Source organism: Brevibacterium iodinum ATCC 49514, from assembly GCF_900169265.1.
Lineage (GTDB): Bacteria > Actinomycetota > Actinomycetes > Actinomycetales > Brevibacteriaceae > Brevibacterium > Brevibacterium iodinum.
Window position 1 is genome coordinate 1 of record NZ_FXYX01000022.1, and the last position, 57,671, is coordinate 57,671.

At 65.1% G+C, this 57,671-nt stretch carries 47 protein-coding genes; 26 read left to right on the plus strand and 21 right to left on the minus strand.

Annotation, left to right across the window (positions count from 1 at the left end):
* Nucleotides 1-165: 165 nt before the first annotated feature.
* Together BI49514_RS13230 and BI49514_RS13235 are read right to left on the minus strand one after the other, a co-directional pair.
* Complete coding sequence (locus BI49514_RS13230) at nt 166-2,397, minus strand: HelD family protein (protein ID WP_101546958.1); 2,232 nt, start codon at nt 2,395-2,397, stop codon at nt 166-168.
* A gap of 233 nt (nt 2,398-2,630) precedes the next feature.
* Entirely contained in the window at nt 2,631-3,383 is a 753-nt protein-coding gene (locus BI49514_RS13235) for a spermidine synthase (protein WP_244195123.1), read from the minus strand.
* Nucleotides 3,384-3,678: 295 nt separating this feature from the next.
* Between BI49514_RS13235 and BI49514_RS13240 the strand changes: the two genes are divergently transcribed.
* Entirely contained in the window at nt 3,679-4,851 is a 1,173-nt protein-coding gene (locus tag BI49514_RS13240) for a DUF4192 family protein (protein WP_167443952.1), read from the plus strand.
* 286 nt (nt 4,852-5,137) lie between these two features.
* On the plus strand, nt 5,138-6,607 hold the full coding sequence (locus BI49514_RS13245; protein WP_101546961.1) for an RNA polymerase sigma factor: 1,470 nt from the start codon (nt 5,138-5,140) through the stop codon (nt 6,605-6,607).
* Nucleotides 6,608-6,691: 84 nt separating this feature from the next.
* Here the strand turns inward: BI49514_RS13245 and BI49514_RS13250 are convergent, their stop codons facing one another.
* Nucleotides 6,692-7,540: an N-acetylmuramoyl-L-alanine amidase gene (locus tag BI49514_RS13250; protein ID WP_101546962.1), complete on the minus strand. Its 849-nt coding sequence runs from the start codon at nt 7,538-7,540 to the stop codon at nt 6,692-6,694.
* A 126-nt stretch (nt 7,541-7,666) separates the two neighbouring features.
* Here BI49514_RS13250 and BI49514_RS13255 point away from each other — a divergent pair, with 126 nt between their 5' ends.
* Nucleotides 7,667-9,778, plus strand: coding sequence for a DNA gyrase/topoisomerase IV subunit B (locus BI49514_RS13255; RefSeq protein ID WP_101546963.1), 2,112 nt, complete (start codon nt 7,667-7,669; stop codon nt 9,776-9,778).
* A 75-nt stretch (nt 9,779-9,853) separates the two neighbouring features.
* Here the strand turns inward: BI49514_RS13255 and BI49514_RS13260 are convergent, their stop codons facing one another.
* Both BI49514_RS13260 and BI49514_RS13265 read right to left on the minus strand, forming a co-directional pair.
* A complete protein-coding gene (locus BI49514_RS13260; RefSeq protein WP_101546964.1) occupies nt 9,854-10,747 on the minus strand; it encodes a M56 family metallopeptidase in 894 nt (297 codons plus the stop codon).
* Between the two features lie 18 nt (nt 10,748-10,765).
* Nucleotides 10,766-11,128 (minus strand): BlaI/MecI/CopY family transcriptional regulator, encoded by a 363-nt coding sequence (locus BI49514_RS13265; RefSeq protein WP_101546965.1) that lies wholly within the window; start codon nt 11,126-11,128, stop codon nt 10,766-10,768.
* A gap of 243 nt (nt 11,129-11,371) precedes the next feature.
* On the opposite strand from BI49514_RS13265, the gene BI49514_RS13270 reads away from it, so the two are divergent.
* From BI49514_RS13270 to cydC, 3 genes are read left to right on the plus strand one after another with little or no spacing between them, the layout of a single operon-like run.
* Nucleotides 11,372-12,943, plus strand: coding sequence for a cytochrome ubiquinol oxidase subunit I (locus BI49514_RS13270; protein WP_180954387.1), 1,572 nt, complete (start codon nt 11,372-11,374; stop codon nt 12,941-12,943).
* Between the two features lie 12 nt (nt 12,944-12,955).
* The gene (cydB, locus tag BI49514_RS13275; RefSeq protein WP_101546966.1) at nt 12,956-13,978 is read left to right on the plus strand and encodes a cytochrome d ubiquinol oxidase subunit II; all 1,023 of its coding nucleotides are present in this window, start codon (nt 12,956-12,958) and stop codon (nt 13,976-13,978) included.
* Nucleotides 13,975-17,523, plus strand: a complete 3,549-nt coding sequence (gene cydC / locus BI49514_RS13280) for a thiol reductant ABC exporter subunit CydC (RefSeq protein ID WP_101546967.1) — start codon at nt 13,975-13,977, stop codon at nt 17,521-17,523. Before cydB ends, cydC begins: the two co-directional genes overlap by 4 nt.
* A 2-nt stretch (nt 17,524-17,525) precedes the next feature.
* Here cydC and sepH read toward each other — a convergent pair whose 3' ends face one another.
* On the minus strand, nt 17,526-18,647 hold the full coding sequence (sepH, locus tag BI49514_RS13285) for a septation protein SepH (protein ID WP_101546968.1): 1,122 nt from the start codon (nt 18,645-18,647) through the stop codon (nt 17,526-17,528).
* Between the two features lie 328 nt (nt 18,648-18,975).
* On the opposite strand from sepH, the gene BI49514_RS13290 reads away from it, so the two are divergent.
* The gene (locus BI49514_RS13290; protein ID WP_101546969.1) at nt 18,976-20,088 is read left to right on the plus strand and encodes a ferrochelatase; all 1,113 of its coding nucleotides are present in this window, start codon (nt 18,976-18,978) and stop codon (nt 20,086-20,088) included.
* A 64-nt stretch (nt 20,089-20,152) separates the two neighbouring features.
* Here BI49514_RS13290 and BI49514_RS13295 read toward each other — a convergent pair whose 3' ends face one another.
* Nucleotides 20,153-20,380 carry a hypothetical protein gene (locus tag BI49514_RS13295; protein ID WP_101546970.1) on the minus strand — a complete coding sequence of 76 codons (228 nt, stop codon included), beginning with the start codon at nt 20,378-20,380 and terminating at the stop codon, nt 20,153-20,155.
* Nucleotides 20,381-20,667: 287 nt separating this feature from the next.
* Here BI49514_RS13295 and BI49514_RS13300 point away from each other — a divergent pair, with 287 nt between their 5' ends.
* Nucleotides 20,668-20,967: a DUF4193 domain-containing protein gene (locus tag BI49514_RS13300; protein ID WP_101546971.1), complete on the plus strand. Its 300-nt coding sequence runs from the start codon at nt 20,668-20,670 to the stop codon at nt 20,965-20,967.
* Nucleotides 20,968-21,099: 132 nt separating this feature from the next.
* Here the strand turns inward: BI49514_RS13300 and BI49514_RS13305 are convergent, their stop codons facing one another.
* Nucleotides 21,100-21,555, minus strand: a complete 456-nt coding sequence (locus tag BI49514_RS13305; RefSeq protein ID WP_101546972.1) for a DUF3093 domain-containing protein — start codon at nt 21,553-21,555, stop codon at nt 21,100-21,102.
* Nucleotides 21,556-21,619: 64 nt separating this feature from the next.
* Between BI49514_RS13305 and dut the strand changes: the two genes are divergently transcribed.
* The 3 genes from dut to BI49514_RS13320 are packed head-to-tail and all read left to right on the plus strand — an operon-like array spanning nt 21,620 to nt 23,332.
* The gene (gene dut / locus BI49514_RS13310; protein WP_244195121.1) at nt 21,620-22,093 is read left to right on the plus strand and encodes a dUTP diphosphatase; all 474 of its coding nucleotides are present in this window, start codon (nt 21,620-21,622) and stop codon (nt 22,091-22,093) included.
* A 6-nt stretch (nt 22,094-22,099) separates the two neighbouring features.
* Nucleotides 22,100-22,948, plus strand: a complete 849-nt coding sequence (locus BI49514_RS13315) for a DUF3710 domain-containing protein (RefSeq protein ID WP_101546974.1) — start codon at nt 22,100-22,102, stop codon at nt 22,946-22,948.
* A gap of 6 nt (nt 22,949-22,954) precedes the next feature.
* The gene (locus BI49514_RS13320; RefSeq protein WP_101546975.1) at nt 22,955-23,332 is read left to right on the plus strand and encodes an OB-fold nucleic acid binding domain-containing protein; all 378 of its coding nucleotides are present in this window, start codon (nt 22,955-22,957) and stop codon (nt 23,330-23,332) included.
* A 65-nt stretch (nt 23,333-23,397) separates the two neighbouring features.
* On the opposite strand, the gene BI49514_RS13325 is transcribed toward BI49514_RS13320, so the two are convergent.
* Nucleotides 23,398-24,084, minus strand: coding sequence for a potassium channel family protein (locus BI49514_RS13325; protein WP_101546976.1), 687 nt, complete (start codon nt 24,082-24,084; stop codon nt 23,398-23,400).
* Nucleotides 24,081-24,755, minus strand: coding sequence for a potassium channel family protein (locus tag BI49514_RS13330; protein WP_101546977.1), 675 nt, complete (start codon nt 24,753-24,755; stop codon nt 24,081-24,083). The genes BI49514_RS13325 and BI49514_RS13330 overlap by 4 nt, the downstream gene beginning before the upstream one ends.
* A 136-nt stretch (nt 24,756-24,891) precedes the next feature.
* Here BI49514_RS13330 and BI49514_RS13335 point away from each other — a divergent pair, with 136 nt between their 5' ends.
* Nucleotides 24,892-26,802, plus strand: a complete 1,911-nt coding sequence (locus BI49514_RS13335; protein ID WP_101546978.1) for an APC family permease — start codon at nt 24,892-24,894, stop codon at nt 26,800-26,802.
* A 7-nt stretch (nt 26,803-26,809) separates the two neighbouring features.
* The gene (locus BI49514_RS13340; RefSeq protein WP_101546979.1) at nt 26,810-28,195 is read left to right on the plus strand and encodes a class I SAM-dependent RNA methyltransferase; all 1,386 of its coding nucleotides are present in this window, start codon (nt 26,810-26,812) and stop codon (nt 28,193-28,195) included.
* On the opposite strand, the gene BI49514_RS13345 is transcribed toward BI49514_RS13340, so the two are convergent.
* Nucleotides 28,185-28,379, minus strand: a complete 195-nt coding sequence (locus BI49514_RS13345; RefSeq protein WP_101546980.1) for a hypothetical protein — start codon at nt 28,377-28,379, stop codon at nt 28,185-28,187. The two genes, BI49514_RS13340 and BI49514_RS13345, sit on opposite strands and share 11 nt — an antisense overlap.
* Before the next feature lie 310 nt (nt 28,380-28,689).
* On the opposite strand from BI49514_RS13345, the gene acnA reads away from it, so the two are divergent.
* A complete protein-coding gene (acnA, locus tag BI49514_RS13350) occupies nt 28,690-31,374 on the plus strand; it encodes an aconitate hydratase AcnA (RefSeq protein ID WP_101546981.1) in 2,685 nt (894 codons plus the stop codon).
* A 668-nt stretch (nt 31,375-32,042) separates the two neighbouring features.
* Nucleotides 32,043-33,983: a 1-deoxy-D-xylulose-5-phosphate synthase gene (gene dxs / locus BI49514_RS13360; RefSeq protein WP_101546983.1), complete on the plus strand. Its 1,941-nt coding sequence runs from the start codon at nt 32,043-32,045 to the stop codon at nt 33,981-33,983.
* A 60-nt stretch (nt 33,984-34,043) separates the two neighbouring features.
* On the opposite strand, the gene BI49514_RS13365 is transcribed toward dxs, so the two are convergent.
* Together BI49514_RS13365 and BI49514_RS13370 are read right to left on the minus strand one after the other, a co-directional pair.
* The gene (locus tag BI49514_RS13365) at nt 34,044-35,195 is read right to left on the minus strand and encodes an HRDC domain-containing protein (RefSeq protein ID WP_244195120.1); all 1,152 of its coding nucleotides are present in this window, start codon (nt 35,193-35,195) and stop codon (nt 34,044-34,046) included.
* Between the two features lie 17 nt (nt 35,196-35,212).
* Nucleotides 35,213-35,827, minus strand: coding sequence for a DUF3000 domain-containing protein (locus BI49514_RS13370; RefSeq protein ID WP_101546985.1), 615 nt, complete (start codon nt 35,825-35,827; stop codon nt 35,213-35,215).
* A 168-nt stretch (nt 35,828-35,995) separates the two neighbouring features.
* Here BI49514_RS13370 and hemE point away from each other — a divergent pair, with 168 nt between their 5' ends.
* From hemE to hemQ, 3 genes are read left to right on the plus strand one after another with little or no spacing between them, the layout of a single operon-like run.
* Nucleotides 35,996-37,042, plus strand: a complete 1,047-nt coding sequence (gene hemE, locus BI49514_RS13375) for a uroporphyrinogen decarboxylase (protein ID WP_101546986.1) — start codon at nt 35,996-35,998, stop codon at nt 37,040-37,042.
* Between the two features lie 4 nt (nt 37,043-37,046).
* On the plus strand, nt 37,047-38,462 hold the full coding sequence (gene hemG, locus BI49514_RS13380) for a protoporphyrinogen oxidase (protein WP_101546987.1): 1,416 nt from the start codon (nt 37,047-37,049) through the stop codon (nt 38,460-38,462).
* Nucleotides 38,463-38,484: 22 nt separating this feature from the next.
* Nucleotides 38,485-39,195, plus strand: coding sequence for a hydrogen peroxide-dependent heme synthase (gene hemQ / locus BI49514_RS13385; RefSeq protein ID WP_101546988.1), 711 nt, complete (start codon nt 38,485-38,487; stop codon nt 39,193-39,195).
* Between the two features lie 129 nt (nt 39,196-39,324).
* Here hemQ and BI49514_RS17095 read toward each other — a convergent pair whose 3' ends face one another.
* A complete protein-coding gene (locus BI49514_RS17095) occupies nt 39,325-39,666 on the minus strand; it encodes a hypothetical protein (protein ID WP_257904132.1) in 342 nt (113 codons plus the stop codon).
* Between the two features lie 89 nt (nt 39,667-39,755).
* Between BI49514_RS17095 and BI49514_RS13395 the strand changes: the two genes are divergently transcribed.
* Entirely contained in the window at nt 39,756-40,232 is a 477-nt protein-coding gene (locus tag BI49514_RS13395) for a MarR family winged helix-turn-helix transcriptional regulator (RefSeq protein ID WP_101547005.1), read from the plus strand.
* Between the two features lie 4 nt (nt 40,233-40,236).
* Here BI49514_RS13395 and BI49514_RS13400 read toward each other — a convergent pair whose 3' ends face one another.
* Entirely contained in the window at nt 40,237-40,770 is a 534-nt protein-coding gene (locus tag BI49514_RS13400; RefSeq protein ID WP_101546989.1) for a GNAT family N-acetyltransferase, read from the minus strand.
* Nucleotide 40,771: 1 nt separating this feature from the next.
* Nucleotides 40,772-41,221, minus strand: a complete 450-nt coding sequence (msrB, locus tag BI49514_RS13405; protein ID WP_101546990.1) for a peptide-methionine (R)-S-oxide reductase MsrB — start codon at nt 41,219-41,221, stop codon at nt 40,772-40,774.
* 156 nt (nt 41,222-41,377) lie between these two features.
* On the opposite strand from msrB, the gene BI49514_RS13410 reads away from it, so the two are divergent.
* Nucleotides 41,378-42,577 (plus strand): alpha/beta hydrolase family protein, encoded by a 1,200-nt coding sequence (locus tag BI49514_RS13410; protein WP_101546991.1) that lies wholly within the window; start codon nt 41,378-41,380, stop codon nt 42,575-42,577.
* A gap of 57 nt (nt 42,578-42,634) precedes the next feature.
* Here the strand turns inward: BI49514_RS13410 and BI49514_RS13415 are convergent, their stop codons facing one another.
* On the minus strand, nt 42,635-45,340 hold the full coding sequence (locus BI49514_RS13415; protein ID WP_101546992.1) for a penicillin acylase family protein: 2,706 nt from the start codon (nt 45,338-45,340) through the stop codon (nt 42,635-42,637).
* A gap of 34 nt (nt 45,341-45,374) precedes the next feature.
* Nucleotides 45,375-46,253: a DUF817 domain-containing protein gene (locus tag BI49514_RS13420; protein ID WP_101546993.1), complete on the minus strand. Its 879-nt coding sequence runs from the start codon at nt 46,251-46,253 to the stop codon at nt 45,375-45,377.
* A 138-nt stretch (nt 46,254-46,391) separates the two neighbouring features.
* Here BI49514_RS13420 and BI49514_RS13425 point away from each other — a divergent pair, with 138 nt between their 5' ends.
* Both BI49514_RS13425 and BI49514_RS13430 read left to right on the plus strand, forming a co-directional pair.
* Nucleotides 46,392-48,143, plus strand: a complete 1,752-nt coding sequence (locus BI49514_RS13425) for an N-acetylmuramoyl-L-alanine amidase (protein WP_101546994.1) — start codon at nt 46,392-46,394, stop codon at nt 48,141-48,143.
* Between the two features lie 73 nt (nt 48,144-48,216).
* Complete coding sequence (locus BI49514_RS13430) at nt 48,217-48,891, plus strand: NAD(P)-dependent oxidoreductase (protein WP_101546995.1); 675 nt, start codon at nt 48,217-48,219, stop codon at nt 48,889-48,891.
* 9 nt (nt 48,892-48,900) lie between these two features.
* Here BI49514_RS13430 and BI49514_RS13435 read toward each other — a convergent pair whose 3' ends face one another.
* Together BI49514_RS13435 and BI49514_RS13440 are read right to left on the minus strand one after the other, a co-directional pair.
* The gene (locus BI49514_RS13435; RefSeq protein ID WP_101546996.1) at nt 48,901-49,548 is read right to left on the minus strand and encodes a hypothetical protein; all 648 of its coding nucleotides are present in this window, start codon (nt 49,546-49,548) and stop codon (nt 48,901-48,903) included.
* A gap of 31 nt (nt 49,549-49,579) precedes the next feature.
* The gene (locus tag BI49514_RS13440; RefSeq protein ID WP_101546997.1) at nt 49,580-50,422 is read right to left on the minus strand and encodes a L,D-transpeptidase family protein; all 843 of its coding nucleotides are present in this window, start codon (nt 50,420-50,422) and stop codon (nt 49,580-49,582) included.
* Nucleotides 50,423-50,482: 60 nt separating this feature from the next.
* On the opposite strand from BI49514_RS13440, the gene BI49514_RS16715 reads away from it, so the two are divergent.
* From BI49514_RS16715 to BI49514_RS13460, 4 genes are all read left to right on the plus strand, one after another.
* Entirely contained in the window at nt 50,483-51,805 is a 1,323-nt protein-coding gene (locus BI49514_RS16715; protein WP_219618457.1) for a DUF6636 domain-containing protein, read from the plus strand.
* A 193-nt stretch (nt 51,806-51,998) separates the two neighbouring features.
* Complete coding sequence (gene leuA, locus BI49514_RS13450; RefSeq protein WP_101546998.1) at nt 51,999-53,762, plus strand: 2-isopropylmalate synthase; 1,764 nt, start codon at nt 51,999-52,001, stop codon at nt 53,760-53,762.
* 78 nt (nt 53,763-53,840) lie between these two features.
* Nucleotides 53,841-54,569 (plus strand): DNA repair protein RecO, encoded by a 729-nt coding sequence (gene recO, locus BI49514_RS13455; RefSeq protein WP_101546999.1) that lies wholly within the window; start codon nt 53,841-53,843, stop codon nt 54,567-54,569.
* Nucleotides 54,566-55,342, plus strand: coding sequence for an isoprenyl transferase (locus BI49514_RS13460; protein WP_101547000.1), 777 nt, complete (start codon nt 54,566-54,568; stop codon nt 55,340-55,342). Before recO ends, BI49514_RS13460 begins: the two co-directional genes overlap by 4 nt.
* A 227-nt stretch (nt 55,343-55,569) precedes the next feature.
* On the opposite strand, the gene BI49514_RS13465 is transcribed toward BI49514_RS13460, so the two are convergent.
* Nucleotides 55,570-57,372, minus strand: a complete 1,803-nt coding sequence (locus BI49514_RS13465; RefSeq protein WP_101547001.1) for a DEAD/DEAH box helicase — start codon at nt 57,370-57,372, stop codon at nt 55,570-55,572.
* Nucleotides 57,373-57,671: the final 299 nt, after the last annotated feature.

A 57,671-nucleotide genomic window follows, 5' to 3' on the forward strand; every position in this document is an offset into this window, starting at 1 on the left:
ACGAAGAAATCCAAGAGGGAGATCAAGCGCAACCTCAAACGGTATCTAGCGCGCCGGGTCTACAAGATCCTCAACGCGCTAGATACCGTTCCTCAACCCGCTTGACAAGACATAGAAGGATCGAGGTTGCTGGGCCGCCGTCAGGTAGTAGTACGGGGTTTGGGGTCAGCTGGCTTGTCGGATCGTTTCGGCGGAGAAGATCTCGGTGAGCTCCGTCGATGCCGATGCCAGGACACGCAGACGTTCCGTCGTGCGGGTCAGCGCCACATAGAGACTGCCGACGCCCTTCTCGCTGCCGAGCGGGGCGATGCGGCCGGGTTCGACGATGATCACCGCGTCGAACTCGAGGCCCTTGGCCTGCTGCGGGGTGATGAGGGCGATCTGATGGTCCAAGCCCGTGACCGACCGCCCGAAATCGAAGTCCGCGATCGCCTCGGCGACGGGCTCGATGAGCTCCTCATCAGCGATGACGGCGACCTTCCCACCTTCGGCAGCGGACACCTCGGCCTCGACTGTCTCGGGGAGGGCACCCAGCATCTCCGATTCGTCGGCGAAGGAATCCAGGCGCGGGTCCGACCCTCCCTGGCGCACCGACTCGACGAGTTCGAGCTGCGGGAAATGCCGGTGCAGGTAGCGGTTGGCCAAATCCATCACCGACTGCGGGGTGCGGTAGGAGACCGTGAGCACCTGGAGGGCGAAGCGATCCCCGACGAATTCGCTCAGGATCGACGACCAGGTGCGGGCGTTGTCGACCTGCGAGGACTGGGCGAGGTCGCCGACTACCGTGGCCGACTTCGACGGCACTCGACGGAAGAGCACCCGCCACTGCATGGGAGTGAGCTCCTGCGCCTCATCCACGACGAGGTGGCCGTACGTCCACTCGCGGTCCTCGAGGGCGCGTTCGGCCAGAGTCATCGTCGGTCCCTGCTCCTCCCAGCGGGCCGCGAGGGTCTCGGCGGAGACCATCCCGCCGGTCTCGGTCATATCGACGACGGCTTCGGCGTATTCGCGTGCCGAGTCATCTCGCGCCTGCGTCTGCTGCGGAGCGGAACCGAGAAGCTCGGCCAACTCGTCGAGCAGCGGCACATCATCGACCGTGAACTCATCCCGACGCTGCTCGAGCAGAATCGACTGCTCGGCAGGAGTGAGGACCTTGCGGGCAGCGGCCTGCAGCTTGTGCGGCCTGCCCAGCAGAGAACGCAGCGCGGCGGCCGGGCCGATGGGGAACCACGCGAGGTTGAGGGCGCGACGGACGTCGACGGAGGAGCGCAGGTCTTCCAGCAGCTCGGGCAGCCGTTCGCCGGCCGCATCCATCCCCATCTCACGGGCGAGATCCTCGGCGAGGATCTTCATCAGACCAGTGACGAAACCGGTGCGGGCGGCATTGTGCGGGTCCCCGCTGCGACGAGCCCGATCGCGCGCGGACTGAACGTCCTTACGACGCAGCACGATCGTGTGAGAACGCACCCGCATCTCGACATCGTGATCGGGAATGCGCTGATAGTTCGCAACATGGTTCTTGAGCACCCGAGCCATGACGGAGCGGCCCTTGATCTCGGCAACAGCCGGTGCATCTGCGGCATCCGTATCGAGGCCCGGATACAGCTGACCGGGAGTGAGCAGAACGGCCCCGGTTTCGCCGAGGCTGGGCAGAACCTTCTCGATGTACTTGAGGAACACCGTCGACGGGCCGACGAGGAGGACACCGGACTTCGCGATGCGCTCACGATGACGGTAGAGCAGGAAAGCGGCCCGGTGGAGCGCGACGGCGGTCTTGCCGGTTCCCGGCCCTCCCTGGACGACGAGCACGCCGGAGAGCGGACGGCGGATGATCGCATCCTGCTCGGCCTGGATGGTCGCGACGATATCGCCCATCCGTCCGGTGCGATGAGTGGTGAGGGCGGCGAGGAGTGCGCCTTCGCCCTGGAGATTCGATCGCTGAGCGTCATCGAGTGCGTCGATGTCGAGCACATCGTCTTCGATGCCGGTGACCTTCCGGCTCGCGGTGACGAGGTGACGTCGGCGGGCGATCCCGTCGGGGTTGGCGGCCGTCGACTGGTAGAAGCGCTCGGCGGCCGGCGCCCTCCAGTCGATGAGGATCTGCTGACGCTGTTCGTCGGTGAGTCCGATGCGACCGATGTAGGTGGGGTCGTCTTCGTCGATGATGTCGAGGCGACCGAAGCACAGCCCCTCCTCGGCGCCGTCGAGACGGATGAGCTGATCTTCGTACATCGTCGCGAAGGCATCGCGTTCGGTGCGGTGCTGGTGGTTGCCTCCGACCTCGGAGACCCTCACCGTGCCCAGGCGGGCCGTCGTCTCCTCCCGAAGCTCATCGAGGCGGGCATAGAGCTCGTCGAGCTTGGTCTGCTCGACACGAATTTCTGAAGTTTCGGTCATCTCACCTTCTTGGGTCGGCATTCAATTATGCCGAACTTTCCCCAGTGTCTGTAGTCGCATCGTCATTTCGGACCGGGGCGTACCTCACATTCCCGGTCTGCCGGGGGCAGGCAGAGCCAGCCGGGTCAGCAGGGCGAAGGGTGAAGAACCAGCTGGGTCGGAAAGTGCAGGAGTGTGGGATCCCAGAGGCAACCGGGCCCGACGTGAAGGTCAGAGTCCCGATCTCGTGAAGATCAGAGGCCCAACCGGGAGCGCAGATCTGCTCCCGCCAGGAAGGCCGCAGAGGAGGCGGCCGTGCGCAGACTGCGGTCGAGCCCGCCCGTGTCGAGGGGAGTGTTGGAGGCGAGGACGACGACGTTTCCGCGTCGACGTCCTTTGAGGATCGCCGGTTCCGTGGCAGCGGCAAGATGGGCGAAGTGGTCGCCGAGGCTGCGGAGTTCGGACCGGAGGACGCGGTGGTCACCTGTGTCAGGCACATTGGCGACATAGATGCCGGAGTCCTTGACCGCCTCGGCGCAGGAGGCGAAGAACTCCGAACTCTGCAGAGACGCGGGAACCGAGTCGTGGTCGAAGGCGTCGCGGACGAGGACGTCGAGGGTATCGGGCCGGAACTTGCCGATCTCCACCGCCCCGTCGCCGGCGCGCAGCGCCAGGGCGGGGGAGCGTGGCAGGTCGAACCAGTCGCGGGCGAAGTCGAGCAGCTTGGCATCGATGTCGATCGCCGTCTGCTTCGATCCCGGTCGTGCCGAGTTCAGCGCCCGGGCCAGAGCACAGCCGGCAGCACCGATGTGTGCGGCCCGCAGCGTCCGGTCAGGGAGTTGAACGTCGATGATGCGTCGCATCCAGTCCAGGTACTCGAAGTCCAGTCGCTGCGGATCGCTGAGCGTGATCGACGAAGAAGGGACCCCATTGACGTGGAGCACATAGGACTCGGCCTCACCGTCGAGCTTCTCCAGCCGGGCTTCACCCGTCGAGATGTCGACCACTTGAGAACCAGGAGCTGTGTATATCCGTCTCTTTGCCACCCTTCACTTGTATGCCAGCGCGGTGTTTGAGGCAATTCGGCCCGGGTTCTCGTGGGGATGACGGATGTCACTCGCCCATCAGAGCGCTGTGGACCCGTTCGGACCATCCACAGGCGCAGACCAGGATCTGGAGGAACGGATGCGGGATCGGCTGAAGTGGGTACCCAGACAGGCAGCCCATCCCAGGCATGGGCCTCGCCTCAGGCACGGGAACCGCTCCGCACCGGCTGGTTCCGAACTGATCAAGGAGGACGCAGTGAAGACACCGGCCCGCACACCCGAGGACATCATCGGGATCATTCCCCATACTCTCGGGTACACCCCGCATCGCAGCCTCGTCGCTGTCATCGTCGGCACCGAGCTCAACGGGTGCCAGACCAGTTCGACCACGATGCGCATCGACTTCGACCGGGAGAGCGCGGCGCAGACGCTGTCCGAAGGCGGCGGCTGGTACGCCGACCTCGTCATGCGCGCAGGTACGGTCACCGGGGTCTTCCTCGTTCTCTATGATGATGACTATCAGCCGGTCAGCGCTTTCGGCGCCGGTGCAGACGCCGAATACGCAGAGATCCACCGTGGTCTCATCCGAGCGGCGATCGACGAACTGGCCATCACCTTCGCCGCCAGAAGCGTCGACACCCTCAGCGCATGGTGGGTCAACCAAGAGCACTTCGGACGCATCGACGAAGACGGCTATGACTGCACACCGCTGATCGAGGCAACCACCTCGGCGTGTGCCACCGAACTCGTCGCCGGCGGATCCAACCCAGTCAACGATCCGGAGGATCTCGTCATCGCCCCGATGCCCGCCGAAGCCTTCGCCGACAGTCGTCGCGGACATGCCGAGGAGTGGATGGGCACGGACGAGGCCTTCGCGATCCTCGCCGAGGTATACCCGCGCCTGGACGGCATGCGGTGCGAGGAGGAAGCGATCGACGAGGCGCGCATCCACGACCTCATGGACCTGCCCACCGTGATGGCACTCGATACCCTGCTCGTCGAGAAATGGTCGCGCGACGCCCTCGAGATGATCCTCAGCTTCGACCACCCAGACTTCCCGCCCTGCCTGGTCAAGGGACTCGACGGTGACGAACTCATCGTGATGAGCCGCCGTGTGGTCGCCCAAGCACGGGCGGCTCAGCAGCTCGTCGGGCTCTCAGCGCGTGCGCCCAGGCCACGCGACATCATGCTCACCATCGCCTTCCTCAAGGACTACCTGCACGCCGGCCACCCGCGGGCCAGAGCCAACACCTATGCCGTCATCGCCTGGTTCGAATGGTCTCTGGGCGGATCGACGATGGCGCTGAACTATGCGCGCGCCGCTCTCGGGCTCGAAGCCGAGCACGGGCTGGCCGAGCTCATCTGCAGCGCGGTCGAAATGGGGTGCCTGCCCCGCTGGCTGACGGAGACTCAGCGTTCGACCATCTGATCGGAGCTGCCGCGTACGGCGCGAACGGTCGGCCTCCCCGATGTGGGCGGTCGGCCGTCTCGGCGAGATCCACGCGAGGGGGGAGGCAAGGGGAACAGATTCGCAGGTCACATTGTTGTCGGGGACAGGCCGGACGGATCGTCCCGGAGTCTTCGACGACCGATTCGCAAAGCGAGGAATAACGTGAGAAAATTAAGCGTTGACCCAGTCATTGCATGATGGGCGAACTCTGCGTTCGCCCCGGACCGCACGCGGACCACTTGACTTGGGTCTTAGTACTGTCCGAATGCATGGGGAAGTTTCAACGCTCGCGAAAGGTGAACACGTGCCCAGAGTCGACAAGGAATCCACAACGGTGACGGAGAAGTCGGAGGGAACGGCCGGCACGACCTCGACCGGTGGATCCAAGACCACTGCGGCGTCGAAGTCCACTGCGAAGAAGACGACCGCTGCCGGAGCCAAGAAGACAGCGACCGCGAAGTCGACGACTGCGAAGTCGACGGCAGCAAAGACCGAGACGGCTGCGTCGAAGAAGACGACTGCTGCGAAGAAGACAGCCGCCGCGAAGTCGACTGCGGCTCCGGCGAAGACCACGACGAAGGCCACGGCCGCCAAGGAAGCCAAGAAGGCGACCAAGGCGAAGAAGACCGACGACGATATCGACACCACCGAGGAGGTCGAACCGGCCGCGGACGCTCTGGCCACAGAGGAGAGCCCCGCCGAGGCGACCGAGACGAAGAACTCGGAAGAGAAGGAGAAGAACGCCGCCGTGGCCGAGGCCGGTGGCTTCATCGTCTCCGATGCCGACGAAGAGGACGCGCCTGCTCAGCAGGTCGTCTCCGCCGGTGCGACCGCAGACCCGGTCAAGGACTACCTCAAGCAGATCGGCAAGGTGGCTCTGCTCAACGCCGCCGAAGAGGTCGATCTCGCCAAGCGCATCGAAGCCGGAATGTACGCCGAGCACCTGCTCGACGGCGGAGAGGTGACCGACCCGCGCGAAACGATGGACTACAAGTGGATCATCCACGACGGTCGCATCGCGAAGAACCACCTGTTGGAGGCCAACCTCCGACTCGTCGTGTCCCTGGCCAAGCGCTACACCGGCCGCGGAATGCTGTTCCTCGACCTCATCCAGGAAGGCAACCTCGGCCTCATCCGCGCCGTCGAGAAGTTCGACTACACGAAGGGCTTCAAGTTCTCGACCTACGCCACGTGGTGGATCCGCCAGGCCATCACCCGCGCGATGGCCGACCAGGCTCGAACGATCCGCATCCCGGTGCACATGGTCGAGGTCATCAACAAGCTCGCCCGCGTGCAGCGCCAGATGCTGCAGGACCTCGGTCGCGAACCGGCCCCGGAGGAGCTTGCGAAGGAGCTCGACATGACACCCGAGCGTGTCGTCGAGGTCCAGAAGTACGGTCGCGAGCCCATCTCGCTGCACACCCCGCTGGGTGAAGACGGCGACTCGGAATTCGGCGACCTCATCGAGGACTCCGAGGCAGTTGTGCCCTCGGACTCGGTGAGCTTCACACTCCTCCAGGAGCAGCTGCACTCCGTGCTCGACACGCTCTCGGAACGTGAGGCGGGAGTGGTGTCCATGCGCTTCGGACTCAATGACGGTCAGCCGAAGACCCTCGACGAGATCGGCAAGGTCTACGGCGTCACCCGTGAGCGCATCCGCCAGATCGAGTCGAAGACGATGGCCAAGCTGCGTCACCCGTCTCGTTCGCAGGTACTGCGCGATTATCTCGACTGAGTCTCACCTCGGCCGGTCCACGATACGGATCAGTCAGAAGCGAACGCCCCTGGGATCGTCCCAGGGGCGTTCGGCATTCACGCGTCAGAACCAGTCGACGACGCCGTCGAACAGGGCATCGGCGTATTTCCTCTGCCCGGATTTCGACTCCATGAGCTTTGCCTCCGACGGGTTGCGCATCTCTCCGCATTCGACGATGACGGCGGGAACCGATGCGTTGTTCAACCCGGCCAGGTCCGGGCGACGGCTGATCGCATCCTTTCCATAGGCCTTGTTCGGGGTGAATTCTTCACCCATCGAACTCCCCACGGACTTCGCCAGGTCCCCGGAGGCCTTCTCGGTCTTCTCGTCCTCACCGGGATCGGCGACGATGATGTGGAAGCCCTTCACCGAACTCGACTCGCTGCCGTTGGCATGGATGCTCACCAGCACGTCCGCGTCGTCGGCGAATGTTCCGCGCTCGTCCACGCACGGTCCGACTCCGGTGTTGTCCTTCCGGCTGAGCACGACCTCGGCTCCGGCGTCGGTCAGCGACTGCTCCAGCTTCTTCGCCACGGCCCAGGTGAAATCGGCTTCCGGATAGTCGGAATTCGTCGAAGTGCCCGTGGTGTTGCAGGCCTTCGTTCCGCCGCGTCCGTCCGGAACCTGCCGGTTGATCTTCTCCGGATGGACCGCATTTCCGCCATTGTGTCCCGGATCGATCGCAATGACCTTCCCTTTGAGATCCGCCTCTGCCTCCTTTGCCGAGGCGGTGCCCGACTTCGCGTCGTCGCCTCCGTCCGCACCGTTGCCGGCAGTCGGAGACTCGCCGGTCGTCTCGGCCGCCTGACTCGTTCGTCCGGGGGCACCTGCGCCCTGGGAACAGGCCGCCAGTCCGGGCAGGCTGAGAGCGGCGGTGAAAAGGAGACTTGGGACGAGGAGGCGATGCGGCATGACTCCATTGTTTCAGCTCAGGAGTGCCCATGGTCGGGGTCGACCGGATGTATTCCCGACACGGGCCCGAGGGAATAGGGTCCTGAGCGTGCAGCGATTAGAATTTAATCGAACGAGAGGAATTGTGTGGAAGACGAAAGCTACGGCGCCAGGCACCTGTCCGTCCTGTCCGGTCTTGAGGCGGTTCGCAAGCGACCCGGCATGTACATCGGCACGACCGATTCCCGTGGTCTCATGCACTGTCTGTGGGAGGTCATCGACAACTCCGTCGACGAGGCGCTCGGCGGCCACGGTTCCGAGATCCTCATCGAACTCGCCGCTGACGGATCGGTGGCCGTCACCGACAAGGGCCGCGGCATCCCCGTCGACATCGAACCGAAGACCGGGCTGACCGGCGTCGAAGTCGTCATGACCAAGCTCCATGCCGGCGGAAAGTTCGGCGGCTCCTCCTACGCTGCTTCGGGCGGACTGCACGGAGTCGGCGCCTCGGTCGTCAACGCCCTGTCCGCTCGCCTCGACGTCGAAGTCACCCGCGGATCGAAGGTGCACAAGATGTCCTTCCGCCGAGGCGTGCCCGGACGCTTCGACGACTCCTCCGGCACAGCGAGCCCCGACAACCCCTTCGAGGCCTTCCAGGAGCCGACCGGCCTCGACATCGCCGGCAAAGCCAAGCGCGGCGCCACCGGCACTCGGGTCCAGTACTGGGCCGATCCGCAGATCTTCCTGTCCAAGGCCCAGTTCGACTACCCGCATCTGGTCGAACGCGCCCGTCAGACCGCTTTCCTCGTGCCCGGTCTCGAGCTGCGCATCGTCGATCGTCGCGGTGTCACTCGTGACGAGACCGGTGCCGTCATCGAAGAGCGCGAAGAGGTCTTCAAGTTCGACGGCGGAATCACCGAATTCGTTGATCACCTCTCCATCGACCCGCCGATCACCGACACCTGGCGATTGCAGAACACCGGCACCTTCAAGGAGACCGTCCCGGTCCTCAATTCCTCGGGTCACCTCGAGTCCAAGGAAGTCGAACGCGAGGTCGGCGTCGATATCGCTCTGCGCTGGGGGACCGGCTACGACACGAAGCTGAAGTCCTTCGTCAACGTTGTCGCCACTCCACAGGGCGGCACACACCTCGCCGGGTTCGAACAGGCCTGCCTGAAGGCGATGCGCAAGGCCGTCGACGCCAACGCACGCAAGCTCAAGGTCGGCAAGGACAAGCTCGAGAAGGACGATGTGCTCGCCGGCATCACCGCCGTCGTCACCGTGCAGCTGGCCGAACCCCAGTTCGAGGGGCAGACCAAGGAGGTCCTCGGCACCGCAGCAGTGCGACAGATCGTGGCGAAGACCGTCGAGTCTCAGCTCGGCGAGGTGCTTGCCTCGACCAAACGTGCTGAGAAGCAGCAGGCCGCTGTGCTCATGGAGAAAGTCGTGGCCGAGATGAAGTCGCGAATCTCCGCCCGCACCCACAAGGAGAACCAGCGGCGGAAGACCGCGCTGGAAGCCTCGTCGCTGCCGGCGAAGCTCTACGACTGCCGTGACAACGGGGTGGAGAACACGGAGCTGTTCATCGTCGAGGGAGACTCGGCGATGGGGACGGCGAAGGCCGCTCGCAATTCCGACCACCAGGCGCTGTTCCCCATCCGCGGGAAGATCCTCAACGTGCAGAAGGCGACTCTGGCCGACATGCTCGCCAATGTCGAATGCTCAGCACTCATCCAGGTCATCGGCGCCGGCTCCGGGCGCAGCTTCGATATCGACGCTGCCCGGTACGGCCGAGTCATCATCATGACCGACGCCGATGTCGACGGAGCGCATATCCGCACTCTCCTGCTGACTCTGTTCTTCCGGTACATGAAGCCGCTGGTCGAGGCCGGTCGCGTCTTCGCGGCCGTGCCTCCACTGCACCGAGTCGAGGTCGTGACGAAGCGCGGAACGCCCAACGACATCGTCTACACCTACACCGAAGCCGAGCTCCACGCTCTGCTGAAGAAGCTCGAGAAGCAGAAGAAGACCTACAAGGAGCCGATCCAGCGGTACAAGGGCCTCGGCGAGATGGATGCCGATCAGCTGGCCGAGACGACCATGGACCCGAGCATGCGCACCCTGCGTCGGGTGACGATGGCGGATGCCGAGATGGCGGAGAACACCTTCGAACTCCTCATGGGATCATCGGTCGGGCCGCGCAAGGAATTCATCGTCTCCGGCGCGGCCGTCCTCGATGCCGAACGCATCGACAGCTGATCTCGACTGCTGAGTCAGCACCAATGCTGAGTCAGCGCCACCTCATCTGAGCCCGGACCGAGAATCGGTCCGGGTTCAGATGCCGAATGCGGACGGTGTGACGATGAGCAGGGTCGGCAGGAGCAGCAGCAGAACGGCCAGTCCGATCGACATCAGCCGCACGGGGATCCGCGCCGGATCCAGGGGATGCGACAGGCGCTGGATGCGCTGCGCGGACAGATCGCTGCGGTGGTCGGGGCTGATCGCGGCGGCCGATCTCACTGCCTGAGCCAGGATCTGCGGATCGACATGGTCGCGGGCCTGATCATCGGCCATGAGCTCGATGAGCCGATTCACCGAGTTCAACCCGATCGCCGTGGCCGAGAAGTACGGCAGGGCCCGATGCCAGGCGGCGAAGGGGATGACGAGCACATCGTGCCGGAAATCCAGATGCGCCCGCTCATGGGCGATGACAGCGGTGCGCTCATCCTCGTCGAGGGCCTTGAGCAGACCGGTCGACAGAACGGCAGTGCCCTTCCGCGGCCCCTTGGGCAGGCAGTAGGCGACGGCCTCATCGGTGGTGATGATGCGCGTGTCGGGATAGGCGATCGACGGTTCGCTGAGCAGATGCAGGATCTCGTCGTGGCGCAGGCGAGTCTGCCGAGCCGAATAGAGGGTCAGGACCAGGCAGCCGAGCAGCCGACCGATGAGGAGCACGGCGATGACGAGGAAGATCCAGGCCAAGAGTGAGAGCTGAGTGTGGTCCTTGCCCCGGATGAGGTCGAAGAGTCCCTGCGGGAGACTCGTCGTTCCCGGGGTGACCGCGAAGGCGAGCGCAGCGCCGATGAGGGAGAGTCCTCCGGAGAGTCCGACAGCCTGCCAGAGGACGACCTCAGAGATCGGGTCACCGCGGAAACGCGCGAGGGCCGCAGGAATAGGCCATGCCAGCAGAAAAGCCAGCACGGCCAGAACGATTCCCACGATGGTCATTGAGGTGACCGGCCTGAGTCAGGACTGCGTCGAGTGATTGCGCCCGAGCAGATTGCGCAGCGCCTTGGTGTCGGCCTCCGAGACGGTGCCGAGGAAGCGAGCGAGGACAGCCTGACGATCCGGTGCCTGAGACAGCATCTCGTTCATCAGCTCCGCTACGTGATCCTCACGTGTCGATACCGCGACATAGCGATGCGGACGGATGCTGCGATCGCGAGTGACGAAGCCCTTCTTCTCGAGTCGAGACAGGACCGTATGGACCGTTGTCAGCGCGAGCTCACGATCCGAGAGGACTTCGCGGAGTTCGGCGGCGCTCAACCCCTCGTCGTGGACCCAGATGGCGTCCATGACGCTGCGTTCGAGTTCACCCAGTGTTCCCACAGTTCTTTCGCCCTCAATTTCTTTGTCGGCCTGATCGCTCCAGTATATCTCTACAGTCTGTCGAATTCCACACAGAGGTATGAGCATCGGCAGAGGGGCGGACCTGGTCAGGGGAGCTTGCCCGAGAGCATACTTGGAACCGGGAGTCTTGAATGATGAAACCACTCGGGCAGGGTTTCTACGAACTGTAGAATTCTACGTGACGTAGAAATATTGCTCGCGTGAAACCTGAATGGAGCACCCATGGAGCTGGACCCGGTCCTCATCGGACGCTGGCAATTCGGAATCACAACGGTCTACCACTTCTGGATGGTGCCGTTGACCCTGGGACTCGGCATGCTCGTGGCGGTCCTGCAGACCATCTATCATCGCACCGGCAACGAGGTGTACCTGCGGAGCACGAAGTTCTTCGGCAAGCTCTTCCTCATCAACTTCATCATGGGCGTGGCCACCGGCCTGGTCCAGGAATTCCAGTTCGGCATGGCATGGAGCGAATACTCCCGCTTCGTCGGCGACGTCTTCGGCGCGCCCCTGGCGCTTGAGGCTCTGCTGGCCTTCTTCCTCGAGTCGACCTTCCTCGGCCTGTGGATCTTCGGTTGGGGCCGACTGCCTCGCGCGGTTCACCTCGGTTCGCTGTGGCTCGCCGTCATCGGCACATGGATCTCGGCCTATTTCATCATCGTCGCAAATTCCTGGATGCAGCACCCCGTCGGCGTCGAGATGGTCGACGGTCGGCCCGTGATGACCGACGTCTGGGCGGTCCTCGGCAACAACACCGCCGTCGCCGCCTTCACGCACACGATCTTCGGTGCCCTGGCAGTGGGCGGATCCTTCCTCCTCGGCATCTCCTGGTACCACCTCTACCACCGGCGCAAGGCCGGAATCGACACTGTCGGTGCCGACGGCAAGGTCATCGTGGGCTCTTCGAAGGAGCTTCCCGGGCGGGACAAGACGGATCATGCGGTGTGGATCAAGTCCCTGCGCATCGGCGCGATCGTCGGCGTCCTCGCCTTCGCCGGCGTTTCGATCACCGGCGACGTCCAAGCCAAGCTGATGTTCGATCAGCAGCCCATGAAGATGGCCTCCGCCGAAGCGGCCTGCCACGACGGCACCCAATTCTCCGTCCTCACGATCGCCGACCCGTCGTCGAACGACTGCGACGGAGTGCAGAACATATTCGAGATCCCCGGTCTGCTGTCCTTCCTGGCCAACGGCGACTTCGACACCCCGGTCCACGGTGTGACGACGCTGCTGCCTGAATACCAGGAGCGCTACGGCACGCATATCCCCGACGACCCGCGGTACGGCGACCACGCCGGCGAACCCATCGACTACCAGCCGATCATGATCGTCACCTACTGGGGCTTCCGCATGATGATCGGCTTCGGCGCTCTGGCCGCCGGCGTCTGCGTCATCGGACTGTGGCTGGCCCGCAAGGGCACGGTGCCCGAGTCGAAATGGCTCAGCCGCGGATTCGTCCTGGCCATCACGGCACCGTTCCTCGCGAATTCGGCAGGATGGATCTTCACCGAAATGGGACGCCAGCCCTTCGTCGTCGCACCGAACCCGGCTCAGCTCGACGGAGTGTACATGTACACCCAGGCGGCGCTGTCACCCGAGGTGACACCGGCGATGCTGCTGTTCTCACTGATCAGTCTCACCTCCGTCTACGGAATTCTGATGGTCGTCGAACTGCGGCTGATCACGAAGTACGTCAAGGGGGGAGTCGCCTCGGCGATGCCCGAGCTCGACCAGACGAATACGAAACCCACGATCACCGACAACGGCGACGACGTCCTGTCGTTCGCGTACTGAGGGAAGGTCACGATGGAAATCCTCGCCACAATCTGGTTCGTCCTCATCGTCGTGCTCTGGATGGGATACCTGCTCCTCGACGGCTTCGACCTCGGCGTGGGCATGATGATGCCCTTCCTCAGCCGCAGCGAACGCAGCAAGCGCGTTCTGCTCAACTCGATCGGTCCGGTCTGGGAAGGCAACGAGGTCTGGCTGATCACCGCGGCCGGAGCGATGTTCGCCGCCTTCCCGCACTGGTACGCCTCACTGTTCTCCGCGCTCTACATTCCACTGACCGTCTGCCTGCTCGCGCTGATCTTCCGCGCCGTGGCCATCGAATACCGCGGAAAGGGGCACTCGGAGAAGTGGAAGGCCTTCTGGACCTGGGCCCTGGCCGTGGGATCAGCCGGAACAGCCTTCTGCATCGGTGCGATGCTCGCACTCACGACCATCGGGCTGCCGCTCAATGATCATGGCGACATGATCGGCGGTGCCTTCGCCTGGATGTCATGGCCGGCGCTCGTCGGCGGACTCGGCGGCCTCGGTTTCTCCCTGGCCCACGGGCTCATCTTCCTCGGTCTCAAGACCCAGGGCGAGGTCCGGGCGCGGTCGCGGCGCTGGGCCGGTCGGATCATGCTGCCGGCCGCGATTCCGTTCCTCATCTGGTTCGCCTTCTCGATCACCCAGCGGACCTGGCTCGTCATTCCGGTGCTCATCGCGATCGCCGCTCTCATCTTCGCGTTCGTCGCGGTCCGCGCCGGTGCCGAGAAGCGCGCCTTCATCCTGCACGGGATCTACCTCATCGCCGGTCTGGCCGCGGTCTTCGCCGGTGTCTTCCCGAATGTCCTGCCCTCGACGATCGACCCGGCGAACTCGCTGACGATCGCTGCGGCATCCTCGTCGGACTACACCTTGAACGTCATGCTCATCGTGACGATCGTGATCCTGCCGATCATCATCGCCTACCAGATCTTCAGCTACCGGATGTTCCTCGGCCGCATCGCCGAGACCCACATCCCCGAAGCTCACAAGCTGCCGGTGGCGATCCGATCGTGAGCTCGCCCCTGTCGATCCTGCTCGAGCTGCCGACCGGTCGGCGGGGGTTGGCACTGTCCGTGCTCTCCGCCCTGTGCCGGTCGGTGGGAATCGTGCTCATCGCCGAAGCCCTGGTGAGAGCCATCATCGGCCACAGCGCGCCCGGACTGTGGGTGGTCCTCGGAGCCCTCGGTGCGCTGCTGCGCGGCGGCGGTCTCTGGCTCGACCGCAGTCTGGGCACCAGCCTGGCAGCCGTTTCGAAACAGGGTCTGCGGCGCTCGATCCTCTCCGGTCTGCTGCGCGGCCGGGGACGCCCGCGGACGAATGCGGCGGTCACGGTCACCCGCGGAATCGACGATCTCGACGACTACTTCACCACGGTGGTGCCGGCCCTGACCGCGGCCGCGGTGGTGCCCATCGTACTGCTGGTGCGGATCGTCTTCAGCGATGTCCTCTCGGCGGTCATCATCGCGGTGTGCCTGCCGTTGGTGCCGATGTTCATGGTGCTCATCGGCCGCTACACGGCAGAGTCGACCTCGGAGACCATGGCTGCTCTGGAGCGGCTGTCGGATCACCTGGCCGAACTCGCCGAGGGGCTGCCCGTCCTCATCGGTCTCGGCCGATCACGCGATCACGCGCGCCGGCTGCGGGAACTGGGGGAGCGCTACCATCAGGCGAACCTCACGACGCTGCGCATCGCGTTCCTCTCCAGTCTGGCGCTTGAGCTCATCGCCACGATCTCCGTGGCGCTTGTCGCCGTGGTCATCGGTGTGCGCCTGGTCAACGGGTCGATGGACCTCGGGGATGGCCTGTTGGTTCTGCTCATCGCACCCGAATGCTTCATCCCCCTGCGGGAACTCGGGGCCGGCTATCATGCGAGCGAGAACGGGCGTGAGGCTCGGGAGAGAGCTCGGGCGCTGCTGTCGGAGACACGGTCGGCAGATAAGGATGTGCCGGCGACCGAGCCGGTGACGGCCCGGTCGACGACGGCGGGCGCACGCGCGCTCGATACCCCCGGCCGGGCGGGGGAGCAGAGGGTCCTCTACGCCGACGGCACACTCATCACGTGGTCTGGCGACATCGATACCCGGCCGGGAGTGACGACGATCAGCGGCAGGTCCGGAACCGGCAAGACGACAGTGCTCAGCGCGCTGGTCGGCAGTCTGCCAGCAGATGCACACACCACTGTCGGCCCGGTGAGCGCGGCCTATGTGCCGCAGGCTCCACGTATGTTCGCCGAGACCATCGGCGCCGAACTGGCACTCTTCGGACTCGACGCCGACCAGGCTCGGACGGCGCTGTCGGCTGCCGGACTGCCCACCGATCTGCGGGTGCAGACGGCGGCGCTGAGCCCCGGCCAGCAGCGTCGGCTGGCGCTCGTTCGAGTGCGGCACCGCCTCGGTGACGGGGCCGAGCTGCTCGTCCTCGACGAACCGACTGCCCACCTCGACGCCGACAATGCCGCCATCGTCATCGACATGATCGCCGAGGCGGCCGCCACCCACCGCGTGATCCTCGCCAGCCATGACGAACAGGTTCGCGCGCTGGCCGACACAGAGATCCGCCCTGAGAAGACGCACGTCGAAGCGGCAGAGAACGGTGTACCAGCGGGCTCGAAGGCAACCGCGATCGCGGATCATGCCCGAACCGACGGCGCCGAGGCTCCTGTCGCGCAGGCGCGGAATGACGCTTCCGATCCGGCGGAACGGACGGGTTCGGGCAGCGAGCCCGGGCATCGGTCCGGCGTCGAACCAGGCCCGAACATCTCGACGCAGGACTCCGGGGGCGAGTCCTGGACAGGTGCACTGCGACGTCGCTGGTCGATACTGGGCTCGAACCTGCCGCTGTTCACCCCGACCATGCTGGTGGCCGCGCTCACCGCCTGCGCGTCCAGCCTCGCGGCCATCGCCCTGACTGCCGTCTCCGCATGGCTCATCGTCGAAGCTTCGTACCAGCCGCCGATCATGCTGCTCATGGTCGCCATCGTCGGTGTGCGCTTCTTCGGGCTCGGTCGCTCCGTGCTGCTCTACGCCAGCCGGCTGAGACTCCACTCGGCGATCTTCGCCGCGCTTACGAGACTGCGCACACGGCTGTGGGAGCACTTCGAGCGCGTCGGCATGAGTGATCGGCGTCTGCTGACCTCGGATTCGGCGCTGCGCGCCATGGTCGCCGACGCCGACGACGTCCGCGACCTGGTGCCCCGGACTCTGTTCCCGCCTTTCGTCTCCACCATGGTCGTCATCGGCGTGAGCATCACTGCGGCACTTCTCGACGTGAGGTCACTGGGTTGGTTCGTCCTGGTGGGTGTCATCAACCTCGTCATCGTCCCGATTCTCGTCATCCGGGCAGAGAGCAGGTTGGCGTACGGAATCAGGGAGGACCGCAACCGGATCCTGTCCGTGCTCACTCGCGCTCTGCATGCAAAGGACGATCTGCGCACGAACCGGGTCGACTTCGCAGTCCTCGGCCTGTTGGCCGGCTTGGAGGCCGACCTCGAGAAGAAGCAGAAGGCCTCTGCCCGCAACTTCGGGCTCGCCCAACTGTGGCTGCAGCTGAGCACGTTCACCACCGCAGTGATCCTGGCGGTGTCCACGGATGCTCCGACAGAGATCGTCGCGGTGCTCTCCCTCATGGCCTTGGGCCTGGGCGAAGTGTTCGCTTCGGCACTCGAAGCGTTCCGCCAGCTGCCCGCCCTGGGATCGGCACTGGACTGTCTGCCCGATGCAGACAGTGCGGCGGACCGCGAAGCCGAGGTCTCGGGACACGACGTCGAAGTGCAGGCTCCTGCTGCCGGAACGACGGCCGGCGAGAGCGACGACTCGTCGCGCAGCTCTGGCCCGGTCGAGCTCGTCGGCGTCGACGCCCTCGAATTCGACGAGATCACCGTCGGATGGGACGAACAGACTGTCGTCGCAGGACTCGACCTGAGAGCTCAACGCGGTAGTTGGACCGTGCTGTGCGGTGACAGCGGAACCGGTAAGACGACGAGCCTGAGTGTGCTTCTGCGGTTCCTTGACCCCTGGTCCGGCAGCTACCGTGCTCGTGACCGGAGCGGGACCGACCACGATATGCTCACCTGCTCATCCCAAGACCTCGTCGGCCGAATCGCCTGGTGCCCTCAGGAGGCACACGTCTTCCGCTCCACCGTGCGCGGCAATCTCGCACTCGCCGGGCGGTCGGTCCCCGGGGACGACGAGATGATCTCCGTGCTGAGAGCGGCAGGGCTGAGCGACTGGGCCGATGCAGAGGGGCTCGAACGGTGGGTCGGCGACCACGGAGCGGAGATCTCCGGCGGTCAGCGACAGCGATTGGCGGTGGCCAGAACCCTGCTGACCGGAGCCGATGTGATCGTCCTCGACGAACCGACGGCGCACTTGGACGATGAGACGGCTCGGCTGCTCATCGACGATCTCCGTGGAAGCCTGGGCGCCCGCACGGTCGTCATGGTCACCCATGACAGGAGACTGATCTCGGACGGCGATGAGGTCGTCGACCTCGGCACAGGCGAACCGGGTGCAGCGGACCTCGGCTCACGCGATTCCGAGGTCGAGCACTCGAGAGTCTGAGGTCAGTCCCGCTTCGACCCGAACATGATCTCGTCCCAGCTCGGGATCGAGGCACGCGAGTTCTTCTTCGACTTCGGCTTCGGATCCTTCGCCGAGGCGGAGTCCTTGAATTGGTCGTCGTGATCGCTCACTCCGGGCTCATTGAGCAGGGAGAGCTGATTCTCGTCGTCGAAGACGCCGACCTTCTCGGTCGGCTCCTGCGGTTCCTCAGCCGAGACAGCCGCATCTTCGAAGGCGAAGACTTCGTCATCGGTGGCGGCTTCGGGCTGGCCCGGAGCGGTGTGCGCTCCCTGCGGGTGAGTCTCGGGGTCCTCGGTGACAGCGCGCAGACGGGTTCGCGGCTCCTCCTCGGCGTGGCGGCGTTTGCGCAGGTTCTCCAGAATCCGGCCGGTCTCGGCCTGATGATCGCGGGCCTGCTGCGACGGCGCCGAACCGGCGGTGGGACGGACGGGTCCGTCTGCGGCGATCGACGCGGACGACTGATCGGTCGCCGGGAGGACATCGACCTCCTCGGTGTTCCTCTGTCGTTCGGCACCGCTGCCGTAGTTCGGGATCGGTCCGGTGTCGGTGGGACCGGAATCGGCGAGCCACTTCGCCTCGTCGTCGATCGGGGTCAGCGAACGACGGTAGTAATGCCAGCTGGCGGTGCGGACACGATCAGCGGCGGTGAAGCTGAGCTGGATGTACCAGTTGCCGTCCTGCTGCTTCCAGGAATCCCACTCCATCGTCTCGATATCGACGTCGCGCATCGCCAGGCGTTCCTGACACAGCTCGATGAGCGGAGTCGGCTCGCCGTTGGGATCATGATCGGAATAGATGGGATGGCGGCTGGCGAGGTAGGCGGTGCGTTCGCGTTCGGCCATCGCCGGACCTTCGTAGGTGCGCACGTATTCGATGTCGGCACCGGTGGCGGCCACGACCTCCTCAGCGTCCATGCCGCCGCGGATCATGGCCTGGATCTCTTTCGGGCGCACGGGAGTCTCGGACTTGTTGTGGGAGCGGTCCCTGCGGACCGCGGCGAAGAGAGCCTCATCGAGGACGACTCGGTACTGAAGCCCGTTCTCGTCGTTCAACAGCAGATGGGTGCCGTCTGCGTTGACTCCGTTCAAGATCAGTTCACGCATTGCCTTAAGCTCCTTTGTCGCGTCTCTTAAAGATCGTGTCACGTTCGGCGCGTCGTGCCGGGCAGATTTCCGCGCGAGTCGCGAAATCACGGGGCGGATCGGGAGCCGGCGGAGTGATTCTGTGAGACCGGCCACGCCCGTGCGAGAAATGTGCGAGAAGGGAACCCGTGCGTCGGCTCGGACAGCGGCGCCTCCACGCCGCCGGCGTCGCCACGACACCGGCGAGGGCGGGCGACAGACCCTCCGGTCGGCGTCTGCACCGTGAGTGGGCGCGGCTCACTGTACGGACAGCGCGCCGGGTGGTTCTGCAGTCTGTAAAATCGGGTACGTGAATACGACTGCACCCATCGACGCCCTGATCCTCATGTCATTCGGAGGACCGGAGGCCCCAGAAGAAGTGGTTCCATTCCTGCGCAACGTCACCGCCGGCCGCGGGATTCCCGAGGAACGGCTCGAGGAGGTGGGGGAGCACTATTTCGGTTTCGGAGGCAAGTCGCCGATCAATGATCAGAACAAGGCGCTGTTGGCCGCGCTGCGCGACGAACTCGATCGCCGCGGAATCGAGACCCCGCTGATCTGGGGCAACCGCAACTGGGATCCCTATCTCACCGATGAGGTGCGCAAGCTGGCACAGGAGGGCGCCACGCAGTTCCTCTCGATCGACACCTCCGCGTACTCCGCCTACTCGTCGTGCCGGCAGTACCGTGAGGACTTCGCGAAGACGATCGACACACTCAAGGACGAGGGTCTCACCGTCTCGATCGACAAGATCCGTCAGTTCTACAACCACCCCGGCTACGCTGACGCCTGCGCCGACTGCCTCAACAACGGCCTCACCGATTTTCGGTCGAAGGTCGGGCAGATGGATTCGGCCAAGCACCGGATCCTCTTCGTCACCCACTCGATCCCGAACGTCATGCAAGATGCTTCAGAGGTGACCACCAACGGCTATCGGGCCCAGCACCAAGAACTCATCGACCATCTCATGGAGCGCATCGATGAGGCGGATCGTGTTCCGTCCGAACTCGTCTACTGCTCGCGTTCCGGCTCACCTGAGGTGCCCTGGCTCGAACCCGATGTCAACGACCGGATGACCGAACTCGCAGAGGAGGGGGTGACCGGTGTCGTGCTCGTGCCCATCGGGTTCATCTCCGACCATATGGAGGTCGCTTTCGATCTCGACACCGAGGCGAAGGTGAGCGCTGAAGAACTCGGTCTCGACTTCACCCGGGTCGACACCGTCGGCACCCATGACGCCTTCGTCAGAGGACTTGTCGACCTCGTCGAGGAGCGCGTGGCTCAGCTGCGCGGGGAAGACGTCGACGTTCCGGCTCTGCCCGGGACGAAGGCTCTGGTGCCCGGCAGCGGAGCCTGCAGCATCGACTGCTGCCGCGGCCGCATCGAACGTGCAACCTACCCGAACTGGGCCATGGCGAACTGAGTCCTGAAGACGAATGAACCCTCACTCACCGAATCGGTGAGTGAGGGTTCTTCTCTGTGTTCTTTCAGTGGTCCTCAGGGCTCGGGATGACCGGCAGGGCCCCCGTCTCGGCCTGGATCACCTCGGCGATGGGACCGGTGTCGACATCGTTGCGTCCGGCCAATTCCATCAGGTTCTGCAGCTCGTCGATGAGATTTTCGACGAGGAAGTCATCACCGGCGGAACGGGCCTCGTGAATGCGATGACGGACATCATCGATTCGGGTGTCGAGCTGATCAGCGAATTCACTCATTGTGGATCCGTCCTTCCTCGGGCCGCCTCCACAGGGGACGAGCCCGGTATTCGACCGACAGAGCGTGCTGTCGGTGCTGTCCATCACAAGCATTCTTGCAGAGCATTTCGTGAACTCTATGTGTGCTCTGTCCATGCGGACAAGCTGGTGACGAGAATCACTGCATCAGGTACTCTTTCCATCTTGCCAACGGCAAGCATACAGTGCAAAATGCTGGGGACGCATCTCGGAAGAGGAGAAGATGCTCCTCTTCGGCACCCCCTCCGGACAGAGAGCGATGAGGCCATATGGCAACAGACTACGACGCACCTCGCAAGCAAGACGATGAGATCAAAAGCGATTCGATCGAGCAGCTCAAGGCCCAGCGTTCCCAGGATCAGGCGAGCAAGATCGACGAAGACGAGACTGCAGTAGCCGAAGGCTTCGAACTTCCCGGTGCGGACCTGTCGAACGAAGAGCTCTCCGTTCGGGTCCTGCCGAAGCAGAACGATGAGTTCACCTGCATGGAGTGCTTCTTGGTCCGCCATCGCTCTCAGCTTGCGACCGAAGAAGGCGGTGTCCCCATCTGCACAGACTGTGCAGGCTGAATCGCTTCTCTTCGCGAAAACCCGAAGACGGACCGCACCCTCGAAAGGGTCGCGGTCCGTTCTTCTCCCCTTACTACCTGACGGCGGCCCAGCAACCTCGCGCGAGGTTGCTGGGCCGCCGTCAGGTAGTAATCAGGGGGTGAGGGCGGCGGCTAGTTTGTGGGGGTGACGGCTCGAGACGAGCCAGTAGGGGGTCGGATCCGTCTCATCGTCGAGATCGATGCGAACGACGGACTTCGCCCACGGGCGGATCTTGAGGAAGGCGCGGGCATCGAGATCGACTCCGCGGGCCTGCCGGGCCTCCTCGCCGTCGAAGGCGACTGCGCCCGGAACGAACGTGCGGTCGATATGAGCTTCGCCGACGAACAGCTGCCGTTCGGTGACGATGATCGTCAGCGTCAGCGAATTCAGCCACCAGGCGAAGAGGACGAAGCTGACGACGGGAAGGATGATGGTGCCGAGCTGCCAGACGGGCATGACCATGAGCGCCGTGGACAGAGCCGCCACCACGACGAGGATCCACATGCCGACCGAGGGGCGGACCTTCTCCTGATAGACCACATGGGTTCCGGATTGAGTTGTTGCCATGCGGCCATTGTCCCATAGCGAGAAGTTTGGCCCCGCTCAGGCTGGAGCGTTAGAGTGCATCTTTGTGACGGAAACCGTGAAGATCAACCTCCAGCTCCTCGACGCGGGCATGAGCGCGCCCGGCTACGCGCATGCGAGCGACGCCGGTGCAGACCTGCATTCGGCGATCGACTTCGTGCTCGAACCGTCCGAGCGCCGTGTCGTTCCGACTGGAATCGCGATCGCCCTGCCCGAAGGCTATGCAGCCTTCGTGCATCCGCGTTCGGGCCTGTCGAGCAAGCACGGAGTCACGGTCGTCAATGCGCCGGGCACCATCGACGCCGGCTACCGCGGCGAGATCAAGGTGCCGCTGATCAACCTCGACGCGAAGACCCCGCTGCGCGTCGTGCGCGGGGACCGCATCGCCCAACTCGTGATCCAGAGGATCGCCCACGCCGACTTCGACATCGTCGAATCCCTCGAAGACAGCGCCCGCGGCGCCGGGGGATTCGGATCCACCGGCGGAATCGTCGCCGGCCTCAGCGAAAAGGAGAAGTGAGGACTCATGGGACTGTTCTCCCGGTTCAAGAAATCCACACCGACCGATGACGACGTCCGCGCCGACGACGAACTCACCGACGACGATGAGCTCGACGCTCAGAACCCCGACACCGAGGCGGCCGATCGTGCAGACGACGCCGCCGATGACGACGAGGCAGAGTCCGCCGCAGAGTTGGCCGAGTCCGATGACGATATCGACGAGGAAGAAGCGCGGCTGGAGAAGTCCGCACCCTTCGACCGGTCCGAGAAGGGCCCCTTCGATATCTCCGAAGAGTACCCGGAGCATGACCGCCTCGACCTCGGCGCGCTCAAGGTGCCCGTCGTCGACGGCATGCAGGTGCGCCTGGACACGGACGACGATTCTCAGCGCGTGCTGGCCGTCACCCTCATCCACGACGGTGGAGGCATCCAGCTGCAGGCGTTCGCGACACCACGCTCCGAGGGCCTGTGGAACACGGTGCGCGGTCAGCTCGCCGAATCCGTGACCAAACAGGGTGGGGAATCGACCGAGCTGCACACCTCTCTCGGCAAGGAGCTGGCAATCGAGGTTCCGGCGAAGACGGAATCCGGTCGCCCCGGCAAACGCGCCATGCGCTTCGCCGGCATCGACGGACCACGGTGGTTCGTCCGCGCCGTGTTCTCCGGCAAGGCCGTGACCGATGACGAGGTGCGTGCCGAACTCTCCGCACTCTTCCGCGGTGTCGTCGTCGATCGCGGTGAGGAAGCGATGGCTCCCCGCGAGCTCATCGCACTGACCGCACCGCAGGTCGACCAGGACGAGGCGGAGGAGAAGAAGGACGAGGACGAGCTCAACCCCTTCGAGCGCGGCCCCGAGATCACAGAGGTCCGCTGAGCGCTGATGCGGAACCTCATCCCTCGCCTCGTGCGCGACTTCGGATCCCGTGAGGCCGAGGCCCGGGCCGATCTGCGCCTGGTCAGCCAGATCCCCGGGGTCATTCCGGTCGAAGAGCTGGAGGCGCGAAAGACCTCACGCATCGCCGGAGTCGTCTCAGCGACCACTCAGTCGTGCAGCGCCGACAGCCCCAGGCTCGACATCACCGTCGCCGACGGCACCGGTGAAGCCCACGCCCAATTCCTCGGACGCCGGGAGATCAGCGGCATCCGTCCCGGGTCCCTCATCGTCTTAGAAGGACGGTTCTGCGGCAAGGACGGAGTGCTCACCGCGCACAATCCCGTCTACGAACTCCTGCAGACCCGCGACGACTCCGACGGCTGACCGTCCCGAGGGGCCGGGCAGCCGTCGGCCGCAGAACTGACGATCTCGGCCGCAGACGACCGGGCTCAGCCCTCTGTGTTTCCGTCGACTATCGCCGTCTCCTGCAGCAGCGCTAGCAGCGTCGGCTCCTGATCGGGGGAGGAGAGGAAGAACAGTTCGTCTCCGGCCTCGATGACATCATCGGCGCTCGGAGCGAACGCCCGCGAATTGCGGATGATCGCCACCAGCACAGTATCCAGCGGGAAGGTGATCCCACCGACGCGCTCGGCCACGAGCTCGGCGTTCTCGTGCACGGTGAACTCCAGCAGTCCCGCCTGTCCGCGTTCGAAGCTCATGAGGTGGACCAGTCCGCCGACCTCCACAGCCTCCTCGACGAGCGCGGTCATCAGGCGCGGAGTCGACACGGCGACATCGACGCCCCAGTTGTCGTCGAAGAGCCATTCGTTCTTCGGATTGTTCACGCGCGAGACCGTCCGCGGCACCCCGAACTCGGTCTTCGCCAACAGGGAGAGCACCAGATTGGTCTTGTCGTCTCCCGTCGCGGCCACGACGACATCGGCCTCCTCCAGCCCCGCCTCGGCGAGACCGGCGAGCTCGCACGCATCGGAGAGCAGCCATTCGGCACCCGGAATGCGCTCATGGCCCAGCGCCTCCTTGCTCTGGTCGATGAGCAGGACCGAATGGTCCTTGTCCAGCAGCTCCCTGGCCACCGAACGTCCAACGGAGCCGGCTCCGGCGATGATGACCCTCATTCTTCTTCCTCCACGGTTCGCACGGGCTGATCGAGGATCCGTTCGATCTCGCCGAGGCGGTCGACCGGAGCCATGAGATGGACGAGGTCGCCGTCCTGGAGGAGCAGATCATCGTGGGCGACGATTCCCTCGGACAGGCGGGTGACATAGGCGACCCGAGCCTTGGTCCGTGTTTCGATCTCCTTGATCGGGCGCGCCACCCATCCTGGATCCAGATGCACCTCCGCCAGGACGAGGTTGCCGGAGGGCTCACGGTATTCGGTGATCGACCCCTGCGGGACGAGCTTGCGCATCACCTGCTCGGCCGTCCACCGCACAGTGGGCACGGTGGGGATGCCGAGACGTTCGAAGACCTGCGCGCGGTCGGGATCGTAGATGCGGGCGGCGACATTGCTCACGCCGAAGGTCTCACGAGCGACACGCGCGGCGAGGATATTCGAATTGTCACCGCTGGAGACGGCGGCGAAGGCGAAGGCCTCGGCGGTCTTCGCCTGGGACAGGGTCTCGCGGTCGAAACCGACGCCGGTGATCGTCGAACCGCTGAAATCCCGACCGAGCTTGAGGAATGCGTCGGGATCCCGGTCGACGACTGCGACGGAGTGCCCATTCGCATCAAGGGCTTTGGCGAGGGAGGCCCCGACTCGACCGCAGCCCATAATCACGAAGTGCATGGGTAATCCTTCCCGCAGTGATCTACCATTGGTTGCCGTGGCCAGCAGTTTTTCTGATGCCGTCAAAAGACTACTCGTTGGACGGCCCTTCCGCAGTGAGGACAGGCGTGCGCCTGCGCTGAAGAAGCGCATCGCGATGCCCGTCTTCGCCTCCGACATGCTCTCCTCGGTGGCCTACGCCCCCGATGAGATCCTGCTGGCGCTGTCATTGACCTCACTCGTGGCCCTGACCGTCGCCCCCTGGATCGGTGTGGCCGTCGGCATCGTCATCCTCGTGATCGTCGCCTGCTACCGCATCAACGTCAAGGCGTACCCCTCCGGCGGTGGTGACTACGAGGTGGCCTCGAAGAACCTCGGCTCCGGTGCCGGGCTCATCGTGGCCGCGGCCCTCCTCGTCGACTATGTGCTCACCCTGGCCGTGTCGATGACGGTCTTCGCCGCCTACATCACCACGGCGTTCCCGATGCTCGCGCCCTACCGTGTGCCCGTGGCCATCGTCGGCATCCTGCTCATCTGCTTCGCTGGTCTGCGCGGTTCCCGAGCTACTCCGATGCTGCTGGCCGTGCCGACCTACCTGTTCCTCGGTGCCGTGTTCCTCACGATGTCCGTCGGTCTCATCCGCGTCGGGCTCGGTGACACCCCGCAGGCCCAGACTGCCGACTACACAGTCGTGCACAGCAGCATCGGCGATCAGGCGACGCTCGGCCTGGCCACCGTCCTCATCGTCCTGCGCGCGTTCTCGTCCGGAGCGGTCGCACTGGCCGGTGTGCAGACCGTGGCCACGGCGGTTCCGGCGTTCAAGAAGCCGCGCGGCAAGAATGCCGGCAACACCCTGCTGCTGTCGGGACTGCTCGCCGCCCTCATGCTCACGGGGCTGACCTATCTGGCGTCGGTCACCGGGATCAAATACGTCGACGATCCTCATCTCTATCTCGTCCGCGGCGACGGCAGCCCGGTCAGTGCCGAATACGAGCAGGAACCCGTCCTCGCGCAGCTGGCGCACGCGATCTTCGACAATGCGCCGGCGATGTTCTTCATCGTCGTCCTCATCACCGCGCTCGTGCTCATCGCCGCTGCGAACACTGCGGTCGAGGGTTTCCCGGGACTGGCCTCTCGGCTGGCCCGCGACGAATTCCTGCCGAGGCAGCTGGCGACGAAGGGCGATCGACTCACCTTCTCCAACGGCATCCTGCTGCTGGCCGCAGCGGCGATCGTCCTCGTCGTCGCCACGTCCGCCTCGGCGACGGTGCTCATCCAGCTCTACCTCGTCGGGGTCTTCGCGAGCTTCGTCCTCGGCCAAGCGGGAATGGTCCTGCACTGGCGCAAACGGCTGCGCCTGGTCATCGGTTCGAAGGCCCGAATGCGGATGCACTTCAATCAGGTCGTCAACGCCGTCGGCTGCGTGCTCGCCGCCGGCGTCCTCATCGTCGTCATCGTCTCGAAGTTCCTCGCCGGCGCCTGGCTGGCGGTCGCCGCCATGGCCGGGCTCTACCTCGTCATGGGCGCCATCCACCGCCACTATTCGCGCGTAGCCCGCGAGCTCGCCCCCGACGCGGACGTGAACTCCCGGACCATCCCGTCGAACACCCACGCCATCGTCGTCGTCAGCGAGATCGACAAACCGACGATGCGGGCCCTCTCCTACGCCCGGGTGACCCGGTCGAGTCAGCTCGAAGCCGTCACCGTGGCCGTGGACGAAGAGGCTGCGGCCGGTCTGCAGAAACGATGGAACGAGATGGAGCTGCCGGTGCCGCTGACCGTGCTCGGCTCGCCGTACCGCGAACTCGTCCGCCCGATGCTCGCCCATATCCTCGCCATCCGCCGCAGGTCGCCCAGGGACCTCGTCATCGTCTACATTCCGCAGTTCGTCGTCGGTCGCTGGTGGGAGCACATCCTGCACAACCAGGTGGCTCTCAAACTGCGCACCCGACTGCTCCTGGTGCCCAACGTCGTCGTGGTGTCCGTGCCCTGGCGACTGAAATCCTTCTCTCGACAGTACGGCGGAGACGGACCCGATTCCGACACCTCGCTGTACAGACAGGCCTAGAACACGCATGAGCGACACTTCGGTTCCCGCCCAGGATCTCACCCTCGACATCGAGGCACCGGCGGCCGGCGGCACCTCCATCGCCCGACACGACGGTCAGGTCGTCTTCGTCTCCGGGGCCCTGCCCGGTGAGAAGGTCCGAGTCCGCACCGAGGCGGGACCGCCTGCCCGGTTCCTCCGCGCCGCAGTCACCGAGGTGATCGAGGCTTCGGCTCACCGCGTGACCGACCGACGCCTCGAGTATGTTCCCGGTGATTCTGCCGACGGTTCCGGTGCGGGGTTCGCTGCGGGCCCCGGTGCTGGGGCCGTGCCGGATTCGGCCGGGTTCGGCGGAATGGAATTCGCCCACGTCGACCTCGCCCATTCCCGCACGCTCAAGGCCGAGGTGCTGAATGACCAGCTTCAGCGCATCGGACATATCGACCGCGCCGCCGAGGTGCTGCCCGCGCCGGGCGAGACCGACGGCACGAACTGGCGCACCCGTGTGCAGCTGGCCGTCGACGATGAGGGCCGCGCCGGAATGCTCGCCCCCAGATCGCACGCGGTCATCCCCGTGACCACGCCCCCTCTGGCGGCCGTGCCCGTGCACGACCTCGACATGACGACACTGCGTGTGCCCGGAGTCCGCCGACTCGAATTCGCGTGGGCCGGCGACCATGGTGCGCTCATCGTCCGTGGTCGGCCCACTGCGCAGGTCCTCGACGAGATCGAGTCCTGGCTGCCGACGTCGTTTTCTCTCCTCGCCGAGGCGACCGGACCGGAGCAGAGTCATGGTCGTGGTCGCGGGGGTCGTCCCCGCGGGCGCGGTCGTTCCCATGCGCCCGCCCCGTCCCTGCGCGTGATCCGCGGAGACCGCACCCTGACCGAAACGGTCGACGGTCGTGACTTCACCGTCGGCGCCGACGGTTTCTGGCAAGTCCACCGGGATGCGGCCGCACTGCTCAGCTCGGAGGTCGTCAAAGCCCTGCCTGCCGATGTCGCGGCGATCACCGACCTCTACTGCGGGGTCGGACTCCTCGGCATCACTGCCGCCCGGACCACCGGCGCGCCCCTGTTCGGAGTCGAAGGGGTGGAGACAGCCATTGCCCATGCTCGTGACAATGCCGCCGATCTCGAGTCCCGATTCCTCGCTCTCAGCGTGGATCGGGCCCGACTGCCCGATTCGGACGTCATCATCCTCGACCCGCCACGGGCGGGCGCCGGGAGGAAGGCCACCTCGGCGATCATCGAATCAGCGGCGAGCACCGTGGTCTACGTGTCCTGTGACCCGGCCACGCTGGCTCGGGACCTCGGGGCGCTCACAGGCGGGGGATTCGGGATCGAGAGCCTCACCGGATTCGACCTCTTCCCGCTGACCTCGCACCTGGAGACCGTGACAGTCCTCAGGCGGTGACCGAGCGGCGGGGGAGGAGGACGAGCGCGATGAGGGCGATGAACGTCGTGAGGAAGCCCCACAGTCCCCACCAGCCGCCCGACCGGCCCTTTTCCTTCGCGAATGAGCTGCAGACCACGGCGAAGATGATGCCGACGAGCAGCGCGCCGAAGCCGAATCCGGCGCCTAGGGTGAACGGGTCCATGGGATCTCCTCGGGGATGGCAGGCGAGTGCGCTGCTGCTTTGAGTGTGCTGTCCACGCTAGGCCGTGAGGCCGGGCCCCGGCCCTGGTGATGACCGCACGAGGGCCTGCGGAAAACCCGATCGCAGGGTTTCGCACCTCCGTGTGCCACGGTGGTCAAAGGCTCTCAAATGCGATAGAATTTATCTTGACGTCAAGATACTTTTGGAAACATATGTGTCGCGTAAATCGGTGCGTGATGCAAGGGTCCGACCGCCGAGTCGGACGGACCCGGTTTCTTGGATGAGTGTCGGATGAAACAGGAGAATCACGATGAGCAACGTCGATACGTTCAAATCGAAGAGCACCCTGACCGTAGGCGATAAGGATTATGAGATCTATCGCCTGGACCAGGTCAAAGGGTCGGAGAAGCTTCCCTTCAGCCTCAAGGTGCTGTTGGAGAACCTGCTGCGCACGGAAGACGGCGCAAACATCACTTCGGAACATATTGAAGCCCTCGGCAGCTGGGACCCCAATGCCGAACCCGATACAGAGATCCAGTTCACCCCCGCCCGCGTGGTGATGCAGGACTTCACCGGTGTGCCCTGCATCGTCGACCTCGCCACCATGCGCGAGAAGGTCGTCGAGCTCGGCGGCAGCCCGGATCAGGTCAACCCGCTGGCTCCGGCCGAGCTGGTCATCGACCACTCGGTGCAGATCGACCGCTTCGGCACCGCTGACGCCGTCGAACTCAACATGGACATCGAATACCAGCGCAACGGTGAGCGCTACCAGTTCCTGCGCTGGGGACAGACCGCATTCGAAGACTTCAAAGTCGTGCCCCCGGGCATGGGCATCGTCCACCAGGTCAACATCGAGCACCTGGCTCGCGTGGTCATGCCGCGCGAGGTGGACGGAGTTCTCCGTGCCTACCCGGACACCCTCGTCGGCACTGACTCGCACACCACGATGGTCAACGGCCTCGGTGTGCTCGGCTGGGGCGTCGGCGGCATCGAGGCAGAGGCCGCCATGCTCGGCCAGCCCGTGTCGATGCTCATCCCGCGCGTCGTCGGCTTCAAGCTCACCGGTGAGATCCCCTCCGGTGTGACGGCCACGGACGTCGTCCTCACGATCACCGATATGCTGCGCCAGCACGGTGCCGTCGGCAAGTTCGTCGAGTTCTATGGCAAGGGCGTCGCCGAGGTGCCGCTGGCTAACCGCGCCACAATCGGCAACATGAGCCCCGAGTTCGGTTCGACCGCAGCGATCTTCCCGATCGACGAAGCCACCATCGACTACCTCAAGCTCACCGGCCGTTCGGCCGAGCAGATCCAGCTCGTCGAGGACTACGCGAAGACCCAGGGGCTGTGGCACGATCCGGAGAACGAAGTCGAGTACTCCGAGTACATCGAACTCGACCTCTCCACCGTGGTGCCCTCGATCTCCGGACCGAAGCGCCCGCAGGACCGCATCGAGCTCTCCGATGCCAAGAGCCAGTTCGCCAAGGACATCCACAACTACGCCGCTCCCGGCGAGGAATCGAAGTCCGTGGACGTCAGCACCGCTGACGGACGCAGCTTCGAGCTGGCCAACGGTGCCGTGGCGATCGCTTCGATCACCTCCTGCACCAACACCTCGAACCCCTCGGTGATGATGGCCGCCGGCCTGCTGGCCCGCAATGCCCGCAAGCGCGGACTCAACTCGAAGCCGTGGGTCAAGACCTCGATCGCACCGGGCTCGAAGGTCGTCACCGAGTACTACAACAAGGCCGGGCTCATCGAGGACCTCGAAGCGCTGAACTTCTACATCGTCGGCTACGGCTGCACGACCTGCATCGGCAACTCCGGTCCACTGGACTCGGAGATCTCGAACAGCATCCAGGACAACGACCTCGCGGTCACCGCAGTCCTGTCGGGCAACCGCAACTTTGAGGGCCGCATCAGCCCGGACGTGAAGATGAACTACCTCGCTTCGCCTCCGCTGGTCATCGCCTACGCACTGGCCGGAACCATGGACTTCGACTTCGAGAACCAGCCCCTGGGCAAGGACTCGGACGGCGTCGACGTCTACCTGGCCGACCTGTGGCCCTCGCCTGAAGAGGTTGAGTCAGTCATCGCCTCGTCGATCTCGACCGATATGTTCGACAACGAATACGGTCGCATCTTCGACGGTGACGAGCGCTGGCAGCAGCTCGACACCCCCGAAGGCAAGGTCTTCGAGTGGGACGACGAGTCGACCTACGTGCGCAAGCCCACCTTCTTCGACGGCATGGGTCTCAAGCCTGAAGCCGTCAAGGACATCAAGGGTGCCCGCGTGCTCGCGAAGCTCGGCGACTCGGTGACCACCGACCACATCTCGCCCGCAGGTTCCTTCAAGGCCGACACCCCGGCCGGCAAGTACCTCGTCGAGCACGGTGTCGAGCGCAAGGACTTCAACTCCTACGGCTCGCGCCGCGGAAACCACGAAGTCATGATCCGCGGAACGTTCGCGAACATCCGTCTGCAGAACCAGCTCCTCGACGGAGTCCAGGGTGGCTTCACCCGCGACTTCTCGCAGGAGGGCGGACCGCAGACGACGATCTACGACGCCTCCGTGAACTACGCGGCCGCCGGCACCCCGCTGGTCGTCCTCGGTGGCAAGGAGTACGGCTCGGGATCCTCGCGTGACTGGGCTGCCAAGGGCACGAAGCTGCTCGGCGTCGAGGCCGTCATCACCGAAAGCTTCGAGCGCATCCACCGCTCGAACCTCATCGGCATGGGCGTTCTGCCGCTGCAGTTCCCCGCCGGCGAATCCGCTGATTCGCTCGGACTCGACGGCACCGAGACCTTCTCCATCGAAGGCGTCACGGAGCTCAACGAGGGCAAGACCCCGGCGACCGTCAAGGTCACCGCCGAAAAGGAAGACGGCACGAAGGTCGAATTCGACGCCGTCGTCCGCATCGACACCCCGGGTGAAGCCGACTACTACCGCAACGGCGGCATCCTGCAGTACGTTCTGCGTCAGCTCGCAGAAGCCTGATCACAGGAGATGCTGAGTGCTGTGAGTCTGCGACTTGCGGCAGTCGGTTCGCGCTGAGGCGCTGAACCGGAACCGAATGAAGGCCGGTGGGATTGTTCCCGCCGGCCTTCGTCGTGCCCGGATGCGTGCGACGGTGCCGTTGATCGAGCATCCAGCACCGTTCGCGTCACGTCCACCACGCAGTTCGGCATCCGTCACCGTTCGTGACATAACACACCGCTGCCAAGGCATCTGTCACCGTTCGGACAAATCGCCTCGTTGCAGCGGTGCGCTGTGCGGCGAACGGTGAGGGACGGTCGCTGTCGAGCGGGGTTGTCAGCGAGCGTGAGCGCGTCCGCGGGGATCCGTGCGCTGATGATCGGCCGCCTCGGCGAGGGTGATGGAGGGCGCGAATGCGACCATCACTCATCGGCAGTCGCTCAACACCGCGTTGCAACGGGGTGATGTGCCACGAACGGTGAATGGTGCGTTCTCAACGGTGTGAATTGCCAGCGCCGAGGCGGTGCGACGGGAAGGCTGAGAGGTACTGTGCCGAGGCGCTGTGCCGCGAAGGCTGAGGGGTACTGCAGCGCGGAGATATGCCGCGAATGGTGAGGGACGCATCTGTGAGCGATAGGATGGGGCGAATGGAATCTGTCCGCCAACGATGACGTCAGAACTGAGGCCGCATGACCTTTCTCGAATCCCTCGGCTCGCCGGCCGATCTGCGTCGACTCGACGCGTCGGAATGCGACGTACTGGCCAAAGAGATTCGCGACTACCTCATCACGACCGTGTCCGGCACGGGCGGGCATCTGGGCCCCAACCTCGGCGTCGTCGAACTGACCATGGGCATCCACCGCACCTTCGACTCACCGCGCGACACGATCATCTTCGACGTCGGCCACCAGACATATGTGCATAAACTGCTCACCGGCCGCCGCGAGGAGTTCTCCACCCTCCGACAGCGCGACGGGCTCTCCGGCTACCCGAGCCGGCGCGAGAGCGAGCACGACGTCGTCGAGAACTCCCACGCCTCGACCTCCCTGTCCTGGGCCGACGGCATCGCCAAGGCTCGCCAGCTCACCGGTGAGCGAGACCGTCACGTCGTCGCCGTCATCGGCGACGGAGCCCTGACCGGGGGAATGGCCTGGGAAGCGCTCAACACCATCGCAGCCGACACCTCCACCCCGCCGAGGCGGCTGGTCATCGTCGTCAACGACAACGGCCGCTCCTACGCCCCGACCGTCGGCGGATTCGCCGCCCACCTCGACGAACTGCGGACCACCTCGGGCTACGAGAGGCTGCTCACCTGGGGCAAGGAGACGCTCCGCCAATCCGGCCGACCCGGCCGCGCCGCCTACAGCGCCATCCACGGCGTCAAACGCGGATTCAAAGACATGGTCAGCCCACCCGAGACCGGAATGTTCGATGGACTCGGCATCAAATACTTGGGCCCTGTCGACGGACACGACCTGCGCTCGGTCGACAAGGCCCTCCAACTGGCCAAACAGTTCGACGGCGGCCCCATCATCGTCCACATGATCACGCAGAAAGGGCACGGATTCGACCCGGCCGTCAACGACGACGCCGACCAGTTCCACTCCGTCGGCGTCATCGACCCCGTTACGGGTAAGTCGACTCCGTCGAAATCGACGTCGTGGACCTCCGTGTTCGGCTCCGAGATCTGCGCACTCGCCGAGGAACGAGAGGACATCGTCGCCATCACTGCCGCCATGCTCCTGCCCGTGGGGCTGGCGAAATTCGCCGAGGAGTTCCCCGACCGCGTCTTCGACGTCGGCATCGCCGAACAGCATGCGGTCGCCTCGGCGGCGGGCCTGTCCTACGGCGGGCTCCACCCCGTCGTGTGCATCTACTCCACGTTCCTCTCCCGCGCCTTCGACCAGGTCCTCATGGACGTCGCCCTCCACCGGCAGGGTGTGACCTTCGTCCTCGACCGTGCCGGCATCACCGGCCCCGACGGAGCCAGCCACCATGGAATCTGGGACATCGCGATGCTGCGCGTCGTCCCCGGACTGCGCCTGGCCGCACCCCGCGACGCCGCACGGCTGACCGAAGAGCTGCGCGAAGCCGTCACCGTCTCGGACGCCCCGACCGTGCTGAGATTTCCCCGCGGCAGCGTCGGGGCCGACATCCCCGCGCTCAGGCGACTCGACGACGGCGTCGACATCCTCCGTGAGGGGCCGACCGGGTCGACGCCCCATGTGCTCATCGTCTCCGTCGGACCTTTCGCCACGCTGACCGGTGACGTCGCCGACCGCCTGGCCGAGCAGGGGCTGAGAGCGACGATCATCGATCCCAGGTGGGTGCTGCCCGTGCCCGCATCCGTCATCGACCTCGCGGCCGACCACAGTCTGGTGGCCGTCATCGAAGACGGAGTGAAGATCGGGGGCGTCGGTTCGCAGATCCGCTCCGACCTGCGCGAAGCCGATTCGCGGATCGGAGTGCTCGAACTCGGCGTGCCCGATGAGTTCCTGCCGCAGGGGACACGTGAAGAGATCCTCGCCGAGGTGGGCCTCGACGTCGACACGATCGTGTCCGAAATCCTCAAGGCCCTGCCCACCGAGGTGGCCGACCGTGCCGATCAGAGTTCCCGCCGCGCGGTGTGAGTCCATGCGCTCAGGGGCGATGGAGGCCCGAAGACCGACGCTCTGGCCTTGAGTGTGAGTTCAGGCCTGGGGGAGTCCGGCCAGGGTCTTCTTCAACACGGGAGCACTGAGCTCGATCTGCCACGGTCGGGCTCCCGCCTCGGCGAGGTAGCCGTCGACGTCGACGCTCGACTCCGCGGCCAGCGACTTCACGATAGCCGGCTGGAGGAGCACATCGTGGGGGATCGTCAGCTCTTCGGAGAGCTCCGACATCGCGGCTTTGAGCGCCGCCACCCGCTCTTTGAGCTCCGCCGGGTTGAATTCGCTGCGTTTCGACCGTCCGCGCTCGGACCGTCCCGGCAGCTCTTCGACCCCCAAACGGGAAGCCTTGCGGTAGGCACGGAAGAATCGGGCCGCCTCGGCGCGGGAGAGTCGGCGCCACTGAGCCAGGATGTCGTCGCTGGACTTCACACCGGACTGTGCGAGAGCGATGAGCTCACGATCGCGCAGGATCTTCGTAGGCGCCAGATCGGCCTCTCGGGCCATGGAGTCACGGGCTTGCCAGAGCTCGCGGACCCGGGCGATGTCGCGGCGGGACCTGATCTTCGACAGTCCATGCGTGCGTCGCCACGGCTCATCGAAGTGCTTCGGCGTGAAATCGAGCAGGTGCGCGAACTCCTGCTGCGCAAACTCCCATCGGTCCGAGTCGAGAAGCTGCTGGTGGAGGATATCGCGGATCGGCAGGAGCACTTCGACGTCGAGGGCGGCATAGTTCAGCCACTCCTTCGGCAGCGGACGCGTCGACCAATCGGCGGCCGAATGCTCCTTCGCCAGACGCACCCCGAGGGTGCGTTCGGCGACCGCGGCCAGGCCGAACTTCTCCCACCCGAGCAGCCTGGCGGCCAACTCGGTGTCAAACAGGGCCGCCGGGCGCATTCCGCGCTCCTGCAGGCACGGCAGGTCCTGCGTCACCGAATGGATGACCCACTCGTCGGAGCCGAGAGCCGGGTTGAGATCGCTGAGGTCACCGAGCGTCTCGGAATCGAGGAGGAAGGTGCCAGCCCCTTCACGTCGCAGCTGGACGAGGAAGGCACGCTGTCCGTATCTGATGCCGGAAGCACGTTCGGCGTCGACGGCGATCGGTCCCTCGGCTGCGGCAAGACTGGCGATCGAGGTGGAGAGGTCCTCTGGTGTGTCGACGACGTCGGGGATGCCGTTCGCGGGTGTTTCCAAAAGCGGTAGTTCAGATGTCATCGACGGCGCCCGGGCAGGGCTGTGACTCCTTCAGGAAGTGGTGGCAGTCCGGCGACTGTGCTGAGCAGATCGATCCAGGCCTCGAAGTGATTGCCGATCAGATCCGGCTCGTCAATCACGGGTGTCCACGAGGCGCGCAGCTCCAAGTCTATCGTGGCCGGGCGATCGGCCAAGGTGCCGAAGCTCTCGGACAGCACGCGTGTGGTCGTCCCACCGGCGGCGAGGACCTGGCAGTCGTTGGAATCGAGGGCATCTTCGAGCCAGCTCCATGCCACATGCCCGAGCATCGTCTCATTGCCGAGTTCGTGTTCGAGTTCAGCGCGGATATAGGAGACGACCCGGAACGAGCCTTCCCACTCCTCGGGCGCAGCGGGATCGAAGAGGACGACGATGCGGCCGGTGGCGAGTTCGTCGATGGCCTCGCCGCTGGCTCGCAGAAAGGTCTCATCGGCGCTGACTTCGGCCCCGAGCGCATAGGAGTAGGGGGCCAGACGGGCCGGGGCGGGAATCTCGGAAATCGACACGTTGTTCGTGCTGCGCGCCTGACGCAGCACCGACGTCACGGCGGAGAACTCCGCCGGAATGCGATTGAGAGGTGAGGTGTTGACCACAGTTGCCACGATAGAGCAGCCGTGCGGACAGAGGAATCATCCACGCCGAGACGGCCCCGGGCAATCCGTCGGACCGTGTCCTTGGCCGAATGCTGAGATGGCAAGACGGCCCGTCTTGAAACCGCCGTCGAGTGGGCATGAGCGATCGAAGAATGGGAAGATGTCCCCATGACATCACCCCTGTTGGCTGCCCTGCGTTCGGAGCCGGTTTCACACACTCCCGTCTGGTTCATGCGGCAGGCCGGCCGCTCCCTGCCTGAGTACCGCAAGCTGCGCGAAGGCACTCAGATGCTCGATGCCTGCCGCGACCCCGAGATGGTCTCCGAGATCACCCTCCAGCCGGTCCGCCGCCACGGCGTCGATGCGGCCATCTTCTTCTCCGATATCGTCGTCCCGCTCCAGGCCGCCGGAGTCGATGTGGAGATCGTTCCCGGCGTCGGCCCGGTCATCGCCTCCCCGGTGCGCTCCCGCGCCGATATCGACGCCCTGCCCGATCTCGACGCCGCCGATATCCCCGATATCGTCGAGTCGATCCAGCGGGTGACCGCCGAACTCGGCGAAGCCACCCCGCTCATCGCTTTCGCCGGTGCCCCGTTCACCCTGGCCAGCTACCTCATCGAAGGCGGTCCGAGCAAGAACCACGAGAAGACGAAGTCACTCATGGTCTCCGACCCCGAGGCGTTCTCGGCCCTGCTGGGCAAACTCGCGAAGATGTCGGCGACATTCATCGACGTGCAGCTGAACGCCGGCGCCAAGGCCTTCCAGCTCTTCGACTCCTGGGCCGGCTACCTCGCTCGGGAGGACTACGAGAACCACGTCCTCGAACACTCCACTGCGGTCTTCGACGCACTGTCCGGACACGATGTGCCCAGCATCCATTTCGGCGTGCAGACCGGTGAGCTGCTCGGCTCCATGGCACAGGCCGGATCGACGACTGTCGGCGTCGACTTCCGCGTCGACTTGGCCGATGCCGCCACTCGCGTCAACCCCGGTCAGGCACTTCAGGGCAACTTGGACCCGGCTCTGCTCTTCGCCCCGTGGGAGGCGCTGTCCGCCCGCGTCGAGGCGATCGTGCGCAAGGGGCTCGAACTCGACCGCGGCTTCGTCTTCAATCTCGGCCACGGCGTCCTGCCCGACACCGACCCCGAGGTGCCCGGCCGTGTCGTCGACCTCGTCCACCGCGTCTCGGCCGAGATCCTCGGCAGCCGCGGCTGATCGAATGACTCGGATCACCGTCGTCGGAGGAGGGATCTCCGGACTCGCCGCCGCCTACCGGCTCTCCGCAGACCACCGAGTGACCGTGCTCGAAGCCGGCGACCGCCTCGGCGGTTGCCTGAAAGCGACCACGCTCGATGGTGCCGTGCCGGTGGGCATCGACGCGGGAGCCGAAGCGAGCCTCAACCGGCGTCCGGAGACCAGGAGCCTGGCCGCCGAACTCGGCCTCGATCCGGTGTTCCCCTCGACTCAGCACAGTTCGCAGGTGCTCAATCGGGGGAGCCTGCACGCGATTCCCAAACGGACGATCATGGGCGTGCCGGCCGAAGCCGCCGAGGCAGAATCCCTCATCGGCAGCGAGGCCGCCGCTCGCCTGGCGGCCGAACGGATCACCCCGCCGATCGAGGATGATGACGTCTCGATCGGGGACTTCCTGTCCGCGCGTCTCGGCGGCGCCATCGTCGACGAACTCGTCGATCCGCTGCTCGGCGGGGTGTACGCCGGCCGCTGCCGGGATCTGTCCCTGGCCGAAACGGTGCCAGCGCTGCTGCCCGCCGCCGTCGAAGGCACCTCGGTGCTCGACCTCGTCGCACAGCTCCTCGCCGCCCGCGACGCCCAGACCGCGTCGGCAGGGAACCCGGAACCGGTGTTCATGAGCTTCGAAGGCGGAATCAACCGCCTCATCCCGGCCCTGCACGAGGCGATCGTACTGGGCGGCGGGACGGTCCGCCTCGGTGCCGGTGTCACCGGGATCGACCGCGACGGTGAGAGATGGATCGTCCGCGGCGAGGGGGACGACATCGAATCCGATGGACTCGTCCTCGCCACGCCCGCGCATGTGACCGCCGGGCTCCTGAGGTCGGTGGCCCCGGAGTCGGCGAGCCGCCTCGGCGAGATTCCCTATGCCTCCACCGCCTTGGTCGCCGCCCTCGTCGACCTCGGGGGAGTCGAGCTGAAGGGTTCGGGGTTCCTCGTGCCTGCGACCGAGGGCACGTTCATCAAGGCCTCGACTTTCGTGTCGAACAAATGGCCGTGGACGGCCGACCATATCCCCGCGGGGTCGGCCCTGGTGCGAATGAGCATCGGACGCTTCGGCGACGGACCCGAGGTGTGGAGCAGGTTCTCCGATGAGGAGATCGTCGAACGTGCCTTCGCCGATTGGCAGACGATCACCTCCCGTCCGGAATCGCAGCTGCTGGGCTCGGTAGTGCAGCGCTGGAATTCCGCACTGCCGCAGTACCTGCCCGGCCACGCCGGCCGCATCGCTGCCATCGACGCCGAGATCGCCTCGCTGCCCGGCCTCGAACTCGCCGGATCCGCCTATGGGGGAGTCGGCATTCCCGCCTGCATCGCCCGCGCGGACGCCGCGGTCCAGAGACTGAACCTACCCGCCGACGACCATCGTGACACTTCAGAATGAAGAGAAGACAGAAGGAGCAGATATGAGCGAATACACTCAGCCCACCGACGCCCAGATCGAAGAAGCGAACGAGCAGACGCGGTATATCGCCTACTCCGTCTTCGCCTCCGCCGGAGAACTCGGCGATGCCGACCGCAGGGAACTCGCCGATGAGCTGCATGCGGCTCTCGAGCCCCTGAAGGAACGCGGTCTGGTCGTGCGCGGAATCTACGACGTCTCCGCTCTGCGCGCCGATGCCGACGTCATGTTCTGGTACCACGCCCCCGAGATCGAGGTCGTCCAGGCCGCGTACGCGGCGATCCGCCGCAGCCTGATCGGCGGAGTGCTCGAACCCGTCTGGTCCGTCGTCGGAATCCACCGCCCGGCGGAGTTCAACAAGGCGCACCTGCCCGCTCTGCTGACTGATCCCGAGCCCGGCGATTACATCTGCGTGTACCCGTTCGTGCGGTCCTACGACTGGTACCTCCTCGACCCCGCCGAACGGGCGAAGATGCTGCGCGACCACGGTATGGCCGCCGCCCCGTACAAGGACATCAAGGCGAACACGATCGCCTCCTTCGCCCTCGGCGACTACGAATGGCTGCTGGCCTTCGAGGCCGCCGAGCTCCACCGCATCGTCGACCTGATGCGCGATCTGCGCAACACCGAGGCTCGCCTGCATGTGCGCGAAGAGGTTCCGTTCTACACCGGACCGCGTCGTGAACTCGTCGACATCATCTCCGACTGGCGCTGACCGAACGTCATGACCCGGCCGGGGCTGAGGCAGAGAGCAGGTCGCCCGGCCGGGCCCGAGACAGCGAGAAAGGGCCGCCGCACCGAATCGGTGCGGCGGCCCTGCTCATGGTCGGGGAGTGACCGGCGGCTACCTGCTGCCCTTCTTCACCACATAGGAATGGCCGTTGGCGTCGGTGCGCATCTCCAGCCCCATCGCATCGAGCTGCTGGTGCCGCAGCGTCTCGTCCTCGAAGTATCCGCCCGGGCGCGTGTTGTCGACCTGCGCCGGCCCGACGATCTTGCGGAAGAAGTTGTTGAGCCAGCCCACTCCGCGCTGAGACTCCGGATGCTGGTTCTTCTTCCGTGCCGAACTCTTCTGCTTCTTGTCGAGCTTCCGGTGCGAACCATCGGGGGAAGGCTGCGAGGCGGACGACATAGCGAGGATCCTATCGACGAGGTGCCGCTTGGGCGGGGACTGGGCAGGTTTCACCTTTAGTGTACACTAACCATTAGTGCACTAAGTAATCTTCGAAGAGGATGCACGCCCTGATTGCCGACACGGAGGATCGACGACACGCGATGCTGGAATCCGAAGCTTCGACGGAGCCGCTGGGCAACCCGCTGGCGCTGGAAAGCCAGATCTGCTTCGCTTTGGCCGTGGCGTCCCGCGGGGTGAACGGCGCGTATCGCTCTGTGCTCGAACCCATCAGTCTGACGCATCCGCAGTATCTGGTCATGCTTGCGCTGTGGCAGCACGAGAAGCTGCCGATGCGCGAGATCGCTCGACTGCTGCGACTCGAACCCGCGACTGTGTCCCCGTTGGTCAAACGCCTCGAAGCGCTGGACTATGTGACGAAGACGCGCAGCGACAGCGACGAGCGGATCGTCGAGGTCACCCTCACCGACACCGGCCGTGAACTGCGCAAGACCGCCGAGGCGATTCCCGGAACGATGATGGCCAAGCTCGGCATGGACGTCGACGGAGTGCGTGAACTGCACGCTGTGATGCAGAAGATCATCGCCTCCGTCGACGCCGCCGCCGAGGCCGAGAGCTGACCGGTCAGCCGGCCGGGCGCTCCATCGGGGTGTGCTCGATCCCGTCCTCGTCGAAGCGCGGACCGTTCGGAGCGAAGCCGAGCGACGAGTACAGACCCTCGAGGTGTGACTGCGCATTGAGCGTCAGCGGGGCAGTCGACCAGGCGTGGACGATGTCGCTGAGCAGTCGGCGGCCCCACCCCTGCCCGCGGGCGTCAGGGTGGGTCGCGACGCGACTGATGCTGCGTGCTCCCGGCCTGGCTGCCGGACCGTCGGGCACCTCCGCCGGCAGCAGACGGGCATAGGCCCATGGCGAGAGATCACGCCCATGCTCGGCGCCGTGAGTGTCCGACATCGCCGTGGCCGGTCGCGAGTAGAAGAAGTGCAGAGTCTCCGGCAGTGAGTCCACCCCATCGGGGTCGAGGAACACGCACTCCTGTTCGACGACGAAGACCCGGGAGCGCAGCTGCAGAATTCCGTAGAGCTCCGTGGGCAGGAGCTCGTCGAAGGTCTTCACGACGAGCTCGGTCGCCTCGGTGCTCTGAGTGTCCGTCGCCACCTCAGCTGTCCGCAGCGTCGGTGTTGAGCTTCAACGAGACCGAGTTGATGCAGTAGCGCTGGTCGGTGGGAGTGCCGTAGCCCTCGCCCGAGAAGACATGACCCATATGCGAGTCGCAGTTCGCGCAGCGGACCTCGACGCGTTCCATGCCCATCGAGGTGTCGCGGATGTAGCGGACCCGGTCCTCGGCCAGAGGCGCATAGAACGACGGCCATCCGCAGTGCGAGGCGAACTTCGTATCGGAGGGGAACAGGTCGGCTCCGCAGGCCCGACACTGGTACATCCCGGCTGCCGTCTCATCGTTGTACTCGCCGGTGAAGGGACGTTCGGTCGCGCCCTGGCGCAGCACCGCGAACTCCTCGGGAGTGAGCACGTCCTGCCAACGGATCTCCTCAGCCGCGGCCTCCTCGTTCGTCGAAGTTCCAGCGTTGATATCTGATGACTGAGTCATCGTGACCTCCGGTCTCTGTCAGTGACGGTGATTGCGGCGAGGAGGAGAAGATCTCCGCCCCTGGTGAGCGCAACAGCGAGTGACACTCGCTCATTCCGCACAACAGCGTTTGGTGCCTGATCATTCCGTAGGCAACAATGAACACAGGAGGTTTTCATGGTCCGCGACACGAAGTTCCCCGCCCGTCTGCTCGCCGCCGGTATCGGCGTCGGCGCCGGACTCGGTGCCCTGATCTCTGTGGCGTCGTCGGGTCTGGCCGCCTACTTCGCCCGCAAGATCATCGTTCCGGAGAACGCCCCGGAAGAACTCGATATCCTGCACATCGACGGCTTTCCGCCGAATATGCGCATTCAGCTGCCCGCCGATGAGGAGACCACGGTGCCCGGCACCTATGGTCTCTACTTCAACCAGGGTTCGGGACACGCCGTCGTCGGCGATATCGTCGAGTACGATCCGCGCTCGCGCACCGTCTCCCGAGAGATCCTGTCCGTCACCCGCGGCGATATCCGACGGGCCTGGCGGGGACGGTGGACCGGGGTCGTCTATCCTGATCCGATCGCTGCCGGAGTGAATTTCGACGACATCGAGATCCGCTCCGACGCCGGGGACCTGCCCGCGTGGCTGCTGCCGACCGACCATCCGGAACCCCACGACACCTGGGCGATCCTCATCCACGGCCGAGCCAGCACCCGCGCCGAGGGACTGCGTGCCGCTCCCGTGCTCAACACCCTCGGGGTGCCCTCGATCGCGATGTCCTACCGCAACGACGCCGAGGTGCGGGTGGAGACCACATCGCGCTACGGACTCGGCGACACCGAATGGATCGACGTCGACGCCGCCATCGACTTCGCGGTCGAACACGGAGCGAAGAACGTCGTGCTCTTCGGCTGGTCGATGGGCGGAGCCATCGCCCTGCAGGCGGCCTCCCGCGGACGCAACCGCAGATTCGTCACCGCGCTGGTCCTCGACGGACCCGTCGTCGACTGGGTGAACGTGCTCGACGGTCAGGCGAAGAAGAACCTGCTGCCGACACCGATCGCCAAACTCACGCTCGAGATGATCACCCAGCCATGGGCACGGCCGATCACCGGACTCGAGACCCCGCTCGATCTCGATCGCATGGATTGGGTGACCCGTGCCGCCGAACTCGATGTGCCGGTTCTGCTCATCCACTCCGATGACGACGAATTCGTTCCCTCCGGCCCCTCCCATGCGCTGGCAGGTGTCAGACGGGATCTGGTCACGATGCCCCCATACGGCAAGGCCCATCACACGAAGGAATGGAACATCGACCCGATGCGCTGGGAAGACGATGTCGCGAACTTCCTCGAAGCGAAGATCCTGCCCAAAGACTGATCACGGGGCGCGGTGAGGACCCCGCGCCTCTGCCGTATCCTCACGTCTGGCCCGACCTCATGGCTCGAGAGTGAGTGTGTCCTCTGCCGCCGCGGCCACGGCCTCCTTCGAGTACGGCCACGGTCGATTGACATTGGCGGCCCAATCGTTCGTCTGATCGTCGTAATGCGGGTGGAAGGCATGCCCCGACGCGCCCGTGAGGTTGATCCAGTTCGAGGCGTCGAAGTTCGACAGATCGACCGTCTGGCGCATCGACGGCACCCAGTTCGTCTCATAGCCGACCGAGGCATCCCACCCGGTGGCATGGACGACGCCCGAACCGCCGGAGACTTCATAGGGGCCGCGGTTGAACAGCTTCTCCACCGGTGTGATCCCGGATTCGCCGAGGCTGGCGTTGCGGATCGTCAGGCGGTGCAGGATTCCCCACCGCCACGTCACGGGCTCCGGTCCCAGCAGGTCCTCCGTCTCCGCCCATGCCGTCTTCATGGCCTTGCGCAGAGCCTCGTCCCGACCTTCGACGCCCTTGCCCGACCACCACTGGGAATCCGGGTCTTCGAGCAGTTCCGAGAGCACGAGGTACCACCGTGAACCGCCGGCGGGGGACACCCCGTCGGGAAGCTTGGAGCTGATGGTCTGTTCGAGCAGCGTCTTCGTGAGCACATTGAAGTAGGCGGCGCCCGCGCTGTTCGCGGAATCGAAGCCGTTCCAGCTCTTCAGCAGCTTCTTCGCCTCGAGGATGTCCTCGTCACCATGGGAGTGGATCTTCACCGCGTCGGGTACGAGCTTCGCGGCGAACGGATTCTGGTCGTCGTTCTGGATCTCCGCCATGTCCATCGGCCGCAGCTTCCGGCCCTCGTCGACCGCGTCCTTGATGCGTTTCGTGATGCGGCGGGCACGATCTCCGTAGTCGAAGTCCTCACCCAGCTGCACTGTCTCACCGGGGGCGGCGACCGGGTTGTTCGCGGTGACGATCCATCCGCGCTCGGGGTTGTACAGGTGTGGGAGATCCACGAAGTCGACCCAGCCCTGCCAATCCTCGTCAGATTTCCACCCGCGGCGGGGTACAGTGCCGTCGGCCTTGCCTCGGCGCGGGATCATCCCGGGTGCCTGATATCCGATGTTCCCGGCGACATCGGCGTAGACGAGGTTCTGAGAGGGCACGTCGAACAGGGACGCCGCGTGCCGGAACTCCTGCCAATTCGTGGCCTTGTTGATGGCGAACACCGCCGAGGCGGTCGTACCCGGACGCAGAGCCGTCCAATCGAGGGCGAGACCGTAGTGCTCCTCGGCCGGTCCCGACTTCGGGTCCTGCGAATCCGCCCCGGTCGTCGCATCGAGTACTTTGCGATACGTGCCGTCGAGATTCGACACGAGTGGGCCGTTGCGGGTGGAGCGGATGGTGATCTCGCGCGGGTCCTCGCCCGCGACCTCGATCGTCTCCTTGCGCACCTGCAGCGGTTCGTCTCCGTCGTCGTGGATGACCTTCCCGTCGCGGAGCTTCTCCACGACGAGGTCGGTGACATCGGCGCCGAGGTTCGTCAGTCCCCAGGCGATCGACTGGTTGTGGCCGATGACGACTCCCGGCAGTCCGGAGAAGGAGAAACCGGTGACGTCGAAGGGGCAGGCATCGGTGACCTTCTTGCATTGCAGTCCCACCTGGTACCAGACCGAGGGCATCGCCGGGGCGAGGTGCGGGTCATTGGACAGCAGCGGTCGACCGGTGTTCGTGTGGTCCCCGGAGATCACCCACGAGTTCGACCCGATATCGTCGCTGTTCTGTCCCAGCATCGGCGGCAGCGATGTGAGCGTATTCCGCAGTTCGAGGAGCTCATCGGTGGGGACGGCCGCCTCGGTGTCGGTGTTCCCTGTTCGGGGTGCCTCGGTGACGGTGCCTCCGGCCTGTGCCTCATCGTCCTCCCGTGCACGGTCGTCGACTCGCGGCTTCTGCTCGACGTCGTCGCCGCTGCGGTCCTTCGGTGCCTTGTCGCCGGCTCTGCCGCCGAGGATCGTCGGACGCGTGGCATATGGGTAATCCGGATAGAGGTCGCTCATCTGCTCGTCGGTGAGCTCCGAGCTGAGGATTGACCGGTCGATCTCGTCTTCGAGGTTCGATCGCAGATCCCATGCCATGGCCTTGAGCCAGGCGACGCTGTCGACCGGGGTCCATTTCTCGACCTCGGTGCTGCCGGTCTCGAGGCCGAGGACGGCGTATTCGAGGGACAGCTCGGTGGGGGATTTGTCCTTGAGGTAGGCGTTGACGCCGTCCGCGTAGGCCTCGTAGTAGCCCAGACTCGTTTTGTCGAGCTTCTTCACCTCCTGCTCGGCGACCTTCCGCCAGCCGAGCGTGCGAATGAAGGTGTCGGTGCCCAGCTGGGATTTGCCGAAGAGTTCGGAGAGTCGTCCCGAGGTGACGTGTCGGCGGAAGTCCATCTCCCAGAACCGGTCCTGAGCGTGGACGAACCCCTGAGCCAGAAACAGGTCGTGGGCGGTTTCGGCCTCGATGGTGGGAACACCCGATTCGTCACGGTGGACGGTGACCGGCGCGTCGAGCCCCGGCAGCGAGATCTCGCCGTCGGTGGTCGGGAAGGAGCGGCGGACGAGGAACAGTCCGACGAGGGCGAGGATGAGAGCGAGGACGAGGACTCCGGCGATGACGCGCAGCAGCACACGAGCACTGACCGACAGGTTGGAACCGCTGGTTGGGCGGAGCACCTTGAGCAATGCGCTCGATTCCTTCTCATTCTGCGCATCGGGTGCCGCCATGAGTCTCCTTCGGCCGTCCTGGAAGTTTCGGTTCTCAGCAAGTATAGGTGTCAGGAGGCTCGGGTCTGTGGACCTCAGGCGGCCTGGGTCTGTGGACGAAGGTCACGAGGACGACGGAGATCATCATGAGCAGGAACCAGGCCACCAGCTTCGTCAGCGGCACCAGGTGCCAGCCGTCGTCCTGACTCGGATACAGCCAGGCACCGGCCGCGGTCCCGATGTTCTCGGCCACCCAGATGAAGAAGGCGACGAGGAGGAAGGCCAGCAGCACGGGCATCGTCAGTGTCCTGCGATGGATATGGAAGTACATGCGGCAGCGGAAGAAGACGATGACGGTGGCCAGGACGAGGAGCAGTCGGAGGTCGACGACGAAGTGGTGGGTGAAGAAGTTGAGGTAGATGGCGGCGGCGATGATCGCGGTCAGCCACCTCGGCGGGTAATGGCTGAACCGCAAGTCGAAGAGACGGTACACTCGGACGATATAGGAGCCGACGGCGGCGTACATGAACCCGGTGAACAGCGGCACGGCGCCGATGTGGAGGACCCCGCCGGGGGCGTAGTTCCATGAGCCCACGGCGGTCTTGAAGATCTCCATTCCGGTGCCGACGATGTGGAAGACGATGATGACGATGAGCTCGCGGCCGGTCTCGAGTCGAGCGACGAGCATGCCGATCTGGATGAGCACGGCGAGGATGACGAGGAAGTCGTTGCGGGAGATGGCCGCGTCATCGGGGCAGAGCCAAGCGGTGAGGATGATCGCTAAGAGCATGAGAGCGCCGAAGAGACACGCCCACGCCTGCTTGATTCCGAAGGCGAGGAACTCCCGTATTCCGGCGGGGACGCGGGGGAGAACGCGGTCGGCGAAGGCGTCGAGGACTGCCTCGAGTCGAGTGAGTTCGCGGCGATCAGCCATCTGCTGAAGTACCCACTTCCGAAAATCTGAGAATAACCTTACGATAATCCTGCGGTCACACTGGGTGTCCGTAATTCGGCCCCCATCCAGTGAGAAGAACGCTCACTTGGTCATGGACGACCTCAAGGACCATAACTGATGAAACCGTTGCCATTCCTCGCCTCGGCACTCACCGGAATTCTCCTCACTGCGACCCTATCGGGACCGGCGCTCGCCGCCACACCGGGAACTCCCACGAACACGCCCGGCGCTTCTGCCGCCGACGGCACTCCCTCCGACGGCACTCCCTCCGAGAGGACCGTCGATGCCCAGACTGATGAGGTCACGACTCTGCCAGTCGATTCCTCCGACGTCACGATCATCGGTGCCACGTGGGAAGGAGAAGATCCCGAACTCGAAATCCGCACTCGCGACGGCAACGGCTGGTCGGCGTGGGAGAGCCTGCCGACCGATGACGAGGGAGGCCCCGACGCCGTTTCCGCAGAGGCCGCTCAGATTCCCGCTGCCTCACACCAGTCGCAGTCCGTTGCCCTTCCGGTGCTCGATTCGGACGCTGTCGAGGTGCGCGCCGCAGACAAGCAGGCTGATACCGATGATCTGCAGATCACCCAGGTTTCCACTGCAGTCACGAAGGCTGACGCACAGGTCGCGAAGCCCCCTGGGGGAGTGAGCACGCATTCGGCCACGGGACCGGCAGTCGACGCGCAGATCTCGGCCAAGGATCTGCGGGCTAAGATCGTCACCCGCAAACAGTGGGGTGCCGATGAGAAGCTCGTCCGCTGCGCCACGGACAAGACGTCGTCGGCCAAGGGCGTGTTCATCCACCACACAGCGGGTTCGAACTCGTACTCGAAAGCACAGGCACCGGCGATCATCCGCGGCTACCTCGCCTTCCACACGCAGAACCGCGGGTGGTGCGACCTCGGGTACAACTTCCTCGTCGACAAATACGGCACCATGTACGAGGGCCGTGCCGGCAGCCTGGACAAGGCAGTGACCGGAGCTCACGCCTCCGGGTTCAATTCATGGACCATCGGCATCAGCGTGCTCGGCACCTATTCGTCGGCGGCTCCGAGTTCGGCAGCACAGACCTCGGTCAAGCGCCTCGTCGCGTGGAAAGCAGGGCAGTACGGCTTCAACCCCACCGGGAAGATGACCTTGACCTCCGGTGGGGGCGGCACGAGCAAGTACGCCCTCGGCAAGAAGGTCAGCCTCAACGTCGTCGCCGGACACCGGGACACGAGCTACACCGAATGCCCGGGACTCGCGTTCTACAACAAGCTCGGCAGCATCCGCACGGGAGCCAAAGCCCTGGTGGCTGAGCTGACCCCACCACCGACGAAGGCGCCCACCAAGAGTCCGGCACCGAAACCGGCACCGAAGCCGAAGACGTACCCGACGAAGGGCGCAATCGGTTCGTACTATCAGAAGAACGCGGGAAAGACCGGCAAACCGGTCGGCTCGGAGAAGAAGCTGAAGAACCCGAACGGTGCCTACCAGTCGTTCGCCAAGGGCACCGTGTATTGGTCGAAATCGACCGGTGCGCACTTCCTCACCAAGGGCCAGATCCGTGTCGCCTACAAGCGAGTGAAGTATGAGAAAGGCGTCCTCGGGTTCCCCAGCAGCGATAAGCAGACCTTCAAATACCGGAAGAGCGCTCGATACCAGAGATTCCACTCCGGAATGATCACCTGGTCACCGCAGACAGGCAGCGATGTCATCTACGGAGGCTTCCTCACGAAGTGGAAGAAGCTGGGCTATGAACGCAGCAAGCTCGGTCTGCCCACCGCTGACCGGACCGTGAAGAACGGTGTCAAACGCCAGAACTTCGAACGCGGATATATGACCTATACGAAGAAGACCGGCATCAAGGTCCATACCCGCAAATAGCGCTGTCCTCCGTGGAGGCGGCCGGGGACCGAAGAGGGAGGAACCTGAAGAGCAAGGGACATAGACTCGCCTCATGCACATCCTCCTCTTCGGCGCCTCCGGCCACGTCGGCACCGGGCTCGCCCAGCAGCTCAGTCCGCAGCACACAGTCACCGGCATCGTCCGCCGCACTCCGGACACGGAGACGGCATACGAACCGGTGACCGTGCCGAACTGGGTGGACGAGCCGGAGGCGGTCACCTCGGCGCTCGCCTTCAGTGGGATGCCGCCGGTCGATGCCGTCATCGCCGCCCTCGGCGGGTGGTACATCGACGAACCGGTGCTCGACCGAGGTCTGGAGAAGTTCGATGCGGACTATGACTCCTACCTGCGCGGGCACTTCACGGCCTGTGCGATCTCGCAGTCCCTGGCCACCGACCGGACGAGCGGGGTCCGGGGATTCGTCCACCTGGCACTCAACGGCGTCGCCAGCGTCGAAGCGCTGGCCGGGTCCGGGGCGATCAGCGTCTTCGGCGCCGCACAGAAGATGCTCATCGAGGTCGCCGCAGCGGAATCGGCGAGCGTGGCCTTCCGCGAGCTGCGGATCATGGCTCCCATTGGTGGCGATGATCGCAATGATCTGTCCGGGGGAGTCGAAACCGTCCATCTCACCGAGGTGGCCGACGGGATCACCGCGATCCTTGACTCACCCGATCGCTTCGAGGTGAGCACCGAGATCCACGCGAACGCTGGGACCTCTGCCGGCTGACTGCTTGACTCAGGCGCGGGTGTAGCGGAGGAAGACCTGGTCGTGCTCGGTGCGCACATCGATGAGGCGCAGATCGATCTCGGCCTCGAGCCCGGAGAAGTGGCTGCCGGGAGTGCGGATATAGCAAGGACTCACGCTCAGATGCAGTTCCGCGCCCGGATAATGCTCGAGCAGGCGGAACGCGAGATTCGGACCCGACTCGCACAGCAGCACCGCCTCATCGGAGGTCTGCGATCCTGTACCCGCGGACGAAGCGTGGTCCGTCCGGGTGGACGACCGATCCGCGGCGGACTGGGACGTCCGCGATTCGCGGGACGGCGCCGTCGGCAGTGAGGCAGCCACCTCGGTGATCGTGTCTGCTGTGAAGTGCTGGGCACGATAGTCGAGGCCGCGGGCGTCGAGCTCGCTCTGCAGGGCCGTCGGATCGGACTCGGTGAGCACATGCACGGGGGTGTGCTCCAGCGTTTTGCCTGCGGCGTTGATGACGGGCAGCTGCGGATTCAGCGCGGTGCGGCGGTCGACGATGATCGCATTCGCGCTGCGTCGCAGGGCGAGGAAGCGCCGGAAGTCGGCGTCCGTGGACACCCCGGTCGACCAGCCGTTCTCGGCGAAGGATCCGTTGATCGACTGGACGAGGGAGATGATGAGACGGCGCACGGGTTCCTGCTCTTCTGCTTCTTCGGCTCTGCTATTTCTTGACTTCGGGTGCCGGGCCCATGGCGATGCGCGGGTGAGCGTCGGGATCGATCGTGCGCATGATCCACTTGAGGTCCGCCTCGTCGAGGGTGACGCAGCCGTTCGTGCCGGAATCGTGGTCGAGGTGCAGCCAGATTCCGCCGCCCTTGTCCCAGCCCATCGGTCGGGTCTTGTCCGTCGGGGGAGTGCCGGGTCTGCGGTTGTAGTCGATGGCGATGATGTAGTCGAAGACCGATTCGTAGTCCGCCCCATAGGCCACCGTCGCCGAGGAGGGCAGACGATTGTCCTGGGTGTACGGCAGGTCGGTGCCCGGGTTCGCCTTGAAACCGCCTGCGTCGCTGAGCGTGAACACTCCGATCGGGGTGGTCTTATCGCCCTCGCGGCGATCCTTCAGCCATCCTTTGGAGCCGTTGTGGGTGTCGAAGGTCTTGAGCTTCTTCCATTTCTTGTCCTTGAACTCATAGAAGCTTAAGGTCGACTTCTCCGAAGCGGCTGTCGGCGAGGTCGCGACGAGGACCTGCGAGGTCTCTGCCGGGATCTGGTCGGTGAACTCCTTCGTCAGGCCGGGGACAGGGACGGGGTGGACCGGTCCGGTCGCCTCGGCGCCGGACTGATCGGATGCCGTCGAAACGGCGTCGGCGCCCGTGGGGGAGTCCTGGGTCGGGGCTGCGAAATCACCGAAACTCGTCTGCTGTGCCGGAGCGGCGAAACCGGCGGACTCGGCCGCCGAGGGATCGTCCGTGATGTCGTCGGCATCGGCCCCACAGGCGGTCAGCAGCAGAGCGCAGGCGAGAAGCGCGGGCACTCCCGCGCGCCGGAGGACTCCATCGGACATGAGGCCATCATCTCACGGAGCATGAGAACTCGCCGGCAGCGACTATGCGAAAATGACACCATGAGCATTCCACCTGTGCCGAACCATCCTCCGCGCCCCGGGCGTCGGAAGCTGGCCGAGGAGTCTCCGGAGTCGATCACAACCCAGTTGTTCATCGGCGAGGATGAGTCCGCGGCCGCTGATGGCTCCACTCAAGCACTCACTCCCGCAGAACTGCAGAGGCTGCGGTCGATGGTCGAATCCGACGGCACCGATGCCACCGAGGTGCTCAGCCTCGAAGAGCTGCGCGGACTGGCCGCCGCCGATGGTTATCAGACGGGAGGGCTGCCGGCCGCGCCGCGCAAGGTGAACTCCGACGATATCGCCGCTGCCGAGGCTCCCTCGGCTCCGAAGCAGTGGAACCCGCTGCCCGGCTCGCAGCCGGCGCCAGCTGACGCACATCGAGCCGAGCCGCATTCGCAGCAGCCCGAATCCCACCCGCATCAGGGAGATCCTCATCCGCACCAGGGGCAGTGGGGCGGAGAATTCGGTGCCGCCGGTCAGGCCGCAGCATCTCAGCCGCAGGCCGCCGGGCCGGTGCAATCGCCGGCGGGACCCGATCACGCTCAGCCCGGCACCGGTCGCCCCGCGGGGCCCGGATACGGGCAGGCAGGCCCTGCTCCCGCCTACAGCGGTGCCTATGCCGCCGGATATGCGCCGGGCGGACCTGCCGGTCCCGGAGGAACAGGCGGACCAGGAGGACCCGGCGGACCGGGAGGGCCGGGAGGGCCGGGAGGGCCGGGAGGCCTCGGCGGACCGGGGAATCCCGGCGGCCCGCACGACCCCTATGGTCGGCGAAATGATACGAAGAAGGTCCCCGCGTGGCTGTGGGTGCTCGCTGCCATCGCGCTCATCCTTGCCCTCGGCATCGTCGGCTATATCGTCTGGGACTCCACCCAGGGTGATGACACCACCACCGTCGGGCCCACGAACGAACCGTCGATCGGTCAGACCGATGATCCCGAGCCGTCCGATTCGGGCAGCTCGAAGGCTCCCGTCGCCGAAGAGACCTTCACATCCCCGTCGGGGAATATCGCCTGCACCATCGACTCCGAACGAGCGCGCTGCGTGATCAAGGACTACGAGTACTCACCACCGGAGAAGCCCGACGACTGCAAGCTCGACGACTGGGGCTCCATCGTCGTGGCGAACAAGGAAGGCTCAGGCTTCTCCTGCGTCGAGGCCCCCGAGAGCAACGGCCCGGCACGCGTCCTCGGCTACGGGGATTCGATCTCCGCGGCGGGGATGACCTGCACCTCCAGCGAAGAGGGCATGACCTGCAAATCCGACGATACCGGAGTCGGATTCAACGTCCGCCGCGCCTCGGTCGACTTCCTCAAGTAGGAGCCCGGAGCCGCCTCGGCGATCTTAGGATGTGGACGGGATTCGGACGGAACGCGGAAGGGGGACTACGGTGATCGTGTGGCTCATAGGTTCCTCCTCCTTCCTTGCCGCGACGAGTCCTGAACGGACAGCACGCTCGTCGCGGAGTCCTCGTATGCTGGTCAAGCGCTGAGAAACTTAAGTTAGAGGAACAATGAAACTGCAGAAGCCTTCTCCCATGCCGTTCGGCAAGTACAAGTCGTTCCAGGACCGCATCGCGTTGGATATGCGCGACCGCACCTGGCCCGACCAGATCATCAGCAAGGCACCTCGCTGGCTGAGCACCGATCTGCGCGACGGCAACCAGGCGCTCATCGATCCGATGACCCCGGACCGCAAACGCAAGATGTTCGATCTGCTCGTCAAGCTCGGGTTCAAGGAGATCGAGGTCGGATTCCCGGCCGCCAGCCAGGTCGACTTCGACTTCGTCCGCGAGATCATCGAACAGGACGCGATTCCCGATGACGTCCGCATCTCCGTGCTCACGCAGGCTCGCGAGGACCTCATCGAACGCACCGTCGAGTCCCTCGTCGGCGCGAAGATGCCCACCGTGCACCTCTACAACGCAACCGCGCCGGTCTTCCGCAAGGTCGTCTTCGGCTTCGACGGAGACGGCTTCGACCAGACTCGCGATATCGCAATGCAGGGCACTCAGGCCGTGATGAAGCACGCTGAGACGCTGCTGTCCGACGCGGACTTCGGCTACCAGTACTCGCCGGAGATCTTCGTCGACACCGAACCCGAGTTCGCCCTCGACATCGTCGGCAGCGTCCTCGACATGTGGCAGCCGACCGCCGGCCGCGAGACGGTCGTCAACCTGCCTGCCACGGTCGAACGCGGCACCCCGAACACCTACGCGGACCAGATCGAATGGTTCTGCCGCAATATGCCCTACCGCGACGAAGTGGCCGTGTCCCTGCACCCGCACAACGACCGGGGCACCGGCGTGGCTGCTGCGGAGATGGGAATGATGGCCGGCGCCGACCGCATCGAAGGCTGCCTGTTCGGCAACGGTGAGCGCACCGGCAACCTCGATCTCGTCACCGTCGCCCTCAACCTGTACACGCAGGGCATCGACCCGGAGCTCGACTTCTCCGATATCGACGAGGTCATCCACACCGTCACCGAATGCAACCAGATCGGTGTCCACGAACGTCACCCCTACGGAGGCGACCTCGTCTTCACCTCGTTCTCGGGCTCGCACCAGGACGCGATCAACAAGGCCTTCGCCGACCGTGAGAAGAAGGCGAACGCCCAGGGCACCCCAGTCGACCTCATGGAATGGGACATGCCCTACCTGCCGGTCGACCCGAAGGACCTCGGCCGCAGCTACGAGGCGATCATCCGTGTGAACTCGCAGTCCGGCAAGGGCGGAGTGACCTACCTGCTCAAGAGCGAGTACGGACTCGACCTGCCGCGTCGGATGCAGGTCGAATTCTCCCGCGCTGTGCAGCAGCACACCGAAGCCGGCGGCGAGGTCTCCGCCGAGGAGATCCGCCGCATCTTCAACTACGAATACCTGCCCGCCGAAGATCCGGAGAAAGCATGGGGCCGCTTCCAGATCGTCGGCCTGCGCACGGAATCGGGCAATGTCGACGGTGGCGGCTCATCGGCAGAGCGCATCGAGGTCGACCTCATCGTCGACGGTCAGGAACGCACCTACGAAGGACGCGGCAACGGACCGATCGACGCGCTGGTGAAGATCCTCATCGATCAGTTCGACGTCGATGTGCGACTCCAGGACTACTCCGAGCACGCCATCGGCTCCGGTGCTGACACCAACGCCGCCGCCTATGTCGAACTCGCCGTCGAAGACCGCGTCGTCTGGGGCGCCGGTCTGCACCCGAACATCACGAAGGCCTCGCTCAAGGCCGTCGTCTCGGCCGTCAACCGAGCCGCCCGCGACCGCCAGAGCTGAGGCTGCGCGGTCGATCTCACAGCAGTCACTTAAGCGCGGCGGGGTGATTCTCCGCCGCGCTTAAGCGATAATGGGCGGGTGCACAACTATCGTGATGAAGGCATCGTGCTCCAGGGGCACAAGCTCGGCGAAGCCGACCGCATCGTCACCGTGCTCACTCGCAGCCACGGCCTCGTCCGCGCCGTCGCGAAGGGGGTGCGACGGACGAAATCGAGGTTCGGCTCCCGTCTCGAACCCTTTATGCTCGTCGACCTGCAATGCCATGTCGGGCGCAGCCTCGACATCGTCACCCAGGTCGAACTCGTCGAACCCTTCGCCCGCGGTATCGCCACGGACTTCGATGTCTACTCGGCCGCCTCGGTGATGGCCGAAACGGCACGCAGCATCACCGAAGTCGAACCCCAGTCGCGTACGCATTTCCTCCTCCTCGTCTCTGCCATCCGTTCGCTGTGCAACCGCGAACACCCGCCGAGGCTGTCCCTCGATGCGTACCTGCTGCGGGCGATGTCCGTGGCCGGGTGGGCACCGAGCCTGCTGGACTGCGCCCAGTGCGGGAATCCCGGACCCCACCGTGCGTTCTCCGCAGCCTTGGGCGGTGCCGTGTGCACGAACTGCCGCCCCTCCGGTGCGGCACTGCCCGACACCGATGCGCTCGAGCATATGGCCGCGCTCCTGTCCGGCGACTGGGAGCGTGCCGAGGCCTCTGACCTGCACGATCAGATCGACGGGTCGAAGCTGGTCTCGGACTGGGTGTCCTGGCACCTCGAGCGCAATATCCGATCACTGAGAGTTCTGGAGAGCACATGAGCTACCCCGCACCACCGGCCCATCCCAGCGGAGCGAGACCTCCGCGAATGGACGCGAAGTTCGTGCCTCGGCACGTCGCAATCGTCATGGACGGCAACGGTCGGTGGGCGAATCAGCGGGGGCTGCCGCGCACGGAAGGGCACACAGCCGGGGAAGCTTCGCTGCTCGATGTCATCCACGGCGCGATCGAGATCGGCGTGGACTATCTGTCGGCGTATGCGTTCTCGACGGAGAACTGGAAGCGCTCACCCGAAGAGGTGCGCTTCCTCATGGGGTTCAACCGTGACGTCATCCGCCGCCGCCGCGATGAGCTCAACGCCCTGGGCGTGCGGATCGTGTGGTCCGGCCGGCGCGGTCGGCTGTGGCGTTCGGTCATCGACGAACTCGAGACGGCCGCGGAGATGACGAAGAACAACACTGGTCTCGTGCTCCAGTTCTGCGTGAACTACGGTGGACGCTCCGAGATCGTCGACGCGATCAATGAGATCACCGCCGAGGTGGCCGCCGGGAAGCTCAAACCCGGCAAGGTCTCGGAGAAGACCGTCCGCTCCCGTCTCTACGCACCCATCGTGCCCGACGTCGACCTGTTCATGCGGTCCTCGGGGGAGCAGCGGACCTCGAACTTCCTGCTCTGGCAGTCAGCCTATGCCGAGATGGTCTTCCAGGATGTGCTGTGGCCCGACGTCGACAGGCGCACCCTGTGGGCGGCGATCGAAGAGTACGCCCGCCGCGACCGTCGCTTCGGCGGCGCCGTCGACACGCCGAGCGCTTGAGGGGCTTGCACACCTGAGCGGTACGCCGTGGCCATCTGAGGTGCCCCGCGCACTTTCCGTAGCAGCTTCACCAAGCTATGGAGCCGCGAAGGTAGTCAGGAACTGGTCTGGGTACGAAGATCGGCCCCGCAGCGCAATGCTGCGGGGCCGAACTCTCACTTCAGAGCGAACCCAGGTCAGGGACCATGTCCGTGGAGCTGGAGCCCCGGTCGTGTCCCGGAGGCGGATCAGTAGTGGTCGCGGGAGCGGTCGCCGCGTCCGCCGAACTTCTTGCCGCCGCGACGATCGTTCCGGAAGTTGCGGCCGTCACCGGGCTGCTTGTCGAAGTTGCGCTTCTTGAACGGGCGTCCCGGGCGACCGGAATCCGGACGGATGTCGATGGGACGGCCCTGGATCTCGGTGTGGGAGAGCTTGCGTAGCACCGACGGGTCGAGGTCCTTGGGCAGGTCGACGAGCGTGTGGTTCGAACGGATGTCGATATGGCCGATCTGCTTCGAGGTGATTCCACCTTCGTTCGCGATCGCACCGACCACGGCGCCCGGCTGCAGGCGCTCGTTGCGGCCGAGAGCCAGACGGTAGGTCGTCATGTTCTCGTCACGGGCACGACCGACACGGCTCGGACGGCCGCCGTCACGACCACCATCGCGGTCACGGTCACGGCCCTGGCGACGTGCCGGTTCGGGCATCGGCTCGGCCTTGAGCGTGTTCGACTCGAGGACGAGGGAGGCCAGAGCGGCGGCGATGTTCGACGCCGGCACATCACGGGAGAGCGAGTACGCCTCGATGACGTCGGTGAGTTCGGACAGCTCGGTCTGCGCGAGCACATCATCGATGCGCTTCGTGAACTTATCGACGCGAGTGTTCGTCAGCTCTTCGACACTGGGCAGGGTCAGCGGTTCGACCTTCTGCTTGGTGGCGCGCTCGATCGAGCCGAGCATGCGCTGCTCGCGCGGAGTGACGAAGAGGATCGCCTCACCGGAGCGTCCGGCACGACCGGTGCGGCCGATGCGGTGGACGTAGGACTCGGTGTCGTGCGGGATGTCGTAGTTGACGACGAGCGTGATGCGCTCGACGTCGAGACCGCGGGCGGCCACATCGGTGGCGACGAGGATGTCGATCTTCGCCTCACGCAGCTGATCGATCGTGCGCTCACGTGCCTGCTGCGGGATGTCGCCGTTGATCGCGGCGGTCTTGAACCCGCGGGCGCGCAGCTTCTCGGCCAGCTCCTCGGTGGCCTGCTTCGTGCGCACGAACATGATGATGCCCTCGTACTCCTCGACCTCGAGGATCCGGGTCAGCGCATCGAGCTTGTGCGAGTGCTGAACCATGAAGTAGCGCTGACGGATGTTCGCACCGGTCTGCGACTTCGCGGCGATCCGGACTTCCTTCGGGTCATCCAGGTACTTGCCGGTGATCCGGTGGATCGAGGACGGCATGGTCGCCGAGAACAGTGCTACCTGACGGTCCGGACCGACCTGGCTGAAGATCTCTTCGATGTCTTCGGCGAAGCCCATCTTGAGCATCTCGTCGGCCTCATCGAGGATGAGGTGCTTGAGGCTGCCGAGCTTGAGCGATCCCTTCTTGAGGTGATCGATGACACGACCGGGGGTGCCGACGACGACCTGCGCACCACGGCGCAGACCGGCCAGCTGCGGGCCGTAGGCCTGACCGCCGTAGATCGGGAGCACGGAGAAGTCGGACAGCTCCGTGGCGTAGGAGGTGAACGCCTCGGCGACCTGGATCGCAAGTTCGCGAGTAGGGGTGAGTACGAGAGCGAACGGGCCGTCGTCGGCGCGCCCCGCCTCGGCGAGGTCGGACAGGGCAGGCAGGGCGAAAGCCGCGGTCTTGCCGGTTCCGGTCTGGGCCAGGCCGATGACGTCACGGCCCGACAGGAGGGTCGGGATCGTCTCGGCCTGGATGGGGGTGGGGATCTCGTAGCCCTGCGTCTCTACGGCCTTGAGCACGAGCGGGTGGAGTCCCAGTTCGGAGAATTTCGGAGTGGTTTCGTCGTTTGCGGACACATCGGTCATGAGTGATCTCTCTCACGTCGGCACACACTTGATCGCAGATGACTGTAGTGGCGATCTACCCTGCGGCCGCTTGTGCAATCATCGTGAGCAATCCGGGCCGAAACCGTAGAGATCCAAGAACGCGCTTGGACAGACGTGAAGACGTCGGTACGGAGAAAGGTTTGGGTGTACCCCAAGTCTACATGCCGCACCCTCGCCGAGGCGGTCCCGTAATGGGAAACCGAGTGTGAGATCAGTCGCCTACCGTGGACTCCTTCCGTCGTCGAGGGTGGGCGTCAGGGTGGGCCCGGTCGGTGTTG

Bases quoted from the DNA above. Each gene is read 5' to 3' on its own strand.
- BI49514_RS13230 (WP_101546958.1), bottom strand. From the start codon at position 2,397: ATGACCGAAACTTCAGAAATTCGTGTCGAGCAGACCAAGCTCGACGAG.
- BI49514_RS13245 (WP_101546961.1), top strand. From the start codon at position 5,138: ATGCATGGGGAAGTTTCAACGCTCGCGAAAGGTGAACACGTGCCCAGA.
- BI49514_RS13250 (WP_101546962.1), bottom strand. From the start codon at position 7,540: ATGCCGCATCGCCTCCTCGTCCCAAGTCTCCTTTTCACCGCCGCTCTC.
- BI49514_RS13260 (WP_101546964.1), bottom strand. From the start codon at position 10,747: ATGACCATCGTGGGAATCGTTCTGGCCGTGCTGGCTTTTCTGCTGGCA.
- BI49514_RS13270 (WP_180954387.1), top strand. From the start codon at position 11,372: ATGGAGCTGGACCCGGTCCTCATCGGACGCTGGCAATTCGGAATCACA.
- cydB (WP_101546966.1), top strand. From the start codon at position 12,956: ATGGAAATCCTCGCCACAATCTGGTTCGTCCTCATCGTCGTGCTCTGG.
- sepH (WP_101546968.1), bottom strand. From the start codon at position 18,647: ATGCGTGAACTGATCTTGAACGGAGTCAACGCAGACGGCACCCATCTG.
- BI49514_RS13295 (WP_101546970.1), bottom strand. From the start codon at position 20,380: ATGAGTGAATTCGCTGATCAGCTCGACACCCGAATCGATGATGTCCGT.
- BI49514_RS13300 (WP_101546971.1), top strand. From the start codon at position 20,668: ATGGCAACAGACTACGACGCACCTCGCAAGCAAGACGATGAGATCAAA.
- BI49514_RS13305 (WP_101546972.1), bottom strand. From the start codon at position 21,555: ATGGCAACAACTCAATCCGGAACCCATGTGGTCTATCAGGAGAAGGTC.
- BI49514_RS13315 (WP_101546974.1), top strand. From the start codon at position 22,100: ATGGGACTGTTCTCCCGGTTCAAGAAATCCACACCGACCGATGACGAC.
- BI49514_RS13320 (WP_101546975.1), top strand. From the start codon at position 22,955: ATGCGGAACCTCATCCCTCGCCTCGTGCGCGACTTCGGATCCCGTGAG.
- BI49514_RS13325 (WP_101546976.1), bottom strand. From the start codon at position 24,084: ATGAGGGTCATCATCGCCGGAGCCGGCTCCGTTGGACGTTCGGTGGCC.
- BI49514_RS13330 (WP_101546977.1), bottom strand. From the start codon at position 24,755: ATGCACTTCGTGATTATGGGCTGCGGTCGAGTCGGGGCCTCCCTCGCC.
- BI49514_RS13335 (WP_101546978.1), top strand. From the start codon at position 24,892: ATGCCCGTCTTCGCCTCCGACATGCTCTCCTCGGTGGCCTACGCCCCC.
- BI49514_RS13340 (WP_101546979.1), top strand. From the start codon at position 26,810: ATGAGCGACACTTCGGTTCCCGCCCAGGATCTCACCCTCGACATCGAG.
- BI49514_RS13345 (WP_101546980.1), bottom strand. From the start codon at position 28,379: ATGGACCCGTTCACCCTAGGCGCCGGATTCGGCTTCGGCGCGCTGCTC.
- acnA (WP_101546981.1), top strand. From the start codon at position 28,690: ATGAGCAACGTCGATACGTTCAAATCGAAGAGCACCCTGACCGTAGGC.
- dxs (WP_101546983.1), top strand. From the start codon at position 32,043: ATGACCTTTCTCGAATCCCTCGGCTCGCCGGCCGATCTGCGTCGACTC.
- hemE (WP_101546986.1), top strand. From the start codon at position 35,996: ATGACATCACCCCTGTTGGCTGCCCTGCGTTCGGAGCCGGTTTCACAC.
- hemG (WP_101546987.1), top strand. From the start codon at position 37,047: ATGACTCGGATCACCGTCGTCGGAGGAGGGATCTCCGGACTCGCCGCC.
- hemQ (WP_101546988.1), top strand. From the start codon at position 38,485: ATGAGCGAATACACTCAGCCCACCGACGCCCAGATCGAAGAAGCGAAC.
- BI49514_RS13395 (WP_101547005.1), top strand. From the start codon at position 39,756: ATGCTGGAATCCGAAGCTTCGACGGAGCCGCTGGGCAACCCGCTGGCG.
- msrB (WP_101546990.1), bottom strand. From the start codon at position 41,221: ATGACTCAGTCATCAGATATCAACGCTGGAACTTCGACGAACGAGGAG.
- BI49514_RS13410 (WP_101546991.1), top strand. From the start codon at position 41,378: ATGGTCCGCGACACGAAGTTCCCCGCCCGTCTGCTCGCCGCCGGTATC.
- BI49514_RS13415 (WP_101546992.1), bottom strand. From the start codon at position 45,340: ATGGCGGCACCCGATGCGCAGAATGAGAAGGAATCGAGCGCATTGCTC.
- BI49514_RS13420 (WP_101546993.1), bottom strand. From the start codon at position 46,253: ATGGCTGATCGCCGCGAACTCACTCGACTCGAGGCAGTCCTCGACGCC.
- BI49514_RS13425 (WP_101546994.1), top strand. From the start codon at position 46,392: ATGAAACCGTTGCCATTCCTCGCCTCGGCACTCACCGGAATTCTCCTC.
- BI49514_RS13430 (WP_101546995.1), top strand. From the start codon at position 48,217: ATGCACATCCTCCTCTTCGGCGCCTCCGGCCACGTCGGCACCGGGCTC.
- BI49514_RS13440 (WP_101546997.1), bottom strand. From the start codon at position 50,422: ATGTCCGATGGAGTCCTCCGGCGCGCGGGAGTGCCCGCGCTTCTCGCC.
- BI49514_RS16715 (WP_219618457.1), top strand. From the start codon at position 50,483: ATGAGCATTCCACCTGTGCCGAACCATCCTCCGCGCCCCGGGCGTCGG.
- leuA (WP_101546998.1), top strand. From the start codon at position 51,999: ATGAAACTGCAGAAGCCTTCTCCCATGCCGTTCGGCAAGTACAAGTCG.
- BI49514_RS13460 (WP_101547000.1), top strand. From the start codon at position 54,566: ATGAGCTACCCCGCACCACCGGCCCATCCCAGCGGAGCGAGACCTCCG.
- BI49514_RS13465 (WP_101547001.1), bottom strand. From the start codon at position 57,372: ATGACCGATGTGTCCGCAAACGACGAAACCACTCCGAAATTCTCCGAA.